Source organism: Streptomyces sp. NPDC056503, assembly GCF_042794995.1.
GTDB lineage: Bacteria > Actinomycetota > Actinomycetes > Streptomycetales > Streptomycetaceae > Streptomyces.
The window spans coordinates 1-53,120 of sequence record NZ_JBHTST010000046.1 but is presented as its reverse complement, the minus strand read 5'-3'; the positions used below and the strand labels follow the sequence as shown (position 1 = coordinate 53,120).

Sequence of the window (53,120 nt, the reverse complement as noted above, 5' to 3'; positions counted from 1 at the left end):
CCGCAGGGCCGACCGGCCCTGCGGAGGCCACGCCGCATGCGCAACAGTTCGAAATCCGCCCGGCGATGTCACTAGTCTTCCCCTGATCGATCGGTCGAGAGTCGAATCAGGGCAGGGGGAGCGACTCATGTACAGCATCGTCGTCGTGCCACCACCGGGCAACGCCCAGGACGAGCAGATCCGGCTCGCGCCGGGCGAACGACTGCGGTTCGGTCGGTCGGACGAGGCCCCCCGTGGACTCGTCATCGCCCACGAGGGCGTCCCCAGGATCGCCGGTGAGATCACGGCGTTCCCGGCCTACTGGCTGTTGAGCAACCTCAGCGACAACCAGACGTACGTGGTGGAGAACCCGGAGGGCGCGGGCGAGCACCTCAAGGTCGCTCCCGGCCGCGCCGAGGCGCCGGTCCCGTTCGAGTTCTCCCGCATCGTGCTGCCCGCGGCAGGTGACCTGCTCGCGTTCGACGTATGGGCGCCCCGCCACACCTTCCACGACGTCGACCGGGACGGGCTGTCCGGCACCGTCACGGCGCCGGCCTTCGCGCTGGACCGCACCAAGCGCTACTTCGCGGTGCTGGTCGCCCTCTGCGAACCCCGCCTGTGCGGCGAACCCCACGCCGCCCTGCCCGCGGTGGAGCAGCTCGTGGAACGGCTGGGCCCCGTCTGGCCGAGCGTCACCCGCTCGGCCGTCTACTGGAACATCGACTACCTCGCCCTCAAGCTGCGGTTACGGCCGAACCACCACGAGGCGGAGGCCGGACGCAGGACCCACGGCAAGAAGGAGACGCTGGTCTCGCTGGCGCTGCGGTTCGACCTGGTCCGCGAGGACGACCTCGGGGTCCTCTCCCCGCCCCCCACGAGGTCGGCCCGATGACCGGACATCCCGACGGCACGGACCCGGTCACCGTCGACAAGGGCTACCGCATCGGCCCGTGGCAGGTCCGTGAACGACTGGCGTCCGGTGCCTTCGCCACGGTCTACGCGGCCCGCAGGGCCCCCGGGGACGACGCGCCGCGCACGCCGGGCGAGGCCGACGTGCCGCGACGGGTGGCGCTGAAGATCCTGCCCACCGGGACCCGCACCCCGCGCCAGCTGCGCCATCTGCGCGAACTCGCCGAGCGCGAGGTCGACGTCCTCAACCGACTCCGCACCCCCCGGCTGATCCGCCTGTACGAGACGCTGACCGTCGACGACGCGGACCGTCCGGAACTGGACGGCGCGACCGTCCTCGTACTCGAACGGGCCGAGACGTCCCTGGCCGCGCTCCTGGACCGGACCCCCGTCCCCGCCACCGGACCCGCCCTCCTCGCCCAGATCTGCGAAGGACTGCACCAGCTCCACCGCGCCGGCTGGGTGCACGGCGACCTGAAGCCGGCGAACGTGCTGCTGATGGACGACGGATCGGTCAGGCTGGCCGACTTCAACATGTCGGCCGAGATGGAGGGGACGCACGCCTACTCCCCCGCCTTCGCCACGCCCGACTACACACCGCCCGAACTGCTCTGGCCCGAGCTCACCGAGCGAGGAACGCTGATCCGGCCGACCGCCGACATCTGGGCCTTCGGCGTTCTGGCCCACCAGGTGCTCACCGGCTGCCACCCCATGCCCGGCACGACTCCCCAGGCCCGCAGCGAAGCCGCGGAACGCTACGCGCGGGGTACGGAGGAACTGCGGCTGGCCCCGGAACTCCCACCGCTCTGGCAGAAGATCATCACCACCTGCCTGGCCCGTGCCCAGGGCCGTCGGGGCACCGCGAAGGCGCTGCTCCGCGAGGTGGAGGAGGCGGCGGGCGCCACCCCGTCCCCCCGTCTGCCCCGCCTGCGCCCCACCCTCGTGCGACGGCACCCCGTCGCGGCGGCGCTGCTCGCCGTCGTCCTCCTCCTCTCCACGGCGACGGCCTTCACCGCCCATCGCCACGTCACGCGTCACGACGGCACGCCCGTGTACGCGGCCCTGCCGCGCGACAAGGCCTTCCCCGTCGGGCCCGACGGGGAAGTCGTCTACGGCTACCACCGTTGCCCGGAGAACTCCCTCTGCTTCTTCAGCGGGCACAACGGCACCGGTGAGCTGTGCGCCTGGCACGGAGACGACCCCGACTGGCAGTCCGGGGAGGACGTCTGCGCCTGGGCCGGGACCAACCCGGTGCGGTCGATCTTCAACAACGTCGACGGTGAGCGCAGCGCCGTGGCCTACTTCCGGGGCGCCGACTACCGGCCCGCCGACGCGGACCGCCGCCGGCTGGCGCAACGTACCGGCTGCAGCCCCGAGAACAGCATGGGCAACCTGGCGGGGACCTACGCGCCCCGATCGCACCGGCTGATCACGAGCTGCTCCTCGTTCACGGCGCTCAAGGACTTCTTCGTCCCCTGGTGACGGGGGGCGCGGGCCCCGTCGAGGCGGTCGGCGTTCCGCCTCCTCAGGTGAACGCCGGGATGATCTCGGAGCCGTACGCGTCGATGGTGGCCTCCCGGTTGTCGTGCATGTCGTAGACGGCGAACTGGTCGACGCCCAGGTCCTTGAGGTGCCGGAGCTTGTCGATGTGGGCCTCGGCGGGGCCGAGGAGGCAGAAGCGGTCGACGATCTCGTCGGGGACGAAGGTGGTGTCGGGGTTGTCGGCGCGGCCGTGGTGGGAGTAGTCGTAGCCGTGCCGGTCCTTGATGTACGCCGTCAGCTCCTCGGGGACCATCGAGGAGTGTTCGCCGTACTTGGCGACGAGGTCGGCGACGTGGTTGCCGACCATGCCGCCGAACCAGCGGCACTGGTCCCGGGCGTGCGCCAGGGCCTGCGGGGAGTCGTCGGCGGTGACGTACGCGGGGGCGGCGACGCAGATGGTGAGGGCGTCGGGGTCGCGGCCCGCGTCGGTGGCCGCCTGCCGGACCGCCTTGACCATCCACTCGGTGAGGAAGGGGTCGGCGAGCTGGAGGATGAATCCGTCGGCCTTCTCGCCGGCCAGGGCGAGGGCCTTGGGGCCGTACGCCGCCATCCAGACGGGCAGCTTGCCGTTCTTCACCCAGGGGATGCGGATCGGGTTGCCGTCCACGGTCGCCTCGCGGCCCTCGGCGAGGTCGCGGATGACCTCGATGGCCTCGCCGAGGCGGGCCAGGGTGTTCGGCTTGCGGCCGGCGACGCGCATGGCGGAGTCGCCGCGGCCGATGCCGCAGACGGTGCGGTTGCCGTACATGTCGTTGAGGGTGGCGAAGGTGGAGGCCGTCACCTCCCACGTACGCGTCCCCGGGTTCGTCACCATCGTGCCCACGTGGAGCTTGGTGGTGTTGGCGAGGATCTGGCTGTAGATGACGAAGGGTTCCTGCCAGAGCACGGCGGAGTCGAAGGTCCAGCCGTAGCGGAAGCCGTTGCGTTCCGCCCGGCGCATCAGGCCGACGACCTGCGAGGCGGGCGGGTCGGTCTGCAGGACGAGTCCGAAGTCCAAGGGGCGGTCTCCTAGTTCAGGTACTGACAGGTGGAGCGGGGGAGGAAGGCGCCGTGGCCGGCGTGACCGACGTACGCGCGCGCCTCGACGACCGGTACGCCGCGCGAGAGCACGGTCTCGACCCGGCCGGTGACCGTCCTCCCCTCGTACGCCGAGTAGTCGACGTTCATGTGGTGGGTCGCGGCCGACAGCACCTGGGTGGCGTGCGGGTCGTAGATGACGACGTCGGCGTCGGCGCCGGGCGCGATCGTGCCCTTCTGCGGGTAGAGGCCGAACATCCGGGCCGGGGTCGCGCAGGCGATCTCGATCCAGCGGCGGCGGGTGATGTGCCCGTCGACGACGGCCTGGTGGAGGAGGTCCATGCGGTTCTCCACGCCCGGCAGGCCGTTGGGGATCTTCGAGAAGTCGCCCCGGCCGAGCTCCTTCTGGCCGACGAAGCAGAAGGGGCAGTGGTCCGTCGACACCACCTGGAGGTCGTTCGTCCGCAGGCCGCGCCAGAGCGCCGCCTGGTGCTCCTTCGGCCTCAGGGGCGTGCTGCACACGTACTTGGCGCCCTCGAAGTCCGGCTCCGCCAGGTTGTCCGTCGACAGGAAGAGGTACTGCGGGCAGGTCTCGCCGAAGACCGGCAGGCCCTTGTCCCGGGCCGCCGCCAGCTCGGCGACGGCCTCCTGGGCCGAGACGTGGACGACGTACAGCGGGGAGCCGGCGACACGCGCCAGCTGGATGGCGCGGTGGGTGGCCTCCGCCTCCAGCAACGCCTTGCGGACCTCGCCGTGGTGGCGGGGGTCCGTCTCGCCCCGGGCGAGGGCCTGCTCCACGAGGACGTCGATCGCGATGCCGTTCTCGGCGTGCATCATGATCAGCCCACCGGTCTCGCCGGCCCTCTGCATGGCGCGCAGGATCTGGCCGTCGTCCGAGTAGAAGACCCCCGGATACGCCATGAAGAGCTTGAAGGAGGTCACGCCCTCCTGGACGAGGAGGGCCATCTCCTTCAGGGTGGTCGGGGTGACGTCCGACATGATCATGTGGAAGGCGTAGTCGACGGCGCAGGTGCCGTCGGCCTTGGCGTACCAGGCGTCCAGGCCCTCGCGGAGGCTGTGGCCGACGGACTGGACGGCGAAGTCGACGATGGTGGTGGTGCCGCCCCAGGCGGCGGCGCGGGTGCCGGTCTCGAAGGTGTCGGAGGCGAAGGTGCCGCCGAAGGGCAGTTCCATGTGGGTGTGGGCGTCGACGCCGCCCGGGATGACGTAGCGGTCGGTGGCGTCGAGGACGCGGTCGGCGGTCCAGCCGGCCGCCGCGTCGGAGCCGTGGGCGGCGAGCGCGGCGATGCGGCCGTCCTCGATGAGGACGTCGGCGTGGAGTTCGTCGGAGGCGGTGACGACGAGGCCGCCCCGGATCAGGGTTCGGGTGCTCACGGGACTACTCCCCTGCCAACTAGAGGGTTCTGAGGGCCTGTTCGAGGATGGCGGCGCCCTCCTCGGCCTCGGCGACGGTGAGGGAGAGCGGGGGCGCGACCCGCAGCGCGCTGGTGTCGTGGCCGCCGCCCTTGCCGATGAGGAGGCCGTTCTCGCGGGCCTTCTCCAGGACGGCGGAGGCGGCTTCGGGGGCGGCTCCGCCGGTGACGGGGTCGGCGAGTTCGATGCCGATCATGAGGCCGCGGCCGCGGACCTCGCGGACGGTGTCGACGCCGGCCGCGGCGGCGCGGATCCGTTCGACGAGAAGGCCTCCGACGCGGCGGGCGTTGCCCTGGAGGTCGTGGTCGAGGAGGTAGCCGAGGTTGGCCAGGCCGGCGGCCATGGTGACGGGTGAACCGCCGAAGGTGGAGATGGAGTTGGCGTCGAGGCAGTTCATGATCTCGGCGCGGCCGACGACACCGCCGATCGACATGCCGTTGCCGATGCCCTTGGCGAAGGTGAGCAGGTCGGGCGGTCCGGCCTGTCCGTGCGCCTGCCAGCCCCAGAAGTGCTCGCCGGTGCGGCCCCAACCGGTCTGCACCTCGTCGGAGATCCAGAGGATCCCGTGCCGGTCGAGGACCCGGCGGAAGGCGGCGTACAGGCCGTCGGGCGGGGAGGTGAAGCCGCCGACGCCCTGGATCGGTTCGGCGATGAGGGCGGCGGTGCGGTGGGTGTGGCCGAGGAGGTCCTCGAGGTCGGCGACGGCGGCCTCGGTGAAGCGTTCGTCGGTGAGGCCGGCGAAGGGGCCCCGGCCGCGGACGGCGCCGTGCACGTAGAGGGTCTGGAGCGGGGAGAGGCCGGTGGGGGACCAGGAGCGGTTGCCGGTGACGCCGACGGTGGAGAAGGAGCGGCCGTGGTAGCTGTTGCGCATCGCCAGGATCTGGTTCGAGCGGCGGTACGCGGTGGCCAGGAGCAGGGCCGTGTCGTTGGCCTCGGTGCCGGAGGTGGTGAAGAAGACGCGGGCGTCGGGGATGCCGGAGAGGGCGGCGATCCGTTCGGCGAGCTCCACCATCGGGCGGTTGAGGTAGAGGGTGGAGGAGTGGACGATCCGGCCGGCCTGTTCGGCGACCGCCTTGGTGACCTCGGGGAGGGCGTGGGCGGTCATGGTGGTGAGGATGCCGCCGAAGAAGTCGAGGTAGCGGCGGCCCTCGGCGTCCCAGACGTGCCGGCCCTCGCCGTGCGTGATCTCGATCGGCTCGTCGTAGTAGAGCGCCAGCCAGTCGGGGAGGACGGAGCGGTGGCGGGCGTACAGGCTGTTCACGGCCGGACCAGCCCGTCGTAGGCGTCGGGGCGGCGGTCGCGGTAGAAGGCCCACTGCTGGCGGACCTCCTCGATGACACCGAAGTCGAGGTCCCGGACGACGAGTTCCTCCTCCTTGTCGGAGGCGACGTCGCCGACGAAGCGGCCGCGCGGGTCGACGAAGTAGCTGGTGCCGTAGAAGTCGTTGTCGCCGTACTCCTCGACGCCGACGCGGTTGATGGCGGCGACGAAGTACTCGTTGGCCACGGCGGCGGCGGGCTGCTCCAGCTGCCACAGGTAGGAGGAGAGGCCTCGGTGGGTGGCCGACGGGTTGTAGACCAGCTGGGCGCCGTTGAGGCCGAGTTGGCGCCAGCCCTCGGGGAAGTGGCGGTCGTAGCAGATGTAGACGCCGACCTTGCCGACGGCGGTGTCGAAGACCGGCCAGCCGGCGTTCCCCGGGCGGAAGTAGTACTTCTCCCAGAACCCCCTGACCTGCGGGATGTGGTGCTTGCGGTACTTGCCGAGGTAGCTGCCGTCGGCGTCGATGACGGCCGCGGTGTTGTAGTAGAAGCCCTCGGACTCGACCTCGAAGACCGGGACGACGATCACCATGCCGGTCTCACGGGCCAGCTCCCGCATCCGCGTGACGGTGGGGCCGTCCGGGACGGGCTCGGCCCAGCGGTAGTGCTCGGGTTCCTGGACCTGGCAGAAGTAGGGGGCGTTGAACACCTCCTGGAAGCCGATCACCCGGGCGCCCTGGCGGGCCGCCTCGCGGGCGTGCTCCTCGTGCTTGGCGATCATGGATTCGGTGTCGCCGGTCCAGGTCGCCTGGACGAGGGCGGCGCGTACGACGGTCATGAGCAGCTCCTTCGGCGCGGCGTCAGAGAGCCTCTACGCCCGTAGACACGGTGCGTAGGAGGAGAACGTAAGCCCCGTCACACCCCGGAGCAAGACTGCCGCCCGGAAGCAGCGCAGTCGATCATGTTTCATACCGGACTGGTCCACACCGGACACGTACCGACACGTGACGACTGCTCCCCGCTCGTACGTTTCCGGTTTCAGGGCCCGAGGACGCCACTCACCCGCAGCGCGTGCCGCAGGGCCCGGTCGTCGGCCGCCGAGAGCGCGCGGGCCGCCGCGCCGAGCCGGGGCACGAGGAGGGCCGGATCGACGGCCGCGAGCCGGGCCGCCTCCTCGGGGGTACGGACCCGGATGAAGGCGCTGAGCAGGGCGTGGGCCTCGCGGTCGTGGGCCTCCGCGACCAGGGCGGCGACGGCCCCGGCGAGCTCCTCCACGGGCCGGGCCAGGCCCTGGCGCAGCAGCTGCTCGCAGTCCTCGGCCCGGCCCGCGTCGGCGAGCGCGCCGGCGACGGCGGCCAGCCGGGCGGGCGGCAGCGAGGCGGCCTCCCAGAGCAGGGTCGCCCAGTCGGCGCCGAACCCGGCGCGGTGGAGCGCCCCGGCGAGCGCGGGCAGCCGGCCGGGCGGCCCGCCGAGCGCCTCGCAGAGCAGCACGTGCGCCTCGCCGGTACGGCCCTGGGAACGCAGCCGCTGGAGGGCGTAGACGGCGTTGGCGGCGGCGCGGGCGGCGTCCTCGGCCTCGTCCGGGGACGTGCCGGGAGCGGGGGCGGCCGGTGCCGCCGGGTCGGCCGTACGGGCCGCGGCCCGGACCCGGAACCGGGCGCCGCGCGGTGGCTCGGCCCCACCGGCGGGCAGCTCGGGCACGGCGGCGAGCGCGGGCTCCGCGACGGCGTCGTCCTCCTCCGTCCAGGCGTACCGGGCGCCCCGCGCCCGCCGCCGCTCCGGCGCGGACGCGGCCCCGCCCTGCATAGAGGCGCCCCCGTACGCCCCGGAGGCGACCCTGCCCGGCACGGAGGCGAGCCCGCCGGCCAGGGGGGCGGATCCGCCGGGCGCGGGGGCGGTGTGCAGCCGGTCGAGGCGGTCGGTGAGGTCGACGACGCGGGCGGTGGCGCGGGCGTGGTCGTCACGGGTCCAGGCGAGGTCGTGCGCCAGCCGGGCCGCCTCCTCGGGGCCCGGGGCCGGGTGGGCGCCGAGCCGCCGGTCGAGCTCCCCGATCCGGGCCTCGGCGTGGCGGCGCTCGCGTTCCATCGCGTCGCGGCGGGCCGCCAGGGCCTCGGCCCCGCCGGGCGTCCGGTCGTGGGCGAGGGCGGCGGCCGCGTACAGCTCCCGCCCCCGGCCGGGGGCCTCCCCCGTGTCCCGGAGCAGGGACTCGACGACGTCCCAGGGCAGCAGTTCGGTGCCGTCGAGGCAGGCGCGCAGGCCGTCCGGGTCCCGTTCGGCGAAGACCGCCCACCAGCCGCCCGCCTGTTCGGCGCGGGCGGCGAGCCCGCCCAGCCAGTGGGTGAACTCAGCCATCTCGGACGGAATGTGAGCGACCGTCATGCGTGTGCACCTGCCCCGCGGTAGGGAGAAGGGGACCTTCCGGTCCGCCGCAGGGCATTGCACCGCAGTCGTGTTACGGGACGGCTACGTACCGTTTTCCTTTCCGTGCCCCGGGGACCACATCACTTCCCCGGCCGGCGGGTCACAGGGTGACGACGATCCCGGTGTGGGGGCGCTTGCCGAGGCGGGCGATCGTGGCCGGCCAGTCCACCAGCCAGTACTGGTAGGTGTACTTGCGGGAGAGCAGCCGGCGGATGCGGCGCAGCTCCTCCCCGGTGACGAGCCGGGCGGTCCCGGCGACCCGGACGGCGCCCTCGGGGACGTTGCCGCGCATGTCGCAGGGGGCCAGCTCGACCCTGGGGTCGTTGCGGAGCCGCTTGACCTTCCAGGAGTCGGCGCGGGTCCACACGTACACGCGCCCGTCGTCGACGGCGTACCAGACCGGGGTGGCGACCCCGGTCCCGTTCTTCCGGAAGGTGGTCAGGCTGAGGTAGCGGCCGCGCCGCAGCTCCTCGGGGACTCGGTCGTTCGTCATGACCGGGGAGCCTATGCCCGAGCGGGGTCGCGGGCGTGGGTCAGGGTCTCCCGGGCGGCGAAGAGGGCGCCGGTGCCGCCGGGGGCGCCGGCCGGCGGCGGGCGCCCGGAGGCGGCGCGGCACCACGGCGGGGCTCCGGGTGGGCCACCGCGTCCGCCGTCACGTCACCGGGCGGCCCCCCCCGGGTACGCCGCCCGGGCGTCGCCGACCTCCGCGCCGTGGGCGCGGGCCCAGTCGCAGGCCGTGTCCAGCGGGCCGAGGAGCGAGTGGCCGAGCGGAGTGAGCGCGTACTCGACGCGCGGCGGGTTCTCCTCGTACACGGTCCGGGCGAGGAAGCCGCTGCGCTCCATGGAGCGGAGGGTCTCGGTGAGGACCTTGGAGGTGATCCAGGGGAGGGCGGCGCGGAGTTCGCCGAAACGGCGGGCGGCACCGTCCTCCAGACAGCGCAGCACGACGCCGGTCCACTTGTCGCCGACGCGGAAGGGCTGGACGGCGCCGTCGGCGCAGTCCGGGTCGTCGAACTGGACGGGGATCGGGGTCGGTTCGGTCATGCGGCCGACGGTAGCGGCGCCGGTACCGTTGAAGTAACCGGGGGTCCCCGTCCTACCGTCCCGGCCATGGGAGACGACACCAGCAAGAAGATCATCGTGTTCGGGGCCGGCGGGCGGGTCGGCCGCGCGGCCGTGGCGGAGGCGGCGGCCCGGGGCCACCGGGTGACGGCCGTGGTGCGCGATCCGGCGCGCCATCCGGGTCTGGAGCGGCCGGGCGTGGCGCTCGTACGCGGCGACGCGACGGACCCGGAGTCGGTGGCGGCGCTCGCCGCCGGGCACGACGCGGCCCTGCACGCCTCCGCCCGCCTCGACGTGCCCTCGGAGGAGTACTTCACCGCGACGGCGAGGGCGCTGCTCTCGGGGCTCGGGGCGGCCGGGGTGGGCCGGCTGCTGACCCTGGGCATCGCCACCACCCTGGAGGACGCGGCCGGCGTCCGGCTGATGGACGCGCCGGACTTCCCGGCGGAGTGGCGGGCCTTCGCCCGGGGCCATGTGGCGGAGTTCGAGCTGCTGGCGGCGGGGGCCGGGCCGGAGCTCGACTGGCTGATGGTGGTGCCGCCGCTGGACCTGAACGCGGAGGCGGAGCCCACCGGCGGGTACCGGACGGCGGTCGGCACGGTCGTGGACGGTCCCGGCCGGATCGCGCACGCCGACCTGGCGCTCGCCCTGCTCGACGAGATCGAGGCGCCCCGGCACAGCCGGGTCCAGCTGGCGGTCTCGGGCTGAGGCCACCGGGCAACCGGGGCGGCCGGGCAACCGGGCGGCCGGACCCGGCGCGTGAACCGCTCGACGCGAACCGTTCGACGTGAACCGCTCGACCGGGGTCAGTCGCGGGTGGTGATCCGACTCAGGCCCTCGGCCAGCTCCTCCCGGTTCATCACCGGCGAGTAGTGGATCTTGGCGCCGAGTCTCATGAAGAAGGGCTCCGAGATCGACGGCAGGGCGGAGCTCTCGGTGAGGTCGAAGAAGAAGTAGCCGGTGCGGCAGCCGTTCTCGACGGTGAAGTACGCGGCCTCGGGGCGGATCCGCCCGAGCGCCTCCTCCATGAGCCCCTGCACGGCGCCCTGGCGGATGAGGTCGTTGGAGGCCTCGGTGTCCATCTCGACCTTCATCAGCATGCGCATGACACAGCCCCAATCCCGGCCGGGCGGAGGCTCCGCACGGTACGCCCTCGGTCCACCCGGACGCACTCACCTCAAGCGTCCTCCCCCGGCGGTCCGGGGGCCACCCGGCGGCGGGAGCGACGACCGGCGCGGCGGCCGGGGCCTCAGACGGGCAGCAGCGCGCTGCGGACCAGCAGCTCGTCCAGCGACAGGTCGAGGACGCCGGCGAGGGCCGCGACGGTGAAGAAGGCCGGGGTCGGGGCGCGGCCGGTCTCGATCTTGCGGAGGGTCTCGGCCGACAGGCCGGCCGCCGCCGCGATCTCGACCATCGACCGCTCGCCGCGGGCCGCGCGCAGCAGCCGCCCGAGCCGCTCGCCGCGCTCGCGCTCTTCCGGAGTGAGGGGGGTGCGCACCATGCCCCCACCATACCCGCCGCCCCCCATTTTCATACCGGTATAGTAATGGGAATGGTGAAGATCAAGACCGACGAGAACATGGACGAGATGCGCGAGGCGGGCCGCGTGGTGGCCCGCGCCCTGGCGGCCGCGCGGGAGACGGCGGCGCCCGGGGTGCCGGTCGCCGAGCTGGACCGGGCGGCCCGGGAGGTGCTGGCGGAGGCCGGCGCCGGCTCGCCCTTCCTGGGTTACCGCCCGGACTGGGCGCCGACGCCCTTCCCGGCCGTGGTCTGCGTCTCCGTCAACGACGCGATCGTGCACGGCATCCCGGACGGGTCCCGGCTCGCCGACGGCGACCTGGTCTCGCTGGACTGCGGGGCGCTGCTGCGCGGCTGGGCCGGGGACTCGGCGGTGAGCTTCACCGTCGGCCGCGCCCGCGCCGAGGACACCCGGCTGATCGGAGCCGCGGAGGAGGCCCTGGCGGCCGGCATCGCCGAGGCCGTCGTCGGCAACCGGATCGGGGACGTGGCGCACGCCATCGGCACGGTGTGCCGCAAGGCGGGCTACGGCATCCCGGACGGCTTCGGGGGGCACGGCATCGGCCGCGCCATGCACGAGGACCCGGGGGTGCCGAACGAAGGGCGCCCCGGCCGCGGGATGAGGCTGCGGCACGGCATGGTCCTGGCGATCGAGCCGATGCTCATCGGGGGCGGCGGCGACGGGCACTACACGGCGCGGGACGGCTGGACGATCCGCACCCTCGACGGCTCCCGCGCCGCCCACGCCGAGCACACCGTCGCCGTCACGGACACGGGGCCGCGCATCCTCACGGCCCCGTGACGCCGGGACCGCGCCCGGCCCCGTGACGCCGAGCCGGGCACGCGCGCGTGGATCCGGGGAAGAGACGGTCCGGGCCGTCTCTTCCCCGGATCACGCCGCAAACCCGGCGGGAAGCCCGGCAGGATCCGGAAGGGGCGGTCTAGCGGCCGGGCCGGACCACCATCGCCGAGCCGCCGCCCCGGCGGACGGTCTCGGCGGCGGCGAGCCAGCGTCCGTCCGGGAGGCGCTGGACGCCGGTGGCGGCGCCGATCTCCGGGTTCTGCCGGAAGGCGTGGCCGAGGGCTTCGAGCCGGGCCCTCAAGGGGCTGTTCCAGAGGGCGGGTTCGAGCTCGGTCGTGGCCTGGTTGCGCTGGCTGGCGCGGGGGGCCGCGATGGCGTCGACGAGCGGCAGGCCGCGGTCGAGGACGCCGGTGAGGGTCTGCAGGACGGTGGTGACGATGGTGGCGCCGCCGGGTGACCCGAGGGCGAGGACCGGCCGGTCGTGGCGGTCGAGGACGATCGTCGGGGAGATCGAGGAGCGGGGGCGCTTGCCGGGGCCGGGCAGATTGGGGTCGTGGACGGCGGGGTTCGCCGGGACGAAGGAGAAGTCGGTCAGCTCGTTGTTGAGCAGGAAGCCGCGCCCGGGGACGGTGATGCCGCTGCCGCCGGTGGACTCGATGGTGAGGGTGTAGGCGACGACGTTCCCCCACCGGTCGGCGACCGTGAGGTGGGTGGTGTTCTCGCCCTCGTACGTCGTCGGCGCCGCCGTCCCGCCGGGGGCGCACGGCACCGGGTCGCGGGGGTCGCCGGGCGCGAGCGGGCTGGTGAGCGCGGCGTCGTCGCGGATCAGGCAGGCCCGGGAGTCGGCGTACCGCTGGGAGAGCAGGCCCCGGACGGGCACGGACTCGAAGGCGGGGTCGCCCACCCAGCGGCCCCGGTCGGCGAAGGCGATCCGGCTCGCCTCGATGAAGCGGTGGAGGTAGCCCGTCTCCGGGGCGGCGGAGAGGTCCGTGGCCTCCAGGATGTTGAGGGCCTCGCCGACGGTCGTACCGCCGGAGGACGAGGGGGCCATGCCGTACACGTCGAGGCCCCGGTACGCGACCTTGGTGGGCGCGCGCCGGACGGTCCGGTACCCGGCGAGGTCCCGCTCCGTCAGGTCGCCGGAGCGGACGACGCGGGGCGCGCCCTCGCGGACGGGCGGGGTGCGGACGGTCCGCACGATGTCGCGGGCGAGCGGTCCCCGGTAGAGCGCGCCGACGCCCTCCTCGGCGAGGGTGGCGTACGTACGGGCCAGGTCGGGGTTCCTGGCGACCGAGCCGACCTCCGGCAGCCGGCCGCCGGGCAGGAAGAGGGCGGCGGAGGCGGGGAAGTCGCGGAAGCGCGCCTCGTTGGCGGCGGTCTGGGCGCGGTAGGTGGCGTCGACGGTGAACCCCTCGCGGGCCAGCCGCTCCGCGGGGGCGAGGAGTTCGCGCAGCGGCCTGCTGCCCCAGGCGTCGAGGGCGGTCGCCCAGGTGGCGGGGGTGCCGGGGGTGCCGACCGAGCGTCCGCTGGTCATCGCCTCCTCGAAGGGGAGCGGGGCGCCGTTCTCGGTGAACAGCGCGGCGTCGGCGGAGGCGGGGGCGGTCTCGCGGCCGTCGACGGTGGAGACGGTACGGCTCCGGGCGTCGTAGTGGACGAGGTAGCCTCCTCCGCCGATGCCGGCCGAGTAGGGCTCGGTCACGCCGAGGGCGGCGGCGACGGCGACGGCCGCGTCGACGGCGTTGCCGCCGCGGCGCAGGACCTCGATGCCGGCGGCGCTGGCGTCGGCGTCGACGCTGGCGACGGCGCCGCCGTGACCGACCGCCACGGGCACCTTCTCCGGCGCGGGCGGCGCGACCGGTGAGAGCGGTGCGACCGGCGCGGCGGACGCGACCGGCGGCGCGGGCGGGGCGGACGGCGTCCGTGGGGCGGCAGGGGGCGGGGCCGCCGCCCCCACCGAGAGCACCGTCGCGGCCGCCACCGCGACCACCCCGTACCGGACAGCGGAGCGACCCATCCTGACCTCCCGTCAATGACCGTCCACGCAGCGTAACTTCATCCGGGCCCGGTCGTCAGGACCGCCCCCCTCCCCTCTCGAACGGTCACCCGACCGCCGCTAGCATGCGCCCCTATGGACGAGGACCTGCGCAACATCGTGCTCGGCGTGCTGGCGACCGGACTCAGCGCGTCCCTGGGCTGGCTGACCCGGACGTACGTGTGGCGCCGGCGGCTCCGCCGCAAGCAGGCGTTCTTCGGCCTGCCCAGCCACGCGGAGTGTCTGCTCGTGGTGAACCGGGAGGCGGGCGGGGAGGGAGCGGTGCACCGCTTCGACGTGTTCGCGCTGCTCGAACTCGCCGCGCTGGTGAAGGACTGCGGGGCCCAGGCGCAGATCGTCCAGCACGACCGGACGCATCTCGGATTCGGCGACCGCACGGAGTTCTGCGTGGGCGGGCCGGGGTCGAACAGACGGACGACCGCCCATCTCGGCACGCTGCTGCCCGGGCTGTCCATGCGCACCGAGCCGGAGCCGGTCGAGGAGCGGGGCGCGATCGAGGTCGGCGGCGAGCGGTACCGGATGGACCCGGGCTCCGTGGAGTACGTGGTGCTGGCCCGGATCGCGGCGGGCGAGGGCGGGCGCCCGGTCTTCCTCTTCTGCGGCCAGCGGGCGATCACCAACCAGGCGGCGACCCGCTATCTGGCACGCCACCACGAACGGCTCGCGCGCACCCATCGCGGCGGTTCGTTCGTCCTGCTGCTGCGGGTGGTCAACTCCCAGGCGTACGGCCCCGACGTGGTCGAGCTCGTGGCCGACGTGACGCGGGCGGCGCTCAGGGCTCCCGCAGTCGCACCGGCAGCGACTTGATCCCGTTGATGAAGTTGGAGACGAGCCGCCGGGGCGTCCCGGCGGTCTCGACGCCACCGCAGGCCTGCCGCAGCTCCTCGTAGAGGACGCGCAGTTGCAGCCGGGCGAAGTGGGCGCCGAGACAGACGTGCGGGCCATCGCCGAAGGAGACGTGGGGGTTGGGGCGGCGGCCGAGGTCGAGCCCGTGGGGGTCGGGGAAGACGCGCTCGTCGTGGTTGGCGGAGACGTGGAAGACGACGACCTTGTCGCCCTCGGCGATCCGGACGCCGGCGAGTTCGGTGGCGCGGGCGGCGGTCCGCCGGAAGGAGAGCACCGGCGGGTGCGCGCGCAGGAGTTCGTCCACGGCGGTGTCCATGCCGACCTCGCCCCGCCAGAGACCGCGCTGCTCGTCGGGGTGTCCGCAGAGCGCGAGCACCCCGCCGGGCGCCGCGGACCGCACGGTGTCGTTGCCGGCGACGGTGAGCAGGAAGAAGAACATCTCCAGTTCGGCGTCGTCGAGTCCGGTGGTGGCGAGGGCGGTCATCAGGTCGTCGGCGGGGTGCTCGCGCTTGTAGGCGGCGAGCTCCTGCGCGTACCCGAACATCTCGGCGAGCAGGGCCGGCGACCGGGGGTTGACGGGCTTCCCGTCGGCGCCGAGGACGGCGGGTTCGTCGGGGTCCTGGTAGGCGATGACCCGTTCGGTCCAGGCGTGCAGCAGCCCCCGGTCGCCCGCGGGCACGCCGAGCAGGTCGGTGAGGTTGAGCAGCGCGTAGTCGTCGGTGACGGCCCGGACGAGGTCGACCTCGCCGCCCTCCTCCAGCGCCGCCGCCAGCAGCCGCCGGGCCCGTGCGCGGGCGGTCGCCTCGAACCGGGCGATCCGCCGCGGGGTGAAGGCGCGGCCGGCGAGGCGCCTCAGCCGGCCGTGCTCCGGGGGGTCCTGATTGAGCATCATGCGGCGGATGAAGGGCAGGTCGGCGGCGTCGGGATCGCGGATCTGGGTGGCGCCGAGCCAGGACGAGTACGTCCCCGCGTCCTTGAGCACCCGGACGACGTCGGCGTGGCGGGTCACCGCCCAGAAACCCGGCCCGGCCGGCCAGCCGAGCACCGCCCGCTCCTCCTGCCAGGCGACCGGCGCCCGGTCGCGCAGCTCGCGGAAGGCGTCGTGCGGCGGCCCGGCGGCGTGGACGCGCGGGTCGAAGACGTCGGGAAGGTTCGTCTGCTCCACGCGTCCAGCCTGGAGCAGGAGGCGAGGACGTGTCCACCAGGACGGACGGGTCGGGCCGGTGCCCGCGGGCCGGACGCAATCGTTACCCGCACGTAACTTACCGACCAGTTACCACGGGTAGCACCTCGCGGTTACCGTCGGGCCACTTCGCTGACCCCCATCAGCGACCCCCCATCGAGGAGTGGCCCGTGCGTACATCCCTGGCCCTCGCCGTCTCGGCCGCCCTGGTGGCCGGGACGGCACTGTCCGTGGCGCCCGCCGCCCAGGCCGACACGAGCGGCACGTCGATCCGGTTCGTGGACATCGCCGGTGACGGCGGCACCGTCCTCAAGGCCAACGTCGTCACGCCCGCCGGTGCCGACGGCTCCACCCGCTACCCGGTGGTCGTCCTGCCCACCAGCTGGGCCATGCCCCAGATCGAGTACCTGGCCCAGGCCCAGAAGCTCGCCGACTCCGGTTACGTCGTGGTGAGTTACAACTCGCGCGGCTTCTGGCAGTCCGGCGGGGAGATCGAGACCGCGGGCCCCAAGGACGTCGCCGACGCGTCGAAGGTGATCGACTGGGCACTCGCCAACACCCCGTCCGACCCCGCCAAGGTCGGCATGGCCGGGGTGAGTTACGGCGCCGGGATCAGCCTGCTCGCCGCCGCCCACGACCCGCGGGTCAAGGCCGTCGCCGCGCTCAGCGGCTGGGCCGACCTCATCGAGTCCATCTACAGCGGCCGCACCCAGCACCTCCAGGCCGCCGCCCTGCTCGGCGGCGCGGGCTATCTCACCGGCCGGCCGGGCCCCGAACTGGAGAAGATCCTCAAGGACTTCCTCTCGTCGAACCTGGACCAGGAGGACGAGATGATCGCCTGGGGCCGACAGCGGTCGGCCGCCACCCACCTCGACCGGCTCAACGCCAACGGCACCGCGATCATGCTCGGCAACGCCTGGGGCGACACCATCTTCCCGCCCAACCAGTACGCGAGCTTCTACGAGAAGCTGAAGGGCCCCAAGCGGCTGGAGTTCCGCCCCGGCGACCACGCCACCGCCGAGGCCACCGGCATCCTCGGGCTGCCCAACGACACCTGGACCAGCGCCCACCGCTGGTTCGACCGCTACCTGAAGGGCGCCGACAACGGCATCGACCGCGAGCAGCCCGTCCGGCTGAAGCCCCGGTCCGACGGCGGGTACGAGGGGTACGCCGACTGGAAGGCGGTCAACGCGCACCGCGAGCGGATCGCCCTGAACGACTCCGAACACGTCTGGACCGGCGTGGACTCCGGCGCCAACGGCGGCATCGTGCTCCTCACCAACCTCCTCGACCAGCTGACGCAGACCCCTCCGGCCGTCTCCGTGCCGCTCCTCCCCCGCTCCTTCGCCGCCGTCTGGCAGTCCGGGCGGTACGACTCCGGGGCGGCCGTGCGCGGCACGCCGGTGCTACACACCACGGTCACCCCGACGAAGTCGAGCGGCACCTTCGTCGCGTACCTCTACGACGTGGGTCCGCTCGGCGTCGGCAAGCTGGTGAGCAACGCCCCGTACACCTTCCACGACAAGACGCCGGGCCGGCCGTTCGGCGTGGACCTGGAGCTGTTCTCCACGGCCTACGACGTCCCGGCCGGCCACCGGCTCGCGGTGGTCGTCGACACCGTCGACCCGCTGTACATCGAGCACAACCCGGCCGGCGCGCAGCTGACCTTCTCCTCCCCCGCGTCCGATCCCTCGTACCTGTCGGTGCCGATGCGGGAGGAGTGATCACGGCTGCCGCCGGGCCGGTCCCAGGCCCGCGCGCGGGCCCGTACGGAGGGTCACTCGCGGCCCGGCAGCGTGATCACCGGTGCGGCGGGAGCGACGTCCACCCCCTTCGTCCGGGGGTCACGGCTCTCCCGCCGCGCGACCCAGGTCGCGCACCAGGAGAGCAGCATGCACATGCCGATGTAGATCGGCGAGATGACGAGGACGACCGGGATGAAGGGCAGGTCGTAGTCGAGGTTGGAGGCGATCAGCTTGCCCGCGTGGAGGAACTCCTCGTAGGTGATGAGATAGCCGAGCGAGGTGTCCTTCAGGGCCACCACCAGCTGGCTGATGATGGCCGGCAGCATCGCGCGGACCGCCTGCGGGACCAGGACCCAGGTCATGACCTGGGTCTTGCGCAGGCCGAGGGCGTACGCGGCCTCGCCCTGCCCGCGCGGCACGGCGTGCACGCCGGTGCGGAAGACCTCGGCGAGCACCGAGCCGTTGTAGAGGGCGAGTCCGGCGACGAGCGCGGGCAGCGGCTGCACCTTGAGCGCCACGAAGATGAAGAAGATCATCACCAGCACGGGCATGGCGCGGAAGAACTCCACGAACAGGGTGGCGATCCAGCGGACCGGCCGGTGGTCGGAGAGCCGCCCGGTGGCGAGGAGCGCGCCGAGCGCCAGGGAGAGGACGGCGGCGAGCGCGAAGGCCTTGAGGGTGTTGCCGAGCCCCTCCAGCAGCAGCTCCTGGATGCCCTCGTAGAGGAAGGGCCGCCACTTCACCGCGGTGAACTGGTCGGTGTCGAAGAGCAGGTAGAGGATCCAGGCGGCGAGGCCCAGGATCACGGCGGTGGAGGCCAGGCCGTAGAAGAAGTGCCGGCGACGGGCCTGCGGACCGGGGATGTCGTAGAGGGCGCTGGCCTGCTGGGGACGGCTCATCGGGCCACCCCCCAGCGCTTCTCCATCACGTTGAAGACCGCGCTGATGGAGAGGGTGATGATCAGGTAGCCGACGGCGATCCAGACGAAGGTCCAGACGATGTTGTAGCCGAGTTCGCTCAAGGTCTTGTAGGTGCCCAGGAGTTCGGTGACGCTGAAGGCGCCGGCGATGGCGGAGTTCTTGGCGAGGGCGATCAGGGTGGAGCCGATCGGCGGGATCACCGAGCGGAAGGCCTGCGGCAGGACGACGGTGCCGAGGGTCTGCGTGAAGCTCATGCCGAGGCTGCGGGCGGCCTCGCCCTGTCCGACGGGGACGGTGTTGATGCCGGAGCGCAGCGCCTCGCAGATGAAGGCGGAGGTGTAGCAGCCCAGCGCGAGGACCGCGAACAGCTCGAAGGGCAGCACCAGTCCGAAGCGGGGCAGACCCAGCATCACCGCGAAGAAGAGCAGGGTGAGCGGGGTGTTGCGCAGGATGGTGACCCAGGCCGTGCCGAAGACGCGGAAGGAGCCGACGGGCGCGACCCGGAAGGCCGCCATGACGAAGCCCAGGACGAGGGCGAGGGCCGAGGCGTAGACGGTGAGTTCGAGGGTGCCGAGGAAACCCTCGCCGTAGAGCGAGAAGTTCTCTGTCAGTACGTCCATGTCAGCGGTGCGGGTCCTCAGTTGGCCGGGTAGCGGTCGATGGGCGGCGGCTCCGGGGCGGGTACGCCGGAGAGGCCGAGGGTCGCGTCGTACGCCTTCTTCCAGTCGCCGTTCTTCTCGTGCGCGGCGATGGCGTCGTCGAGGGCGAAGCGGAGCGCGGTGTCGTCGCGCGGCACCCCGATGCCGTACGGCTCCTTCGAGAACGGCTTCCCGGCGAGCTTGAGTTCGTCGGGGGCCTTGGCCGCGTAGCCCATGAGGATGGTGTCGTCGGTGGTGACGGCGTCGACCTGGTAGGTGAGGAGGTTGTCGACGCAGATGGAGTAGGTGTCGTAGGCGACGAGTTCGGCCTTCGGGTACTCCTTCTGGATCCGCTGGTAGGGGGTGGACCCCGCGGCTGAGCAGACGCGTTTGCCGTCGAGGTCCTGCGGTCCGTGGATGTCGTCCTCGTCGGTGCGGACGAGGAGCGACTGGCCGGCCTCGTAGTAGGGGCCGGCGAATCCGACGAGCTGCTTGCGGTTGTCGTTGATGGTGTAGGTGCCGACGTAGTAGTCGATCTGCCCGTTCTGCAGGGCGGTCTCGCGGTTGGCGGAGGCGATGGTGCGGAACTCGACGTCGTTCGTCGGGTCGAAGCCGAGGGAGGCGGCCATCATCTTGGCGATCTCGATGTCGTAGCCGGAGTAGACGCCGGTGGCGGGGTCCTTCTCGCCGAGGTACGGCTGGTCCTCCTTGGCGCCGACGATCAGCCGTCCGCGCTTCCTGGCCCGGCTCCAGGTGGAGGATTCCGGGAGGCGGAAGCCGGACTGGACGCGGTAGGTGGGGAGTCGGTCGGGCTGCGGGCCCCTGATGGGCGGACTGCCGGGCCGGCCGCAGCCGGCCAGCAGGGGGCCCGCGGCGGCGAGCAGCAGCAGGGCGAGGGCGCCCAGGCGTCGGTGCGTGCGCTGCATGGTTCCCACCCCGGTCAGTGCGAGAGGATCTTGGAGAGGAAGTCCCTGGCGCGCTCGCTGCGCGGGGCGGTGAAGAACTCCTCGGGGGCGCGGTCCTCCAGGATCCGCCCGTCGGCCATGAAGACGACGCGGTTGGCGGCGGAGCGGGCGAAGCCCATCTCGTGGGTGACGACGACCATGGTCATCCCGTCGTGCGCGAGCTGCTGCATGACCTCCAGGACCTCGTTGATCATCTCGGGGTCGAGGGCGGAGGTCGGCTCGTCGAAGAGGAGCGCCTTGGGGTCCATGGCGAGGGCCCGGGCGATGGCGACCCGCTGCTGCTGGCCGCCGGAGAGCTGGGCCGGGTACTTCTCGGCGTGGGCGGCGAGGCCGACCCGGTCGAGGAGGTCGCGGGAGCGCCGGTCGGCCTCCTCCCGCTTGCGCCGGCGGACCTTGATCTGCGCCAGGGAGACGTTGGCGAGGACGGTCTTGTGGGCGAAGAGGTTGAAGGACTGGAAGACCATGCCGACCTCGGCACGCAGCCGGGCGAGCTCCTTGCCCTCCTCGGGGAGGGGGCGGCCGTCGATGCGGATCTCGCCGGACTCGATGGTCTCCAGCCGGTTCACGGCCCTGCACAGGGTGGACTTGCCGGAGCCCGAGGGGCCGATGACGACGACGACCTCGCCGCGGCCGACGGTGAGGTCGATGCCCTGGAGGACGTGCAGGGTGCCGTAGTGCTTGTTGACGCCACGCAGTTCGATCAGCGGATCGACGGTCATGCGCTGCCCTGCCCCATTTCTCAGCGGTGTGCCGATGCGGTGTGTCGAGACAGCGCAAACTATCCGCAGGGAAAAGGGACTTCACGCTTGACACGCCCGAACGGGGCAATCCGGGATTAGCCGTATTTACGTCACCGCTCGGCGGCCTCCGCGTACACCTGGGAGAGCTCGGGCGCCCCGGTCATCGCCCACTCGACGCCGTACTCGACGACCGGGATCTCGCGGCCGGACTCCAGGACGACGACCGGGCCGCCGTTCGGCCACACCTGCCAGCGGGCCCCCGGCACGGTCCGCACGATGACGGTGCCGAGATAGAGCCCCGCGTCGTTGCCGAACCAGGGCAGCTCCTCGGGGTCGTCGCGCCAGCGCGGCGGAAGCTGGTCCAGCTCCTGGAGCGAGCGCGGGGTGTCGTCGAGCTCGACGCCCGCCGACTCGACCCGGGCGCGGAGCAGCTCGCACTCGGCGAGCAGCTCCGCCATTCCCTCGGGATCGCGGTCGAAGGCCGCGGCCAGCGGGGACGGCTGCGGATCGTGCCGTTTGCGCCAGTGGTCGAGAAACGGGATGTTCATCGCAACAGCGTCGCACCGTCACCGGCCGTACCACCACCCGGCACGCGGGGTTCCCCGTGCGCGCCCCGGGGGGGTGACCCGGGTCAGAGGTCGAGGTCGACGACGACCGGCGCGTGGTCGGAGGCGCCCTTGCCCTTGCGCTCCTCGCGGTCCACGTAGCTGTCCTTCACGGCCTCGGCGAAGGGCTTGTTGCCGTACACCAGGTCGATGCGCATGCCCTTGTTCTTCGGGAAGGCGAGCTGGCGGTAGTCCCAGTACGTGTACGGGTGGTCGTACTTGAGGGGGCGCGGGACGACGTCGGCGAGGCCGGTCTCGCGCAGTCCGGCGAGGGCCGCGCGCTCGGGCTCGGTGACATGGGTGGAGCCCTCGAAGAGGGAGACGTCCCAGACGTCGGCGTCGGCCGGGGCGATGTTGTAGTCCCCGAGCACGGCGAAGGGGCGCTCGCCGGCCGCGTCGTCGGCGACGGCCCCCTTCAGCGCCTCCAGCCAGCGCAGCTTGTACGCGTAGTGCTCGTGGGCGATCTCCCGGCCGTTCGGCACGTAGACCGACCAGAGGCGGACCGGGCCGCAGGTGGCGGAGATCGCGCGGGGCTCCTGCACGCCGTCGTACTCGGGACCGCCGGGCAGCCCGGTGACGACGTCCTCGAAGCCGACGCGGGAGAGCAGGGCCACGCCGTTCCACCTGCCGGTGGCGTTGACCGCCGACTCGTAGCCCAGCGCCTTCAGCTCCTCGGTGGGGAACTGCTCGGCGGCGCACTTGGTCTCCTGGATGCACAGCACGTCGGTGCCGCTGCTCTCCAGCCAGGCCAGCAGCCGGGGCAGCCGGGCGGTGATCGAATTGACGTTCCAGGTGGCGATGCGCATGACGCCCACCCTACTGGCGGGCACCGACAACGGCCCGGATCCGGCTCACAGCTCGGCGGAGGCGCCGGAGGCGAGCCGCTGGTGGTCGGTGCCGCCGAGCGCGCCGATCTGCCGGTCGTAGATCGGCCGGGCCAGGTCGGTGAGGAGCGCGTCGTGGATGTCGTAGGCCCGGCGCGGCCTCACCTCGCGGACGTAGTCGATCACTTCGGAGATCTTGTTCCACGGCGCCATCACCGGCAGCAGCAGGGTGTCCACCGGGCGGCCGGGGACGGTGAGGGCGTCGCCGGGGTGGAAGACGGCGCCGTCGACGAGGAAGCCGACGTTGGTGACGCGGGGGATGTCCGGGTGGATCACGGCGTGCAGCTCGCCGTGGACCTCGACGTTGAAGCCGGCGGCGGTGAAGGCGTCGCCGTGCCCGACGGTGTGCACCCGGCCGGGGAAGGCGGGGGCCAGCCGGTCGGCGACGCTGCGCAGGGTCCAGAGCTCGGCCGCCGGATCGGCGTCCAGGGCGGCGCGCAGCCGGCCCTCGTCGAAGTGGTCCGGGTGCTCGTGGGTGACGAGGAGGGCGTCGGCGCCGAGCACGGCGTCCTCCTCCGTGAACATCCCGGGGTCGAGGACGAGCGTCCGCCCGTCCTTCTCCAGCCGGACACAGGCGTGGGACTTCTTCGTCAGCTTCACGGCCTCACCCTACGCCGGGCGTGCGGGCCCGGCCCCGGGGCTCGGTCACGCGGGCGGAGTGGTCTCCTCGGTGATGACACGGCCGACCGTGGCGAGGGCGGTCTCGGCGGCGGGGAGGCCGCAGTAGACCGCGGTGTGCAGCACGATCTCGCGGATCTCGGCGGGCGAGAGGCCGTTGCGGAGGGCGGCGCGGGTGTGGTCGGCGAGCGCCTCGCGGTGCCCGCCGGCGATGAGGGCCGTGAGGGTGACGACGCTGCGGGTGCGCCGGTCGAGGCCTTCCCGGGCCCAGACCTCCCCCCAGGCGTAGCGGGTGACCAGCTCCTGGAAGTCGGTGGCGTCCTCGTCGGCGAGCGCCCGGTCGACGTGGGCGTCGCCGAGGATCTCGCGGCGCAGCCCGAGTCCCTTCTCGTACGGGTCGGGGCGGCCGGCCGGGACCTCCTCGCCGTCCTCGGCGGCGGCCGGGGCGGGGGCGGGCTCGGCCGGGGCCGTGGCGGGGACCGGGGGCGGTACGGCGAGGGTGCCGCTGGTCTCGTGGGAGGTCGCCGAGAAGTGCTCCAGGAGCAGGTCGGTGACGGCGGCCGGCTGTTCGACGGGGGCGAGGTGGGAGGCGCCGGGGACGACGGCGAGCTTGGCGTCGGCGATGCCGGCGACCAGGGTGCGGGCCTCGGCGGGGCCGGTGACCCGGTCCTCGGAGCCGACCAGGACGAGCGCGGGCACCCCGATGCTGCCGAGGGCGGCCCGGACGTCGAAGACGGCGAGGGCCTCGCAGGCGGCGACGTAGCAGGTGGCGTCGGTGGTCCGCACCATCTGGACGGCCCAGTCGACGATGGCGGGCTGGTTGGCGGAGAAGTGCGGGGTGAACCACTGCTCGGGCGCGGCGCGGGCCATCGGCTCCAGGCCGTTGGCCCGGACCACGACCCCGCGCTGGCGGAACTCGTCGGCGGTGCCGAAGCGCGGCGCGGTGGCGACCAGGGCCAGCGAGGCGACCCGGTGCGGGGCGCGCAGGGCGAGGTCGAGGCCGACGGCGCCGCCGAGGGAGCAGCCGGCGTAGCCGAAGCGCTGGACGCCGAGGGTGTCGAGGGTGGCGAGGACGCGGTCGCCGAGCTCCGCGACGGAGGTGAAGGGCTGGGCGGGCGCGCCGCCGTGGCCGGGCAGGTCGAAGCGGACCACGCGGCGGTCCCGGATCAGCTCCGGGATCTGGCGGTCCCACATGTGGAAGGTGGTGCCCAACGAGGGGCCCAGGACCAGGACGGGTGCGTCCTCGGGCCCGTCGACTCGGTATTGCAGGGTGTTCGTCGGTGTCTCGCTCACTCGCCCGACCCTCTCATCCCGCCGGATCCGGCGGGGCGCCGGGGCGGGATTCGCGCGCGCGGACGGGCGCGCGGTGACGGGCGACGGGGGCGGACCGTCAGCGGCCGCGGCGGACGCGGGCGGCCTTGCGGGCCTCGGCCAGCTTGCGGTCCTCCGCGGAGCGGCGGGACTCGTTCTTGGCGCGGCCGGGCTTGCCGGGGACGGTGCCGATGCCGCGGAAGCGCTCGCCGCCGCGCTTGGGGCGCTCGGCGCTGGGGGCGCTGCCGTCGACCGGGACGCCGGAGGGGGCCTTGGCGCCGGTGATCCGGCTGAGCTCCGCCTCGCCGGAGCGGACCTGGGTGACCTCGGGCCGCAGTCCGGCGTCCGCCATCAGGCGCAGGACGTCCTTCCGCTGGTCGGGCAGGACCAGGGTGACCACGGTGCCGGAGCCGCCGGCGCGGGCGGTGCGGCCGCCCCGGTGCAGGTAGTCCTTGTGGTCGGCGGGCGGGTCGACGTTCACGACGAGGTCGATGTCGTCGACGTGGATGCCGCGCGCGGCGACGTTGGTGGCGACCAGGACGGGCACCTCGCCGGTGCGGAACCGCTCCAGGGTGCGGGTCCGCAGCGGCTGCGACTTGTCGCCGTGCAGGGCGGCGGCCCGGACGCCGCTGCCGCGCAGGTGCGCGGTGAAGCGGTCGACGGCCGCCTTGGTGGCGAGGAACATGATCACGCGGCCGTCGCGGGCGGCGATCTCGGTGGCGGTGGCGAACTTGTCGGCGCCGTGCACCTGCAGGACGTGGTGCTCCATGGTGGTGACGGCGGCGGTCGAGGGGTCGGCCGAGTGGACGACCGGGTCGTGGAGGTAGCGCTCGACGAGGAGGTCGACGTTCCGGTCCAGGGTCGCGGAGAACAGCAGGCGCTGGCCCCCTTTGCGGACCAGGTCGAGCAGGGCGGTGACCTGGTCGGTGAAGCCCATGTCGGCCATCTGGTCGGCCTCGTCGAGGACGGTGATCTCCACCCGGTCGAGCCGGGCGTCCTTGCGCTCGACGAGGTCCACGAGACGGCCGGGGGTGGCGATCACGACCTCGGCGCCGTCGCGCAGCGCGGTCGCCTGCCGTCCGATGGACATGCCGCCGACGACGGTGGCGAGGCGCAGCCCCAGCGCCGCGGCGAACGGGGCCAGCGCGTCGGTGACCTGCTGGGCCAGCTCGCGGGTGGGCACGAGGACCAGGGCCCGGGGCTTGCGGGCCTCGGCCCGGCGGCCGGCGAGGCGCACGAGGAGCGGCAGCCCGAAGGCGAGCGTCTTGCCGGACCCGGTCCGGCCGCGTCCGAGCACGTCGCGCCCGGCGAGGGCGTTCGGCAGGGTCGCCGCCTGGATCGGGAAGGGGGTGACGACGCCCTGGGCGGTGAGCAGCTCCCGTACGGCCGGGGGCAGCCCGAGCTCGTCGAAGGAGGCGACGGCGGGCAGGGCCGGGGTGACGCCGGCGTGCTGCGTGAAGTCGTCCTCGGGCGCGGTGGGGCGGGGGGAGCTGTCCATGGGGTCCATTGTCACCCGGCGCGGGCGGGGCGCGGGTCAGGGGCTGGTCGTGGAGACCGCGAAGACGCGGGGGAAGGCCGGGTCCGTGAGGTCGACGGTGATGTCCGTGGACGGTCGGGGGTCCTCGCGGTCGACGGTGGTGCCCGACCAGCTCAGGCCGTCGGGGAAGGTCCAGCCGACGATGTCGGTGTCCCGGTCGGAGACGGTGACGAGGCCCGGGGTGAGGGTGGAGCGGCCGGTGCCGGACTCGGCGAGGAAGGTGTCGAGGCCGGTCGCCGTGGTGGTGAACTGCACGTACAGCCGGCTGGTCTTCCAGTTGCTGGTCTCGTAGTAGGCGACGCCGGAGGCGCCCGCCGGGACGGGGACCTCGAAGACGCGTCGCTTCATGAGCGAGGGCCAGTTGTCCTGGAGGCCGGCGGCGGAGGACTCGCGCTCCTTGTCGATGCCGCTCTCCCGGCTCTGTCCGGCGGAGATCACCAGATAGCCGGCGGGGATGCCGACGAGCAGGACGATGATGACCGCCGTCAGCCACCGGCGGCGCAGCATGTGGCCCCGGTCCTCCGGCATCCGCCGCTCGGCCGGGTGCTCCTCGGGCAGCCGCTCCTCGGGCGGGCTCGCGGGCTGCTGGTGCACGGTCATGAGCCGGGTTCCTCGGGGGTGCGGGAGGTGCGCCCCTGGGTGCCGGCGCGGAAGGCCTGCGCGTAGCGCTCGTACCGCTCGTAGCGCTCCACCCGGCGCCGGTTGGCGCGGCGGAAGCGGCGGGCGACGAGCCGGGCGAGGTCGGCGGCGCCGACCATGCCGGCCTCGGGGCCGAGCTGGGCGCGGGTGATCCGGGCCTCGGGGCGGTAGCCGCGGCCGGTGAGGTGGCGGCGGAAGGCATCCCTGGCGGGGCCGATGAGCAGGTCGTCGGCGGCGGAGACGCCGCCGCCGATGACGAAGCAGGAGGGGTCGAGGGCGGCGGCGAGGTTGGCGATGCCGACGCCGAGCCACTGCCCGATGTCCTGGAGCAGCTCGACGCACATGGCGTCGCCCTCGCGGGCCAGCTCGGTGATGAGGGGGCCGGTGATCTCGGGGACGTTCCCCTTGACCCGCTCGATGATCCCGTACGCCACCGGGGAGTCGGCGGCGGCCAGCTCGCGGGCCTCGCGGACCAGGGCGTTGCCGGAGCTGTACTGCTCCCAGCAGCCCCGGTTGCCGCAGGGGCAGCGGTGGCCGCCGGGCACGACCTGCATGTGCCCGAACTCGCCGGCGACGCCGTACTTGCCCCGCTTGACCTTGCCGTCCTCCAGGATGGCGCCGCCGATCCCCGTACCCAGGGTGATCATGACGAGGTGGTCCTCGCCGCGTCCGGCGCCGAAGCGCCATTCGGCCCAGGCGGCGGTGTTGGCGTCGTTGTCCACCATGACGGGGACGGCGAGCCGGTCCTGGAGGGCGTCGCGCAGGGGTTCGTTGCGCCAGGCCAGGTGGGGGGCGAAGAGGACGCGGGCCCGGTCGGCGTCGACCCAGCCGGCGGCGCCGATGCCGACGGCGTGCACGTCGTGCCGGTCGGAGAGGTCCAGGACCAGCTCGACGATGGTGTCCTCGACGACCTTGGGGCTCTTGGACTTGTCGGGGGTCTCGGTGCGGATCTTCTCCAGGATGGTGCCGTCGGCGTCGACGACGCCCGCCATCACCTTGGTACCGCCGATGTCGATGCCCACCGTCGGCACCCGGGGCGCCGACAGGTGGGAGCGCCGCTCGCGGGTCCCGACGGTCCGCAGGACACCGCCCCGGGCGGCGGGGTCACGGTAGGTACTCATCGGGTCGATTCTGCCAGGAGTGGCGTCGGGTCCGCGTGATGAAGCGGTTCGGCGGGCCTTCCGCGTCACGGGGCGGAGGGCCGCTCCAGCTCGTGGCGGAGGTCGTCGAGCTCGCTGCCGCCCGCCATCTGTCGGGTCAACTCGTCGAGGGTCACCGAGTCCTTGGTGTGGCTCGCGGCCATCACCCCGCGCTTGAGCAGCACGAACCGGTCGCCGACGAGGTAGGCGTGGTGCGGGTTGTGGGTGATGAGGACCACGCCGAGTCCCTGGTCGCGGGCGGCGGCGACGTACTTGAGGACGACGCCGGACTGCTTGACGCCGAGGGCGGCGGTCGGCTCGTCGAGGACGAGGACCTTGGCGCCGAAGTGGACCGCGCGGGCGATGGCCACGCACTGGCGTTCGCCGCCGGAGAGGGTGCCGATGGGCTGGTCGACGTCGCGCAGGTCGATGCCCATGCGGAGCAGCGCCTCGCGGGTGGTGGTCCGCATCGGCTCGACGTCGAGCCGCTTGAAGGGGCCCGTGCCCCTGGTCGGCTCGGAGCCGAGGAAGAAGTTCCGCCAGACCGGCATGAGGGGGACGACGGCGAGGTCCTGGTAGACGGTGGCGATGCCCCGGTCGAGGGCGTCGCGCGGGTTGGCGAGGGTGACCTCGTCGCCCTCGATGCGGAAGGTGCCGGCGTCGTGCCGGTGCAGCCCGGCGACGATCTTGATGAGGGTGGACTTGCCGGCGCCGTTGTCGCCGAGGACGCAGGTGATCTCGCCGGCCCGGACCTCCAGGGAGACCCCTTCGAGGGCGCGGATGTTGCCGTAGTACTTGCTGACGCCGGCCAGCTCCACCAGCGGGGTCGTCGTCACTTGGTGGCCTCCACGCGCTTGCGGATCCAGGCGTTCAGAAGGGTCGCGAGCAGCAGCATCGCGCCCAGGAAGAACTTGAACCAGTCGGGGTTCCACTCGGCGTAGACGATGCCCTTGCTGGTCATGCCGAAGATGAGGGCGCCGACGGCGGAGCCGATGGCCGAGCCGTATCCGCCGGTGATGAGGCAGCCGCCGATGACGGCCGCGATGATGTAGATCAGCTCGTTGCCCACGCCTTCGCCGGACTGGACGACGTCGAAGGAGAAGAGCAGGTGCTGGCCGGCGATCCAGGCGCAGAAGGCGACGCCCATGTAGAGGCCGATCTTGGTCCGGTGGACCGGGACGCCGACCGCGCGGGCCGCGTCGGCGCCGCCGCCGACCGCGAAGATCCAGTTGCCGAAGCGGGTGCGGAGCAGGATCCAGGTGGCGACCGCCACCAGGCCGAGCCACCACAGGATGGTGACCTTCAGCTCGACGCTCCCGACGGTGAGCGTCGAGGCGAAGACGTCGTGGGCGGAGGGGAAGCCCTCCATGTCGGCGATCGACTTGGTGGAGACGGTGCCGGTGATCAGCTTGGTCAGGCCCAGGTTCAGGCCGGTGAGCATGAGGAAGGTGCCGAGCGTGATGATGAAGCTGGGCAGCTTGGTCCGGGTCAGCATGAAGCCGTTGAAGGCGCCGATGCCCAGGGTGACCAGGAGCGAGACGCCGACGCCGACCCAGACGTTGGCGGTCATCTGGTAGCTGAACATCGAGGAGACCAGCGCGGAGCTGGTGACCAGGACGCCGGCCGAGAGGTCGAACTCGCCGCCGATCATCAGCAGGGCGACCGGGACGGCCATGATGCCGAGGGTGGAGGCGGCGTACAGGACGGTGCCGAGGCTGGCGGGGCGCAGGAAGCTGTCGGCGGCGACCGCGAAGAAGGCGAAGACGGCGATCGCGCCGACGACGGAGCCCAGTTCGGGGCGGGCCATGAGCTTCTTGAGCGGGGTGGTGCGGAGGAGGCGTTCGTCGACGTGGTCGACGCCGTCGCCCGGCGCGGGTGCGGTGGCGCTCATCGGGTCCCCCGCTCCGCGTACTGCTTCAGCGCCCCGGCCTGGTCCTTGGTGACGATCTGCGGGCCGGTGAGGACGGGCTTGCCGCCGCCGAGCACGTTGGCGTTGTAGCGGTAGAGCCAGAGCAGGTCGACGGCCTCGTACCCCTGGAGGTAGGGCTGCTGGTCGACGGCGAAGCCGAGGGTGCCGGCCTCCAGGGCGGCGGCGACCTTGGCGTTGAGGTCGAAGGTGTCGATCTCGGCCTTGCTGCCGGCGCTCTTCGCGGCCTGGACGGCGGCGTCGGCGAAGGGGGCGCCGAGGGTGACGACGGCGTCGACGTCCTTGTCGGACTGGAGCTTGGCCTCGATGGACGCCTTCACGTCGGGCATGTTGGTGCCGTCGACGTAGAGGTTGACCAGTTCGCCGTCGAAGGTCTCCTTCGTGCCGGCGCAGCGCTGCTCGTGGCCGACGTTGCCCTGCTCGTGCAGGACGCAGAGGGCCTTCTTCCTCCCGCGCTTCGTCAGCTCCTCGCCGACGGCCTGGCCGGCGACGGCCTCGTCCTGCCCGATGTGGGTGAGGGCGCCGAAGGCCTCGGACTGCTCGGCGCCGGAGTTCACGGTGATCACCGGGATGCCGGCCTTGACGGCCTTCTCCACGGCGGCCTTCATGGCGTCGGGCTTGGCGAGGGTCACGATGAGCCCGTCGACGCCCTTGGCGACGTACGAGTCGATCAGCTGCGCCTGCTGCTGCGCCTCGTCGTTGTGGGCGTAGAGGAAGTTGATGTTGTCCTTGGCGGCGGCCTGCTCGGCGCCGTTCTGGACGATGTCCCAGAAGGTGTCCCCGTCGCCCGAGTGGGTCACCATCGCGAAGGTCCAGCGGGGGGTGTCCACGGCCGCCCGGCCCTGGGCCGCGGCCGCCTTGCGGGCGTCCTCCGCCCGCTTGCCGCCCGTGCTGCTGCACCCGGCGAGCGCTCCCGTCAGCGCGAGTGCGAGCACGGCGCCGATCGCGGCGCGTACCCCTCCTGTCCGAAGCCTGGTCACGAGGCCGTGCCCTCCTTTGTGTCCTTCTGCGTGCATTGCAGTATCGGTCATGCGGGTCGCGGCGCTCGTCAGGGGCCCCCTCCCCCCTCCCTACCCCCTCCGTACGGACCAGCAACGGGGCCGCCTTGACACCGTCCGACGGGCGCCCCACGGTGGGGCCATGCGCATCGGACTCATCGGTACGGGCCGGATCGGGAGCTTCCACGCGGGGGTGCTCGCCCGGCATCCGGGGGTCGGCTCGCTGGTGGTCACCGACGCCGAGACGGCGCGGGCCCGGGCGGTGGCGGCGGCGGTGGACGCCGAGGCCGCGCCGGACGTCACGGCGCTCCTCGGCCGGGGCCTGGACGCGGTGGTGATCGCCTCGGCGACGGCCGCGCACGCGGAGCTGATCGCCCGGGCGGCGCGGGCGGGCCTGCCGGTCTTCTGCGAGAAGCCGATCGCCCTGGACGTGCCGGGCACGCTGTCCGCGCTCGCGGCGGTCGCGGAGGCGGGCACCGAGCTCCAGCTGGGCTTCATGCGCCGCTTCGACGCCGGCTACCGGGCGGCGCGGGAGGCCGTCCGCGCCGGGCTCCTCGGGCGGCTGCACACGGTACGGACCGTCAGCTCGGACCCGGAGCCGCCGCCCGCCGCGTATCTGCCGCTCTCCGGCGGCCTCTTCCGGGACTGCATGATCCACGACGTCGACATGGTGCGCTGGGTGACCGGCCGGGAGGTCGTGGAGGTGTACGCGCGCGGCTCGGACGCGGGCCCGGCGATGTTCCGCGAGGCCGGTGACGTGGACACGGCCGCCGCGCTGCTCACCCTCGACGACGGCACCCTGGTGACGGCGACGGCGACCCGCTGCAACGGCGCCGGGTACGACGTGCGGATGGAGCTGGCGGGCTCGCTCGACCAGCTGGCGGTCGGCCTGGACGAGCGCACCCCGCTCACCTCGCTCGAACCGCACTCCCCCGCGCCCCCGCCCAAGCCCTGGCCCGGTTTCCTGGAGCGCTTCGCCCCCGCGTACGAGGCGGAGCTGGACGCCTTCGTCCGGCTGGTGCGCGACGGGGCCCCCAACCCCTGCGACGGATACGAGGCGCTGGCCGCGCTGCGGGTCGCGGAGGCCTGCGAGCGGTCGCGGCAGGAAGGCCGCCCGGTGCGGGTGGCCGGCTAGCCGACCGCGCGGACGGTGCCCTGGGCGAGGGCGCAGAGGGTCTCCTCGCCGTCCTCGTCGACGGTGAGGAGTTCGCAGCGGACGACGGCCTGGCGGCGGCCGGCGTGGAGGACCTCGGCGCGGGCCAGGAGGGTGACGCCGACGGCGGGGCGGACGTAGTCGATGGAGTAGCCGGCGGTGAGGACGGCCGCGCCGAGGACGGTGCCGGCGGCGAAGGTGAGGGCGTTGTCGGCGGCGTACGAGAGGACTCCGCCGTGGACGAAGCCGTTCTGCTGGCGCAGCTCCTCGCGGATCGGCAGTTCCAGGGTGGCTCCGCCGTCGCCGAAGGCGCGGACGTCGGCGCCGACGAGGCGGCTGAACGGCTGGGCCCGCAGGATGTCGCGCGCCAGGGACAGGGGGTCGGTCTCGGTCATCCGCGTCACCCTACTCGCCGGTACGGCCGGGCGGGTCGTCATCGAGGAGACCGGCGTCGTGGACGAGGAGGGCGATCTGGACCCGGTTGTTGAGGCCGAGTCCGGCGAGCAGCCGGGAGACGTACGTCTTCACCGTGGGGACGCTCATGTACAGGCGCGCGGCGATCTCGGCGTTGGAGGCGCCCCGGCCGACGGCGACGGCCACCTCCCGCTCGCGGCCGGCGAGCCCGGCGAGCCGTTCGACGGCGGCGTCCCGCCGGGACCGGGCCTCCGGCCGTCCGGCGACGTGGCCCATGAGCTGGCGGGTGACGGCCGGGGAGAGCACGGGGTCGCCCCCGGCGACCCGCAGGACGGCGCCGGCGATCTCGGCGGGCGGGGTGTCCTTGAGGACGAAGCCGGCGGCCCCGGCGCGCAGGGCGCGCAGCACCTGCTCGTCGGCGTGGAAGGTGGTCAGCACGATCACCTCGGGGGCGCCGGGCCGGGAGCGCAGCCGCTCGGTGGCGGTGAGCCCGTCGACGTGCGGCATGCGGATGTCCATGAGGACGACGTCGGGGGCGAGCCGGGCGACGAGGTCGGGGACCTCGCTGCCGTCGGCGCCCTCGCCGACGATCTCGATGGACTCGGCTCCGCCGAGCATCAGGGTGAGGCCCGCGCGGACCAGGGGGTCGTCGTCGACGACGAGCAGCCGGATGGTCATGGGGGCCACGGTAGCCAGGCGGTGAGGGCGAAACCGCCGCCGGGGGTGGGACCGTGGTCGAAGCGGCCCCCCGCGAGGGCGGCCCGCTCGGAGAGCCCGATGAGCCCCTGTCCGGATCCGGGGACGTGCGGGACGGGGCCGGCGGGCGCGGGGTTGCGGACCTCGACGGTGAGCCCGTCGCCGGGCCGGCCGCTCAGGGTGACGGTGACCTCGGCGCCGGGGGCGTGCTTGCGGGCGTTGGTGAGGCCCTCCTGGGCGATGCGGTAGACGGTGCGGCCGGTGGCGGCGGGCACGGCGCCGGGGTCGTCGACGGTGGAGTCGAGGACCACCCGCATCCCGGCCTCGCGGGATTCGCCGACGAGCTCGCCGAGGGTGGCGAGGGTCGGCTGCGGCCGGTCGCCGCCGCCCTCCTCGCCGGGGGCGCGCAGCACGCCGATGATCTCGCGCAGGTCCTGGAGGGCGTCGTGCGCGCTGTCGCGGATGACGCCGGCGGCGCGGGCGACCTGCTCGGGCGGTGCGTCGGGGCGGAACTCCAGGGCGCCGGCGTGGACGCTGAGCAGAGTGAGCCGGTGGGCGAGGACGTCGTGCATCTCGCGGGCGATGGCCTCGCGGGCGAGCCGCTGGGCCTGGACGGCCCGCAGCTCGGCCTCCGACTCGGCGCGCTCGGCCCGCTCGCGCAGCGCCTCCACGAGCTGGCGGCGGGCCCGGACGAGCATGCCCCAGGCGGTGACGAGGAGGGTGAGGGCGACGCCGAGGACGATCCCGAGCGCCTTCCCGGTCTCGGGGTCGGGCCGGACGAAGACGGTGACGAGGGCTCCGGCGAGCGCGAGCGCGACGATCCAGGCGATGTCCCGGAAGGGGCGGCGGACGGCGACGCTGAAGAGGGCCGCGAGCATGGCCCCGGCGGCGGCCGGGACGAGCGCGCCGACGACGGCGAGCACGGCGGCGAGCCCCCTGGGCCGGCGGCGGCGCAGCCAGAGCGAGCAGCAGGCGAGGGCGCCGACGATCTGGTCCGTCAGGTTGACGGGGTCGCTGGTGTAGCGGGAGCTGGCGTCGATGGCGACGAGCCCGAAGAGCGCGGCGAGCAGGAAGACCAGGATGTCGACGACCCAGTCGCGCACGGTGCGGCGCGGCCGGGCGCTCCCGGCCCCGCCCGGTTCGACCAGGTGGGAGGGGAGCAGCCAGCGCTGCCGGTCCGTTCGCGTCATACCGGCAATGTACGCAGCCGGGGCCCGCCGCACCGGTCCGCGGCGCCCGGCCGCGACCGAAGTCGCGCGGATCGATACTTCGGTCGCGCGGTGGTGGACCGGAGGCCGACGCGGGGGTCCGGCCGCCGCGCCCATGATCGCCGTATGAGGAGATTTCTTGAGGTGGCCGGTTTCCTGCTCGCCGTGTTCGGGGTCTGCGGAGTGGTCCGCGAGCTGACGGACGGCTGGTTCTCGTTCATGGGCGCGACCCGCTTCCTGACCGAGAACGTCTGGTTCCTGGAGGGCCGGGAGGTCTTCACGAACATGGTGATCGCCGCCCTGGGCCTGGTCCTGATGATCGTCTCGGACCGGGTGGAGAAGAAGGGCTGACTCAGTCGCGGGCGGCCGCGTCGGCGCCGCGGCGTCCCCAGGCGGTACCGGTGAGGACCAGGACCGCGCCGGCCAGGCCGAGGACGCCGGGGCGGTCGCCGGCCAGGGCGATGCCGGCGAGGGCGGCCCACAGCGGCTCGGTGCCGAGCAGCAGGCTGACCCGGGACGCGGAGGTGCGGCGGACGGCCCACATCTGCACGAAGAAGGCGAAGAGCGTGCAGAAGACGGAGAGGAAGACCAGCCCGGCCCACTCGCGGGGCCCGAAGCCGAGGGCGGCCGTCCAGGGCGAGGCGCCGTCGCCCGCGGCGGCGAGCACGGCGAAGACGAGCACGGCGGTGCCGAGCTGCACGGTGGTCAGCGAGAGCGAGTCGGCCGACTGGACGGCCTTCACCCGGGCCATGGCGAGGACGTGCACGGTCCGGGCCACCGCGGCGAGGAGGATCAGCAGGTCGCCGAGGGAGGGCGCGGTGAACCCGGCGCCCTGGGTGAGCAGCACGACGCCGGCGACGGAGAGCCCAGCGGCGCCGAGGAAGCCGCGCGAGGGCCTGTTCCCGGTGACGGCGGCCTCGGCGAGCGGGGTGAAGATCATGGTGAGGCTGATGATCAGACCCGCGTTGGTGGCGGAGGTGTGGACGACGCCGTAGGTCTCCAGGAGGAAGATCCCGGCGAGGATCAGGCCCAGCAGCGCGGCCCCCCGCCACTGCGCGCCGGTCAGTGCCCGCAGCCCCTTCCACCCGGCGGCGACCAGGACGGGCACCACGAGCGCGAAGCGCAGCACGAGGACGGCGACGACGGTGTGGCTCGTGGTGATGCCCTTGGCGGCGAGGTAGCTGCCGCCCCAGAAGACGGCGACGAGCAGCAGCGGCAGGTCGGTGAGCCAGGCACGGCGCCGGGCGCCGAAGGGAAGGGAGGCGGCGGGCGCCGAAGCGGACGAAGCGGCCATGTCGGGACAGGTCTCCAGCTCTGCTGACGGGGTGGAGACGTCGGCGGCTCGCACACGGACGATCACCGTACCGACCGGTGCCGGTGGTGACTACACCCTTTTCTCAGGCGTAGCTGCCGTACGTGGGGCGCCCGGCGCGCTCGTACGTGTGCAGGGCGACGCCCGTGCCGGTGACGGTCGCGTCGGTGAGCCGGAAGGCGGTCGGCCGGCCGCCTTCGGCGAAGAGCCGGAAGCCGGTGCCGAGGACGACGGGGAAGACGTGCAGGTGGAGGGTGTCGATGAGGTCGTGGGCGAGGAGGGTGCGGGCGAGACCGCCGCTGCCGTGCATCTGGATCTCCCCGTCGAGGCGCTCCTTGAGCGCGGCCACCTCCTGGACGGCGTCCCCGCGCAGCAGGGTCGTGTGGGCCCAGTCGGCGGAGTCGAGGGTGGTGGTGGCGACGTACTTGGGCAGGGCGTTCAGCTTGCTCGCGACGGGGTCGGCGGGGTCGGTCTGCTTCGGCCAGTAGCCCGCGAAGATGTCGTAGGTGCGGCGGCCGAGGAGGAAGGCGGTGGGCCGGGCGAAGATCTCCTCGACGCGGCGGAGGAAGTCCTCGTCACCGAAGGGCACGGACCAGCCGCCGTGCTCGAAGCCGCCGCTGCGGTCCTCGTCGGGGCCGCCGGGGGCCTGGTAGACGCCGTCGAGCGTGAGGAACTGGGTCAGGCTGAGGGTGGCCATGGCGGTCGCCTTTCGATCGGTCGGGACGTCGTGTCCCATCCGTACCGACCGCCGTCGGCGCCGCAACTCGTCGGTCCGCGCCGAACGCGGTGTCCGATCGCCGCCAGCACCGGCTCCCCGCCCCGAGTTTCCTTGAACGCGCAACCAGTTGTGCGATCAGAGGAGGCAGGGAGCGATGTCCACGATGAACGGGACGGTGGCGCTGGTGACGGGCGGCAGCCGCGGCATCGGCGCGGCGACGGCGGTCCGGCTCGCGCGGGAGGGCGCGGACGTGGCCTTCACCTACGTACGGGACGAGGCCGCGGCCGAGGAGGTCGCGGCCCGCGTCGAGGCGACCGGCCGCCGGGCCCTGCCGCTGCGCGCCGACGCCGCCGACGCGGGCGACGCGGCGGGCGCGGTGCACCGGGCGGCGGACGGCCTGGGGCGGCTCGACGTCCTGGTCAACAACGTCGGCATCGGCGTCCTCGGCCCGCTGGCCAAACTGACCCTCGCGGACGTGGACCGGGTGCTCGCGGTGAACGTCCGCGCGGCCTTCCTCGCCTCCCAGGCGGCGGCCGGACGCCTGCCCGACGGCGGCCGCATCATCACGATCGGCACCTGCATGACCCAGCGGGTCCCGGGCCCCGGCGGCACGCTGTACGCCCTGAGCAAGTCCGCCCTGACCGGCCTCAACCGCGCGCTCGCCCGGGAGCTGGGCGGACGCGGCATCACCGCGAACCTCGTCCACCCGGGCCCGGTCGACACGGACCTCAACCCGGCGGACGGCCCGTACGCCGAGGGCCAGGCGGCCCTGACGGCCCTGGGCCGCTTCGGCACCCCGGACGAGGTGGCGGCGGCCGTCGCCTACCTGGCGGGCCCGGAGGGCCGGTACGTGACGGGCGCCGAACTGTCGGTGGACGGCGGGCACGCGGCGTGACGGCGGAGCCGTACCGTCCGCGGGGCCCGGGCGGGACGTGGGGCCCGATGAGCCGGACCCGAGCCTGACGGGCAGGGCCTGAGCCCGAGGAGTCAGGCCCGAGCCGTGTGGGCCGAGCCGCGCCTGACGGGACCGGACCACGCGTGACGGGCCGCGCGTCGCCGGGCTTCACGTGACAGGCCGGGCCTCGCGTCACCGGGCTTCGCGGGACGGGTCCGGGCCTCGCATGACGGGCCGGGCCTCGCCTGATGGGACCGGGCCTCGCATGACGGGCCGGCGAGTGAGCCGAAGGGGCGCGCCGGGGGAACAGGGGCGAGCGCGCGCAGGCCCGTGAGGAACGAGCGGGCCGAGCACGGTCGCCCCTGTGAGCCCGGCTCGAAGCGCCCCGGAGGCGAACCGAGCCCCAAAAAAAGGGGGGGAACGCGAGGGCGCGCCGGTGCTGTCGGGTCGGTGCGCCCTCGCGGGCCGGGCGGGGTGTCGTACCCGCCCAGTCGTTGCCGGGGGCCGGCCGGTGTCGGCCGGCGCGGCCCCCGGAGTCGTACGGGCCGGGTCAGCCGCCGAGCTCCTGGTGGCGGGCGGTCAGCCGGGCCGCGCCCGCCTCGGTGAGGGAGCCGTGAAGACGGAGGCGGGAGATGCCGCCGTCCGGGTAGATGTCGATCCGGACGCGGGAGCCGACCGCCGGCGCGTCGAGGACGAAGCGGTGGTTGGTGTCGGGCTGGAGGCGGGTCCTGGGCAGGATCTCGGTCCAGTCGTCGGAGCCCTCGGCGGCGACGGAGAGCGCGGCCCAGCCGGCGCTGTTGCCCTTGAGGTAGGCGGTGTCGATCTCGACGGCGCGGATCGCGGACTCGGCGACGAGGGAGTAGCGGATCCAGTCGTTGCCCTTGTCGCGGCGGCGGCGGGTCTCCCAGCCGTCGTCCATCTTGCGGGAGCGGCCGGGCTGGATGGTGTTGGTGGCCGGCGAGTAGAAGCGGTCGGAGGCGTCCTCGACCTGGCCGCCGTTCTCCAGGGCGGCGAGGTCGAAGGTGCCGAGGACGCCCAGCCACGCCGGGTCGGGGGCGACTTCGCCGTACACGCGGAGGCGGGCGATGCCGCCGTCGGGGTGCTGGTTGACGCGGAGGTGGGTGAAGCGCTGTTCGACGTCGACGGCGAAGCCGTTGGCGGCGTGGCCGCCGATGGCGGTGCGCGGGACGAGGGTCGTCCACTTCACGTCGTCGGCGAGGAGGTCCTCGGGCGACGGCGAGCCGGGTACGGAGGCGGCCTCGACGGAGACGGCCTGCGGGTAGTTGCCGCGGAAGTGGGCGGTGTCGACGACGATGCCGCGGATGACGCCGGGGGCGCCGAGCCGGACGAGGGCCCAGTCGTGGTCCTCGGCGGTGGGGTGCGGTTCGGCGGCGGAGACGCCGCGGCGGCGGCGGGTCTCCCAGCCGTCCATGATCTTGCCCTTGTGGCCGAAGTGCTCGGGGTCGAACTCGGCGGCCTCCGGCTTGAGCATGTTCTCGCGCTCGGCGAAGAACTCGTCGTTGGCGGCGATGACGCCGGCGCCGAGGCGGCGGTCGGCGAGGTCCGCGTACTGGGTGAAGGGGAACTCGGCCGTGCGGTAGTCGGCGTACGGGTCACCGCCGCCGTAGGGGCTGGCGTCGCCGGTGAAGGAGGGTATGCCGGTCACGGGTCAGTTGTTCCTTTCGAGGAGGCGGCCGGAGGGCTCGGCCAGGGTGCCGCCGTCGTTGATCTTGCGGCCGTGGAGCCAGGTGGACTTGACGACGCCGTGGAGGGTCTTGCCGGCGTAGGCGGTGATGCGGTTGCGGTGCTGGAGTTCGGCCGGGTCGACGGTGAAGGTCGCGTCGGGGTCGATGACGGCGAAGTCGGCGTCACGGCCGGTCTCGATGGCGCCCTTGCGGTCGAGACCGGCGAGGCGGGCGGGGCCCTCGGACATCCAGCGCACCACGTCGGTGAGGTCGAAGCCGCGGCGGCGGGCCTCGGTCCAGATGGCGGGCAGGCCGAGCTGGAGGGAGGAGATGCCGCCCCAGGCGGAGGAGAAGTCCGGCGTCTTGAGGTCCGTGGTGGACGGGGAGTGGTCGGAGACGATGCAGTCGATGACGCCGTCGGCGAGCCCCTGCCACAGCGCGTCCTGGTTGACGGCCTCGCGGATGGGCGGGCAGCACTTGAACTCGGTGGCCCCGTCCGGGATCTCCTCGGCGGTGAGGGTGAGGAAGTGCGGACAGGACTCGACGCTCACCTTGACGCCCTCGGCCTTGGCGGCGGCGATGAGCGGCAGCGCGTCGGAGGAGGAGAGGTGGAGCACGTGGACGCGGGCGCCGAGGCGGCGGGCCTGGTCGACCAGGTTGGCGATGGCGGTGTTCTCGGCGTCGCGGGGCCGGGATGCGAGGAAGTCGGCGTACTGGGACGAGGACTTCTGCGGGGCGGCGGCGAGGTGGTGGGGGTCCTCGGCGTGGACGATCATCAGTCCGTCGAAGCCGGCGATCTCGGCGAGGGAGCGGGCCAGCTGCTCCTGGTCGAGCTCGGGGAACTCCTCGACGCCGGAGGGCGACAGGAAGCACTTGAAGCCGTAGACGCCGGCGTCGTGCAGGGGGCGGAGGTCCTTGACGTTGTCCGGCAGGGCGCCGCCCCAGAAGCCGACGTCGACGTGCGCCTTGGTGCGGGCGACCTCCTGCTTGACGCGCAGGTTCTCCACGGTGGTGGTCGGCGGGAGCGAGTTGAGCGGCATGTCGACGATGGTGGTGATGCCGCCGGCGGCGGCCGCGCGGGTGGCGGTCCAGAAGCCCTCCCACTCGGTGCGGCCGGGGTCGTTCACGTGGACGTGCGAGTCGACGAGGCCGGGGAGGACGACGTCGTCGCCCACGTCCTCCAGGACTGCTCCGGCGGGCACCTCGGCGTCGTACGGCAGTACGGCCGCGATCGTCCCGTCCGAGACGGCGATGGCCGCCGGCCGCGTGCCCTCCGGGGTGATGACCCGAGTCGAGCGCAGTACCAGGTTGACGTCCACCATGCCCCTTTCCGTTCCGCTTCCACGAAGCAGAAATTCAACGAACTGTTGAAGGAGTCTGCGGCCGGGACGACATGTCGTCAAGGGCGAGCCCCTCGGGGTGGCGCCCGCCCGGACCTGCTTGGACGTTTCCACAAAGTGGAATCCATATTTCGTACAGTAGAAGGTAGCTCCGCACAGGCGGGGCGGTCCAGACCCGCATCGAGCAGCCCCCGACACCGGACAAACACCCCGCTGACCGGCGTGGACGCCGAGCCCCGCACACTGTGCCCGGCCCGGCGGCCCGGTAGGCTGCTGCCTTGCCCGCCTGCCCCGAAAGGACCGTTGACGTGCCGACGTCCAGCGCCAGCACCACCGACGCCGCCAAGCCCGCCGCGAGCGGTGGCGTCCAGTCCCTCGAGCGCGCCTTCGATCTCCTGGAACGGATGGCCGACGCGGGGGGCGAGGTCGGGCTCAGCGAGCTCTCCGCCAGCAGCGGACTGCCGCTGCCCACCATCCACCGCCTGATGCGCACCCTGGTCGCCTGCGGCTACGTCCGCCAGCAGCCGAACCGGCGGTACGCGCTCGGCCCCCGCCTCATCCGCCTCGGCGAGTCCGCCTCCCGCCTCCTCGGCACCTGGGCCCGGCCCTACCTCGCACGCCTCGTCGAGGAGACCGGCGAGACGGCGAACATGGCGCTCCTCGACGGCGACGAGATCGTGTACGTCGCGCAGGTGCCGTCCAAGCACTCCATGCGGATGTTCACCGAGGTCGGGCGACGGGTGCTGCCGCACTCCACGGGCGTCGGCAAGGCGCTGCTCGCGCACACGCCGGACGACGAGGTGCGCGCGCTGCTCGGCCGTACGGGGATGCCGGCGGCGACGGAGAAGACGATCACGACGGCGGACGGGTTCCTCGCGGCGCTCGCGGCGGTCCGCGAGACGGGGTACGCCGTCGACGACAACGAGCAGGAGATAGGGGTGCGGTGCCTCGCGGTGTCGGTGCCCGACTCGCCCACCGCGGCGGCCATCTCCATCTCCGGACCGGCGGGCCGGGTCACCGAGGCGGCCACGGAGAAGATCGTCCCGATCCTCCAGCAGGTCGCCCGGGAACTCTCCACGGCCCTCGCCAACACCACCGGCAACGGCCAGCAGTAACCCCGCCGCCGCGGGCCCGCGGTCCGCGGGGGCACCACGGAACGGCACCCTTCGCGGGTGCCTCCGCACCTGTGCCTGAACCCGCACCACCTGTGCCTGAACCCGCACCCGTACGACGTCGTACACGGGGTGCGGGTTCAGGCGCGTGAGCCTCGGCCCGGCACAGGGCGCCGTTCCTGGTGGCGCGCGCGGGGCCGGGTCAGGCGGGGATCGCGGGGGTCAGGTGGCCGTCCTGGACCGTGGTCACCTCGTCGGCGGCCGAGAGGTGGGCCCGGTCGTGGGTCACCAGGATCGTCGCCGTCCCGCGGGAGCGGGTGAGGTCCGACAGGAGCGTGACGATCGCCGCGCCCCGTTCGTGGTCCAGGGCGCTCGTGGGCTCGTCGACCAGCAGCACGGACGGCTCGTTCATCAGGGCCCGCGCGATGTTGACGCGCTGGCGCTGGCCGCCGGAGAGCTGGTGGGGGCGGCGCCCGGCCCGGTCCGCCAGGCCGACCGCGTCGAGGAGGTCCATGGCCCGGTCGCGTACCGACTGCGGCGGACGGCCGGACAGGTGGGCCATGACCTGGAGCTGTTCGACCGCCGTCAGCGAGGGCAGCAGGTTCGGCTGCTGGAAGACGATGCCGATCGAGGTGCGCCGCAGCTCCGCCCGGCCCGCCGCGTCGAGCCCCGCGGTGTCGGTCCCGGCGACGACGACCCGCCCCCGGTCGGGGGTGACGAGGGTCGCGGCGACGGCGAGCAGGCTGGACTTGCCGGAGCCGGAGGGGCCGACGACGGCCGTGAGGCGGCCGGGCGGGACGGTGAGGGAGACCTCGTCGAGGGCGGTGAGCCGCCCGTCGCCGTCCGGGTAGGTCAGGGTCACGGCATCGAGTTCGAGGCTCATCGGACGCTCCCGAGCGCGGTGAGGGGGTCGACGGCGGTGATCCGCCGGATGGACAGGGCGGAGCCGACCGCGCCGAGCACGACGATGACGCCGGCGGGGCCGAGCACGGTCAGCGGCGAGAGCACGAAGGGCACGTCGCCGCCGGAGACGAGCGCGCCGATGCCGACGGCGAGGCCGGTGCCCAGCAGGGTGCCGCCCACGAGCATGAGCACGGCCTGCCCGAGGGCGTCGCGCAGCAGGTACGGGGTGGACGCGCCCAGTGCCTTGAGGACGGCGACGTCGCCGCTGCGCTGGATGGTCCAGACGGTGAAGAAGGCTCCTATGACCAGGGCGGAGATGGCGAAGAGGAAGCCGCGCATGAGCTGGAGGGAGCCGTTCTCGGCCTGGTAGGACCCTATGGCCGTGAGCGCGCCGTCCACGGTCCGCGCCTCCGTGCCGGCCGCCGCGTCGCCGGCCGCCCAGTCGGCGCCGTCGCCGCGCAGCGCGATCACCGTCGCCTGCTCCTCCGTCGTGGTGCCGCTGTGCCCGAGCCGCTGCCAGTCGTCGAGGGAGGTCCACACGACGGGCGTGTGGCTGTACGAGGCGTCCCCGGCGACCGCCGAGACCCGTACCTCCAGTGGGCCGAGCCGGACCGTGTCCCCGGCGCGGGCGTCCAGTTCCCCGGCGGCCGACTCGGAGAGGACGGCCTCGCCGGCGGCCACGGCGCCGGGCGCGAGCCCGTCGCCCGGCTGCGTGCCGAAGGCGGAGACGGCGGCGGTCCGCTCGCCCGCGACCGCGTTGAGGGTGCGGATGCCGAGCGGCGCCGCTTCGGTGACTCCGGGTCGCTCCGCCCACGCGGTCCACTGCTTCTCGGTCACCGTCGAGTTGGTGAAGGAGACCGACTGGCCGGCGGGCGGTGCGGCGAAGGCGACGCGGTCGGCGGGCAGGCCGGTGATCGCGGAGACGTTCTCCCGCGCGAGTCCGGCCGTCAGCCCGGATAGGAGCCCCACGAGCAGGGTGATCAGCACGATCACCGTGCCCATGAGGGCGAACCGCCCCTTGGCGAATCTCAGGTCTCTCCATGCCACGAACATGGGACCAAGCCTGCTGGCCGCACCCGTCCCCGGGCATCGCGCCACGGATGGCTCCGGATTCAAACTTTCGGTTGAGTCCGGATGGTCGGCTCGTGTCTACGCTGGTGGGGTCATGGATCCACGCAGCCTCACCCCCGTCCTCCGCGCCCTCCGTCTCTGTCTGCACCTGCTGATGGCGGGGCTGCTCGTCCTGGCGGCGGTGCGCGCCCGTTCCACGGCGGGCACGGTCCTCGCGGCCGTCATGGGCGCCGTGTACGCGGCCGGGGCCTGGCTCCCCTCGGTGGGCCGCTCGCAGCGTGCGGCGGCCGGCTGGCTGGCGGTGCTCGCGCTGTCCTGGCTGGCCCTGCTGTGGGCGACGCCGGAGGCCCTGTGGCTGGCCTTCCCGCTGTACTTCCTCCAGCTGCACCTGCTGCCGGCCCGCTGGTCGCTGCCGGCGGTCGCGCTGACGGCGGGCGCGGCGATCCTCTCGTACGTGGGCCACGGCGCCGCCCTGAACCCGGGGGTCTTCATCGGGCCGCTGCTCGGCGGCGCGGTGGCCGTGGCGACCGTCCTCGGCTACCAGGCGCTGTACCGGGAGAGCGAGCGGCGGCAGCGGCTGATCGAGGAGCTGATCACGACCAGGGCGGAGCTGGCGGCGGCGGAGCGGCACGCGGGGACCCTGGCCGAGCGGGAGCGGCTGGCGCGGGAGATCCACGACACGCTGGCGCAGGGGCTCTCGTCGATCCAGCTGCTGCTGCGGGCGGCCGAGCGGGCGCTGCCGGAGGGTTCGCCCGCGGCGGGGCACATCGACCGGGCGCGCCGGGCGGCGCAGGACAATCTGGCGGAGGCGCGCCGTTTCGTGCGGGCGCTGACGCCGCCGGATCTGGAGCGGGGTTCGCTGGCGGCGGCGCTGGAGCGGCTGTGCGAGCCGGGCGCGGGGCCGCGGGTGCGCTTCTCGGTGAGCGGGACGCCGGTGGAGCTGCCGACGCCGTACGAGGTGGCGCTGTTGCGGATCGCGCAGTCGGCGCTGGGGAACACGGTGCGGCACGCGGGGGCGGCGCGGGCGGAGATCACGCTGTCGTTCATGGCGGACGCGGTGGCGCTCGACGTGGTGGACGACGGGAAGGGGTTCGATCCCGAGCGGGTGCGCCCGACGGGGGACGGCGGCGGTTTCGGGCTGCCGGCGATGCGCTCGCGGGCCCGGTCGCTGGGCGGCACGTTCACGGTGGAGTCGGCGCCCGGGCAGGGCACGGCGGTCGCGGTCACCCTTCCCCTGCCCTCCGGAGGTGCCCTGTGACGGTTTCCACGACGATCCGGCTGCTGCTCGCCGACGACCATCCGGTGGTGCGGGCGGGGCTGCGGGCGGTGCTCGACACCGAGCCCGGTTTCACGGTGGTCGGCGAGGCGGCGACGGCGGAGCGGGCGGTGGAGCTGGCGGCGGCCGGGGGTGTCGACGTGGTCCTGATGGACCTCCAGTTCGGCGCGGGGATGCACGGTTCGGAGGCGACGGCGGCGATCACGGCCGTAGCGGGCGGGCCGAGGGTGCTGGTGCTGACGACGTACGACACGGACGCGGACATCCTGGCGGCGGTGGAGGCCGGCGCCTCGGGCTATCTGCTGAAGGACGCGCCGCCGGAGGAGCTGGCGGCGGCGGTGCGGACGGCGGCGGCCGGCCAGTCGGCGCTGGCGCCGGCGGTGGCGTACCGGCTGATGGACCGGATGCGGACGCCGGCGGAGGCGCTGACCAAGCGGGAGCTGGAGGTGCTCCAGCTGGTCGGCGAGGGGCTGTCGAACCAGCAGATCAGCAAGGTGCTCTTCCTCAGCCAGGCGACGGTGAAGTCCCATCTGGTGCACGTCTTCGCCAAGCTGGGCGTGGACTCGCGGACGGCGGCGGTGGCGGCGGCCCGTGAGCGGCGGCTGATCCGGCGGTAGCCCGGGCTCCGGCCCCGTTCAGCGCTGGGCGGGCGGGCCGGGCGGGCCGAAGAGCTCGACCGCGTTGCGGACGCCGGCCAGTGCCTCGGAGAGGGCGCTGACGGAGCCGAGCGAGCCGGCGACGAGGAGGAGGCTGCGGCGCAGCCGCCACACCTCGGGTGCGCCGCTGACGGCCATGGCGTCGAGCGCGGCGAGTTCGTCCTCGGCGATCTCCCGGTCGGCGAACTCCGCCCGGTGTCCGGCCAGTTCCCGCCGGAGCCGGGACACGGCGGACCGCAGTCCGGCCACCCTCGGGTCCACTGCCTCGCCGGTCACTCGCCTCTGCCCCACGCTCCGCAACACGGTCCCCCACTCCGAGACGTCCGTTCTGGTACCCCCGGGCGGTGGTCGGGCGCCCGGAGTCGCGGGTCAGTTAACTCCCCGGCCGCCCGGCGGGGAAGAGGCCGTGCCGCGCATTCATGCGACCGTGTCATTCCGTGTCATGCGGTATGCAGTCCTCCATGACTCCTGTGACCCCGATGACCCCGCCGACCCCGCCGACCCCGACGGCTCCGACGGCTCCGACGACGGACGACGCCCCTTCCTCCCCCGCCTCCCCGCCGCTCGTCGCGGGGCTGCTGCTCGCCGCGGGCGGCGGGCGGCGGCTCGGGGGGCGTCCGAAGGCGCTGCTGCCGTACCGGGGCCGGCCGCTGGTCGAGCACGCGGTGCGGGTACTGCGCGAGGGCGGCTGCGGGGTGGTGCACGTGGTGCTCGGCGCCTCGGCGGAGCTCGTACGGGAGCGGGCGGAGCTGCCGGGCTGCGTGCTGGTGGAGAACCCGGGGTGGGCCGACGGGATGGGCTCCTCGCTGCGGGTGGGGCTCGCCTCGCTGGCGGCGGATCCGCGCGGGGTGGACGGGGCGCTGGTGTCGCTGGTGGACCAGCCGGGGATCGGGGCGGCGGCGGTGGCCCGGGTGCGGGAGGCGTACGGGGCGCGGGACGCGCTGGCGGCGGCCTCGTACGGCGGGGAGCGGGGGCATCCGGTGCTGTTCGGGGCGGACCGGTGGGCCGGGATCGCGGCGGGCGCGGCGGGCGACCGGGGCGCGCGGGACTACCTGGCGGCGCACCGGGAGGCGATCGCGCTGGTGGACTGTTCGGACGTGGCCGAGCCCTTCGACATCGACACGGAGGCTGATCTGTACCGCCTCGACGGGTGAGGGGGGCCGTGAGCGGGCACCTGGAGTGAGGGGGCTGGCACCCGGAGCCATGTTCTGTCGACCCGAAGAATCTCGACATCAACAAACGATTGAACTTCCACCATGAGGAAACTAATATCCACTGCATAGAAGCGCCTGATCCCCCGTGATGGCGCTCGCGGCCGTATCTCGGCACCGCGGCACTCCGTGCCGTCCGTGACGCCCGGCGGCCGCCAGGTACCGCACGCGTAGTCCGCTGAAGGAAGTGACAGTCCATGTCCGCACCAGCGCCGTCCCCCCTGGCCGTCGTCGACGCCGAGCCCCTGCCGCGCCAGGAGGAGGTGCTGACGGAGGCGGCCCTCGCCTTCGTCGCCGAGCTCCACCGGCGGTTCACCCCGCGCCGGGACGAGCTGCTCGCCCGCCGCGCCGAGCGCCGCGCCGAGATCGCCCGCACCTCCACCCTGGACTTCCTGCCGGAGACCGCGGCGATCCGGGCCGACGACTCCTGGAAGGTCGCGCCGGCCCCGGCGGCCCTGAACGACCGCCGTGTCGAGATCACCGGTCCGACCGACCGCAAGATGACGATCAACGCGCTCAACTCCGGCGCGAAGGTGTGGCTCGCGGACTTCGAGGACGCCTCGGCCCCCACCTGGGAGAACGTGGTCCTCGGCCAGGTCAACCTGATCGACGCCTACACCCGGAACATCGACTTCACCGACGCCCGCACCGGCAAGTCGTACGCCCTCAAGCCGGCCGAGGAGCTCGCCACGGTCGTCATGCGGCCGCGCGGCTGGCACCTGGAGGAGCGCCACCTCGTCTTCGAGGGACGCCCGGTGCCCGGCGCGCTCGTCGACTTCGGCCTGTACTTCTTCCACAACGCGCAGCGCCTGATCGACCTCGGCAAGGGCCCGTACTTCTACCTGCCGAAGACCGAGTCGCACCTGGAGGCCCGCCTCTGGAACGACGTCTTCGTCTTCGCCCAGGACTACGTCGGCATCCCGCAGGGCACCGTCCGCGCGACCGTCCTGATCGAGACGATCACGGCCGCGTACGAGATGGAGGAGATCCTCTACGAGCTCCGCGACCACGCCGCCGGCCTCAACGCGGGCCGCTGGGACTACCTCTTCTCCATCGTGAAGAACTTCCGTGACGGCGGCCGGAAGTTCGTCCTCCCGGACCGCAACGCGGTCACGATGACGGCCCCGTTCATGCGCGCCTACACCGAACTCCTCGTCCGCACCTGCCACAAGCGCGGCGCGCACGCGATCGGCGGCATGGCGGCCTTCATCCCGTCCCGCAAGGACGCCGAGGTCAACAAGGTCGCCTTCGAGAAGGTCAAGGCCGACAAGGACCGCGAGGCCGGCGACGGCTTCGACGGCTCCTGGGTCGCCCACCCCGACCTGGTCCCGATCGCCATGGCCTCCTTCGACGCCGTCCTCGGCGACAGGCCCCACCAGAAGGACCGCCTGCGCGAGGACGTCCAGGTGGCGGCCGGCGACCTGATCGCCATCGACTCGCTCGACGCCGAGCCCACCTACGCGGGCCTGGTCGGCGCCGTGCAGGTCGGCACCCGCTACATCGAGGCGTGGCTGCGCGGCCTCGGCGCCGTCGCCATCTTCAACCTGATGGAGGACGCGGCCACCGCCGAGATCTCGCGCTCGCAGATCTGGCAGTGGATCAACGCGGGCGTGGTCTTCGAGAACGGCGAGAAGGCGACCCCGGAGCTGGCCCGCAAGGTCGCCGCCGAGGAGCTCGCCGCCATCCGCGCCGAGATCGGCGAGGAGGCCTTCGCGGCCGGCAAGTGGCAGCAGGCGCACGACCTCCTCCTCCACGTCTCCCTCGACGCGGACTACGCGGACTTCCTCACCCTCCCGGCGTACGAGCAGCTCGTCGGCTGATCCCCTCCGCACCTCCGTACAGGGCCCGGCCCCCGGCGAACGCACAGCTCCGGGGCCCGGGCCCTGGCGTGTCACAGGGGACGTGACGCAACCGAGATATGCAGCTACCTAGCGGTAATAAGTCAGCGCGTGCGAGATTCCGCCATGCCACCGGCCGGCGGTTGTCCCCCACACCACTGCGTACCGCAGGAGCACAGCCATGCCCTCGACCCCCCACCGCGCGCTCCGCGCACTCCTGGCACTGTGTACCGCCGCCGGACTCGCCACCGCCGCCGCCCCGGCCGCCCAGGCCTCCCCCGGCACCGGCCCCACCGCCGTCGTCGCCATGGGCGACAGCTACATCTCCGGCGAGGCCGGCCGCTGGCTCGGCAACTCCCTCACGAACTCCGGCGGCCGCGACGGCACCGACCGCGCCTGGACGGGCAGCGGCTACGACCCCTCCCGGGTGTACGGCCCCACCGCCGGCGGCTGCCACCGCTCCGACACCTCCGAGGTGCGCAGCGCCGGGCCCCTCGCGAGCTCCCTGATCAACCTGGCCTGCTCCGGGGCGACCACGGCGAACGTCTTCCGCGCCTCGCGGGGCGGCCTGGCGTACAAGGGCGAGGCCCCGCAGGCCGACCGGCTGGCCGCCGTCGCCGCCTCCCACGACGTGGAGCTGATCGCCCTGTCGATCGGCGGCAACGACCTCGGCTTCGCGGACATCATCACCACCTGCGCCACCGACTACATCGTCTGGTACTCCTACTGCCACGACGACCAGCAGGCCGAGGTCGACGCCCGGATCGACGCCGTGACGGCCTCCGTCGGCAAGGCCGTCGACGAGATCCGGGCGGTGATGAGCGGCGCGGGCTACACGGCCTCCGACTACCGGATCGTGCTCCAGTCCTACCCGTCGCCGATCCCCCGCGCCGCCGAGAACCGCTACTCCGAGAGCGGCTGGTCGCGGACGAACACCGGCGGCTGCCCGTTCTGGAACAAGGACTCCGACTGGGCGCGGGACTCCCTGGTGCCGCAGCTCGCGGGCCGGCTGCGGGAGGTCGCGGTGGCGAAGGGCGCGCAGTTCCTGGACCTGCGGGACGCGCTCCAGGGCCGTGAGGTGTGCGCGAAGGCGAGCCGCCAGGTGACGGCCGCGCAGCCGCCGGCGGGGGCGTCCAGCGAGTGGGCGCGGTGGATCGACAGCCAGAGCACCCAGGGGCTGGTCCAGGAGTCCATGCACCCCAACGCCTACGGTCAGCAGGCGCTCGGGCGGTGTCTGGCGCTGATCCACGCCGTCCCGTCGGGCCACCGCGCCTGCCGGAACACGGCCGGGTCGGGCCCGTCGGGGATGTACCTCACGGCGGGCTGACGCACCTCACGGCGGGCCGGGGCGGCTCACGGCAGGCCGACGCCCAGCGGGCCGAGGACCCGCTCGGCGCCGTGCCGGTCGGCCTCGGCCATCGCCCGGACCAGGGCGGCCGAGCCGCCCGGCCAGTCGGCGGCGGCCGCGTCGAAGGCGGCGCGCCGGGACTCCAGCGGGCCCTTCTTGCCCGGCAGCCGGTCCAGGACGTACAGGGCGCGGGCGGAGACCGGCACCTGGACCGCGTCGGCCTCCTCGCCGCGCGCCTGGAGCGCGTGCAGCGCGTAGGCGCCGATCACCGGGTCCCGGAGCGCTCCGCGCAGGGCTCCGGGCGGTGCGGCGGCGGTGTCGAGGAGCCCGAACAGGGCGCGTACGTCGGCGCCTTCGGCGGCATGGGAGTGGGCCGCGGCGAACGCCGCGAGCAGCTCCGCCCAGGCGTCGGAGGTGTCCCCGCGCGCGTGCAGCCAGTCGGCGAGCACGCCCGCGGCGGGCGCGTGCGGCCACTGCGCGGCGGCGGCCACCAGCTCCGGGGCCGGCCAGGCGGCGGCCTCGGCGGCGGTGGGCGCGGCGACCCGGCGCACCCGGAGGAGGTAGCGGACGGTGGCGGCGCCGCGCGGGGTCAGTCCGAAGGCGTCCCCGGCGCGCAGGACGAGTCCGGTGGCGGCGAGCCGGTCGGCGACGGCGGCGAGTTCGCGGGCGGGGCGCTCCAGGCGGGCCCGGTCGTCCTCGCCGAGGCCGGCGGAGCCGAGCAGCCGGACGAGCTCGGGCACGGGCGGGGTGACGTACCCGCCGGTGACGCCCTCGGGTACGGCGACCGGCACGTCCTCCAGCGCCGGGTCGACGGTCCAGTCCTCGTATTCGGCGGCGCGCCGGGCGATCGAGTCGGCGGCGCAGCCGCGCTGGTAGAGCGCGTACAGGAGGTGCGGGGCCTCGCCGCCGTACGGCTCGTGCTCCTCCTCGGCCAGTTCCTCGACGGCGGCGAGCAGGGCGTCGGCGTCCCGTTCGACGTCGCCGGCGGCGCCGGTCCCGGCGGCGGGGGGCGGGACGGCGATCGAGGGGTCGCCGTAGTAGTCCATGTGCTCGTCGAGGAGGGCGTCGGCGAGGACGAGGTGGGGGAAGTCGTCGGGGCCGGGGGCGAAGTGGGCGTGGGCGCCGGTGAGCTCGTCGGCGAGGCCCGCGGCGGTCCAGCGGTCGAGGAGCCGGGCGGCGACCCGGCCGACGCCGGCGGCGACGGCGTGGTCGGTGAGGAGCGGCCCGGCGGCGGGCGGCTGCTCGGCGTCCCGTACGTAGGCGCGGGCGACGGCCTCGGCGAGCACGGTGTCGGCGAGCGCGGTCCGGCCCATGAGGTCGGCGCGGAGGACTCCGTCGGGCAGCGGCGCGCCGTCGAGGGCGCCGATCCGGCGGCGCACGTCGGCGGCGTCGCCGAGGTCGGTGCCGACGGTCCGCAGCAGCGAGGCGTACCACCGGTACCAGGTGAGGTTCCCGGGGTCGGCCATGGCGCGCTCGAAGTCCCCGGCGCTCTCGTCGACGACGGCGGCGATCCGCTCGCGCAGCCCGCCGTCGAAGCGTCCGGCGAGCTCGCCGACGACCGCCCGGTAGCCGGGCAGCTCGCCGGGGGCGACGTAGACGAAGGCCGGCAGGTCCTCGACGAGCAGCCGCCGGACCAGCTCCGGCGTGGGCTCGGGCACTCCGCTGGCCCGGTCGGCGCCGCGCAGCGCGAGGAGGTCGAGGACCACCTCGGCGGCCCGGCGGAACGCCGGGTCCCGGTGCTCCGGCCTGCCGTCGAGCAGCTCCAGGAACCTGTCCAGCCCTGTATTGGTGAGAACGGTCTCGGCCACGGTTCCAGGGTAGTTCGGGGGTGCCGGGATCGGCCTGAGGGACACCCCGGGCGCCGCTCAGCGCACGACGACCGCGCGGGGTGCGGAGAAGTCTCCCCAGGTGCCGTCGGGGAGGCGGGCACGGAGGGTGAGGGTGTAGGTGGTGCCGGGTTCCGCCTGGGCCGGGAAGGTGTAGGTGGCGCGGCCGGTGGGCGGCGCGGCGCCCCAGACGATGGTGGTGGCGAAGCGGCCGTCGATGTGGAGCTCGTGGTGGGTGACGGGGGCCCCGGTCTCCGGCGGGGTCCAGGTGAGGGTGATCTCGCCGTGGGCGGAGGTGGCGGAGAGGGCGAGCGGGGAGGTGTTGGGGGGTGCGCCGGGGGCGGGGGCGGTGGTGAGTTCGGCCGGGGGGCTGTCCGGGGAGGAGTTCTCGGCGGCGTCGCGGGCGCGCAGGGTGAGGGAGTAGGCGGTGCCGGGTCGCAGGCCGGTGAGGCGGGCGGAGGTGGCGGTGCCGGGGGCGCTGTGGACGCGGACGCCGGCCTGGTAGACGTCGTAGGCGGTGACGCGGGTGTCGTCGCGGGCCGGGGTCCAGGTGAGGGTGGCGGCGGTGGTGCCGTCCGGGGCGGCGCGCAGGGCGCGGGGGGTGGTGGGGGGTTCGCGGTCCTCGGCGGTGGCGCGGAGCGTGGTGGCGGGGACGGCGGGGGTGGCGGGCGAGGTGTTGCCGGCGGCGTCGCGGGCGCGGACGGCGAAGGTGTGGCGGGTGCCGGGGGCGAGGCCGGTGACGTCGGTCATGACGGTGGTGGCGGGGACCTCCTTGACCTGGCGGCCGTCCTGGAGGACCTGGTAGCCGGTGACGGCCCGGTCGTCGGTGGCGGCCTCCCACATGACGTGGACGGTGGTGGCGCTGCCGGAGGCGGCGGTGAGCCCGGTGGGGGTGCCGGGCGGGGTGGTGTCCTCGGCCTCCGCGGGCCCGGCGCCGGAGCAGGCGGTGAGGGCGACGAGGGCGAGCGTGGTCAACAGGCTTGCGGCGAGCGGGCGTTGCACGGGCCGGCCTCCGTCCGTCGGAAAGGTCCAGACCTATATCGCACGAGGGTCGGGCGGTTGGCAAGGGGACGTTGTCAGTGGGGTGCGCTTCACTGGGATCATTACTCTCCGTAGTCGATTCTTGGGGGGATCATGACGGACCGTTGGCTTTACGTGTCGCCCGTCGGGGTACGGCGGCGCGGCTGGACCGACGCGATGATCCGGGAGCTGCTGGGACTCCCGGACGTGCAGGGCCGCGATCCGCGGCGGTACGCGCTCACGCCGGTGCGGCTGTACCTGCTGGCACGGGTGGAGGCGGTGGAGCGGACACCGGAGTTCGCGGCCGCCTCCTCGGCCCTCGGGGAGAGGGGGCGGAGCGCCGCCGCCGGGCTGCTCGCCGAGGGGCGGCGGGCCGCCGTGCTGGCCGCGATCCGGGCCGAGCCCCTCCTGGTGCCGCGGCTGCCGGCGGCCGAACTGGAGCGGCGGGCCGCCCGCCACCGGCGGCTGTTGACGGCGCGGGGCGCGGACGGGCGGGGGGCCGAGGCGGCCGCCGGATCGCTCGTCCGGTGGCAGGTGGGCTACCTGCGGCAGACGCTGGCCCGGTACGAGACGCTGCTCGACGGGCTGTACGGCGACACGGGCCGCCGCGAGGCCGAGCGGCTGCTGCGGCGCAGGCAGTACGAGGCGATCGCCGCCGCCTATCCGGTGCTGGCCCGCGAGTGCGCCCGGCGGATCGCCCTGGAGTGGCGGTGAGGGTGCCGGACACCGCGGCGCCCCGGGCCCCCC

Annotated in this window: 53 protein-coding genes; 16 read left to right on the top strand and 37 right to left on the bottom strand. The window is 73.8% G+C overall.

The window, feature by feature from the left end; translation table 11 throughout:
- Window positions 1–127 precede the first annotated feature (127 nt).
- Window positions 128–871: an FHA domain-containing protein gene (locus tag ACFQ8C_RS16600; RefSeq protein ID WP_383457485.1), complete on the top strand. Its 744-nt coding sequence runs from the start codon at window positions 128–130 to the stop codon at window positions 869–871.
- Window positions 868–2,370 carry a protein kinase gene (locus ACFQ8C_RS16595; protein WP_383457482.1) on the top strand — a complete coding sequence of 501 codons (1,503 nt, stop codon included), beginning with the start codon at window positions 868–870 and terminating at the stop codon, window positions 2,368–2,370. Before ACFQ8C_RS16600 ends, ACFQ8C_RS16595 begins: the two co-directional genes overlap by 4 nt.
- A 43-nt stretch (window positions 2,371–2,413) precedes the next feature.
- Here the strand turns inward: ACFQ8C_RS16595 and ACFQ8C_RS16590 are convergent, their stop codons facing one another.
- The 7 genes from ACFQ8C_RS16590 to ACFQ8C_RS16560 all read right to left on the bottom strand — a co-directional run bounded on the left by ACFQ8C_RS16590 (window position 2,414) and on the right by ACFQ8C_RS16560 (window position 9,605).
- Window positions 2,414–3,427 (bottom strand): TIGR03842 family LLM class F420-dependent oxidoreductase, encoded by a 1,014-nt coding sequence (locus ACFQ8C_RS16590; protein ID WP_383457479.1) that lies wholly within the window; start codon window positions 3,425–3,427, stop codon window positions 2,414–2,416.
- An 11-nt stretch (window positions 3,428–3,438) separates the two neighbouring features.
- Window positions 3,439–4,842, bottom strand: a complete 1,404-nt coding sequence (hydA, locus tag ACFQ8C_RS16585) for a dihydropyrimidinase (protein ID WP_383457476.1) — start codon at window positions 4,840–4,842, stop codon at window positions 3,439–3,441.
- Between the two features lie 19 nt (window positions 4,843–4,861).
- Window positions 4,862–6,142: an aspartate aminotransferase family protein gene (locus tag ACFQ8C_RS16580; protein ID WP_383457474.1), complete on the bottom strand. Its 1,281-nt coding sequence runs from the start codon at window positions 6,140–6,142 to the stop codon at window positions 4,862–4,864.
- Complete coding sequence (locus ACFQ8C_RS16575; RefSeq protein WP_383457471.1) at window positions 6,139–6,978, bottom strand: nitrilase-related carbon-nitrogen hydrolase; 840 nt, start codon at window positions 6,976–6,978, stop codon at window positions 6,139–6,141. Before ACFQ8C_RS16575 ends, ACFQ8C_RS16580 begins: the two co-directional genes overlap by 4 nt.
- Window positions 6,979–7,178: 200 nt before the next feature.
- The gene (locus tag ACFQ8C_RS16570; RefSeq protein ID WP_383457468.1) at window positions 7,179–8,519 is read right to left on the bottom strand and encodes a UL36 very large tegument protein; all 1,341 of its coding nucleotides are present in this window, start codon (window positions 8,517–8,519) and stop codon (window positions 7,179–7,181) included.
- 142 nt (window positions 8,520–8,661) lie between these two features.
- Window positions 8,662–9,054 (bottom strand): PPOX class F420-dependent oxidoreductase, encoded by a 393-nt coding sequence (locus ACFQ8C_RS16565; RefSeq protein WP_383457465.1) that lies wholly within the window; start codon window positions 9,052–9,054, stop codon window positions 8,662–8,664.
- 164 nt (window positions 9,055–9,218) lie between these two features.
- Entirely contained in the window at window positions 9,219–9,605 is a 387-nt protein-coding gene (locus tag ACFQ8C_RS16560) for a winged helix-turn-helix transcriptional regulator (protein WP_383457463.1), read from the bottom strand.
- A gap of 66 nt (window positions 9,606–9,671) precedes the next feature.
- Between ACFQ8C_RS16560 and ACFQ8C_RS16555 the strand changes: the two genes are divergently transcribed.
- Window positions 9,672–10,331, top strand: coding sequence for an NAD(P)-dependent oxidoreductase (locus tag ACFQ8C_RS16555; protein WP_383457462.1), 660 nt, complete (start codon window positions 9,672–9,674; stop codon window positions 10,329–10,331).
- Window positions 10,332–10,429: 98 nt separating this feature from the next.
- Here ACFQ8C_RS16555 and ACFQ8C_RS16550 read toward each other — a convergent pair whose 3' ends face one another.
- Complete coding sequence (locus ACFQ8C_RS16550) at window positions 10,430–10,729, bottom strand: hypothetical protein (protein ID WP_383457460.1); 300 nt, start codon at window positions 10,727–10,729, stop codon at window positions 10,430–10,432.
- 143 nt (window positions 10,730–10,872) lie between these two features.
- The gene (locus tag ACFQ8C_RS16545) at window positions 10,873–11,124 is read right to left on the bottom strand and encodes a helix-turn-helix domain-containing protein (RefSeq protein WP_383457458.1); all 252 of its coding nucleotides are present in this window, start codon (window positions 11,122–11,124) and stop codon (window positions 10,873–10,875) included.
- Window positions 11,125–11,175: 51 nt separating this feature from the next.
- Between ACFQ8C_RS16545 and map the strand changes: the two genes are divergently transcribed.
- The gene (gene map / locus ACFQ8C_RS16540) at window positions 11,176–11,943 is read left to right on the top strand and encodes a type I methionyl aminopeptidase (protein ID WP_383457455.1); all 768 of its coding nucleotides are present in this window, start codon (window positions 11,176–11,178) and stop codon (window positions 11,941–11,943) included.
- Between the two features lie 139 nt (window positions 11,944–12,082).
- On the opposite strand, the gene ggt is transcribed toward map, so the two are convergent.
- Window positions 12,083–13,957 carry a gamma-glutamyltransferase gene (gene ggt, locus ACFQ8C_RS16535; protein WP_383457453.1) on the bottom strand — a complete coding sequence of 625 codons (1,875 nt, stop codon included), beginning with the start codon at window positions 13,955–13,957 and terminating at the stop codon, window positions 12,083–12,085.
- A 114-nt stretch (window positions 13,958–14,071) separates the two neighbouring features.
- Between ggt and ACFQ8C_RS16530 the strand changes: the two genes are divergently transcribed.
- A complete protein-coding gene (locus ACFQ8C_RS16530; protein WP_383457450.1) occupies window positions 14,072–14,803 on the top strand; it encodes a hypothetical protein in 732 nt (243 codons plus the stop codon).
- Here the strand turns inward: ACFQ8C_RS16530 and ACFQ8C_RS16525 are convergent.
- Complete coding sequence (locus ACFQ8C_RS16525; RefSeq protein WP_383457448.1) at window positions 14,769–16,007, bottom strand: cytochrome P450; 1,239 nt, start codon at window positions 16,005–16,007, stop codon at window positions 14,769–14,771. The genes ACFQ8C_RS16530 and ACFQ8C_RS16525 overlap by 35 nt on opposite strands.
- A gap of 188 nt (window positions 16,008–16,195) precedes the next feature.
- Between ACFQ8C_RS16525 and ACFQ8C_RS16520 the strand changes: the two genes are divergently transcribed.
- Entirely contained in the window at window positions 16,196–17,749 is a 1,554-nt protein-coding gene (locus ACFQ8C_RS16520) for a CocE/NonD family hydrolase (RefSeq protein ID WP_383457447.1), read from the top strand.
- Between the two features lie 53 nt (window positions 17,750–17,802).
- On the opposite strand, the gene ACFQ8C_RS16515 is transcribed toward ACFQ8C_RS16520, so the two are convergent.
- The 14 genes from ACFQ8C_RS16515 to ACFQ8C_RS16450 all read right to left on the bottom strand — a co-directional run bounded on the left by ACFQ8C_RS16515 (window position 17,803) and on the right by ACFQ8C_RS16450 (window position 30,637).
- The gene (locus ACFQ8C_RS16515) at window positions 17,803–18,669 is read right to left on the bottom strand and encodes an amino acid ABC transporter permease (RefSeq protein ID WP_383457444.1); all 867 of its coding nucleotides are present in this window, start codon (window positions 18,667–18,669) and stop codon (window positions 17,803–17,805) included.
- Window positions 18,666–19,310 carry an amino acid ABC transporter permease gene (locus ACFQ8C_RS16510; protein WP_383457441.1) on the bottom strand — a complete coding sequence of 215 codons (645 nt, stop codon included), beginning with the start codon at window positions 19,308–19,310 and terminating at the stop codon, window positions 18,666–18,668. Before ACFQ8C_RS16510 ends, ACFQ8C_RS16515 begins: the two co-directional genes overlap by 4 nt.
- 17 nt (window positions 19,311–19,327) lie before the next feature.
- On the bottom strand, window positions 19,328–20,254 hold the full coding sequence (locus ACFQ8C_RS16505; RefSeq protein WP_383457438.1) for a glutamate ABC transporter substrate-binding protein: 927 nt from the start codon (window positions 20,252–20,254) through the stop codon (window positions 19,328–19,330).
- 14 nt (window positions 20,255–20,268) lie between these two features.
- On the bottom strand, window positions 20,269–21,012 hold the full coding sequence (locus ACFQ8C_RS16500) for an amino acid ABC transporter ATP-binding protein (protein ID WP_383457436.1): 744 nt from the start codon (window positions 21,010–21,012) through the stop codon (window positions 20,269–20,271).
- A 131-nt stretch (window positions 21,013–21,143) separates the two neighbouring features.
- Window positions 21,144–21,581, bottom strand: a complete 438-nt coding sequence (locus tag ACFQ8C_RS16495) for a DUF6278 family protein (RefSeq protein ID WP_383457433.1) — start codon at window positions 21,579–21,581, stop codon at window positions 21,144–21,146.
- An 83-nt stretch (window positions 21,582–21,664) separates the two neighbouring features.
- Window positions 21,665–22,444, bottom strand: coding sequence for an exodeoxyribonuclease III (locus tag ACFQ8C_RS16490; protein ID WP_383457430.1), 780 nt, complete (start codon window positions 22,442–22,444; stop codon window positions 21,665–21,667).
- Window positions 22,445–22,489: 45 nt separating this feature from the next.
- Window positions 22,490–23,122 carry an MBL fold metallo-hydrolase gene (locus ACFQ8C_RS16485; protein ID WP_383457428.1) on the bottom strand — a complete coding sequence of 211 codons (633 nt, stop codon included), beginning with the start codon at window positions 23,120–23,122 and terminating at the stop codon, window positions 22,490–22,492.
- Between the two features lie 45 nt (window positions 23,123–23,167).
- Window positions 23,168–24,433 (bottom strand): alpha/beta fold hydrolase, encoded by a 1,266-nt coding sequence (locus tag ACFQ8C_RS16480; protein WP_383457424.1) that lies wholly within the window; start codon window positions 24,431–24,433, stop codon window positions 23,168–23,170.
- A 97-nt stretch (window positions 24,434–24,530) separates the two neighbouring features.
- Window positions 24,531–25,949, bottom strand: coding sequence for a DEAD/DEAH box helicase (locus ACFQ8C_RS16475; RefSeq protein WP_383457421.1), 1,419 nt, complete (start codon window positions 25,947–25,949; stop codon window positions 24,531–24,533).
- Window positions 25,950–25,985: 36 nt separating this feature from the next.
- Window positions 25,986–26,588 carry a hypothetical protein gene (locus tag ACFQ8C_RS16470; protein WP_383457418.1) on the bottom strand — a complete coding sequence of 201 codons (603 nt, stop codon included), beginning with the start codon at window positions 26,586–26,588 and terminating at the stop codon, window positions 25,986–25,988.
- Window positions 26,585–27,748 carry an ROK family glucokinase gene (locus tag ACFQ8C_RS16465; RefSeq protein WP_383457415.1) on the bottom strand — a complete coding sequence of 388 codons (1,164 nt, stop codon included), beginning with the start codon at window positions 27,746–27,748 and terminating at the stop codon, window positions 26,585–26,587. Before ACFQ8C_RS16465 ends, ACFQ8C_RS16470 begins: the two co-directional genes overlap by 4 nt.
- A gap of 65 nt (window positions 27,749–27,813) precedes the next feature.
- Window positions 27,814–28,602, bottom strand: coding sequence for an ATP-binding cassette domain-containing protein (locus ACFQ8C_RS16460; protein WP_383457412.1), 789 nt, complete (start codon window positions 28,600–28,602; stop codon window positions 27,814–27,816).
- Window positions 28,599–29,657 (bottom strand): ABC transporter permease, encoded by a 1,059-nt coding sequence (locus tag ACFQ8C_RS16455; protein WP_383457410.1) that lies wholly within the window; start codon window positions 29,655–29,657, stop codon window positions 28,599–28,601. The genes ACFQ8C_RS16460 and ACFQ8C_RS16455 overlap by 4 nt, the downstream gene beginning before the upstream one ends.
- Window positions 29,654–30,637, bottom strand: a complete 984-nt coding sequence (locus ACFQ8C_RS16450; RefSeq protein WP_383457489.1) for a sugar ABC transporter substrate-binding protein — start codon at window positions 30,635–30,637, stop codon at window positions 29,654–29,656. The genes ACFQ8C_RS16455 and ACFQ8C_RS16450 overlap by 4 nt, the downstream gene beginning before the upstream one ends.
- Before the next feature lie 196 nt (window positions 30,638–30,833).
- Between ACFQ8C_RS16450 and ACFQ8C_RS16445 the strand changes: the two genes are divergently transcribed.
- Window positions 30,834–31,826, top strand: coding sequence for a Gfo/Idh/MocA family oxidoreductase (locus ACFQ8C_RS16445; protein ID WP_383457408.1), 993 nt, complete (start codon window positions 30,834–30,836; stop codon window positions 31,824–31,826).
- Here the strand turns inward: ACFQ8C_RS16445 and ACFQ8C_RS16440 are convergent.
- Genes ACFQ8C_RS16440 through ACFQ8C_RS16430 form a run of 3 tightly spaced genes read right to left on the bottom strand, consistent with a single transcriptional unit; the run spans window position 31,823 to window position 34,144 of the window.
- The gene (locus ACFQ8C_RS16440; protein WP_383457406.1) at window positions 31,823–32,239 is read right to left on the bottom strand and encodes a PaaI family thioesterase; all 417 of its coding nucleotides are present in this window, start codon (window positions 32,237–32,239) and stop codon (window positions 31,823–31,825) included. The genes ACFQ8C_RS16445 and ACFQ8C_RS16440 overlap by 4 nt on opposite strands.
- Window positions 32,240–32,249: 10 nt before the next feature.
- The gene (locus tag ACFQ8C_RS16435) at window positions 32,250–32,936 is read right to left on the bottom strand and encodes a response regulator (RefSeq protein ID WP_383457403.1); all 687 of its coding nucleotides are present in this window, start codon (window positions 32,934–32,936) and stop codon (window positions 32,250–32,252) included.
- A complete protein-coding gene (locus ACFQ8C_RS16430) occupies window positions 32,933–34,144 on the bottom strand; it encodes a sensor histidine kinase (RefSeq protein WP_383457400.1) in 1,212 nt (403 codons plus the stop codon). Before ACFQ8C_RS16430 ends, ACFQ8C_RS16435 begins: the two co-directional genes overlap by 4 nt.
- A 144-nt stretch (window positions 34,145–34,288) precedes the next feature.
- On the opposite strand from ACFQ8C_RS16430, the gene ACFQ8C_RS16425 reads away from it, so the two are divergent.
- Window positions 34,289–34,513 carry a hypothetical protein gene (locus tag ACFQ8C_RS16425; protein WP_383457397.1) on the top strand — a complete coding sequence of 75 codons (225 nt, stop codon included), beginning with the start codon at window positions 34,289–34,291 and terminating at the stop codon, window positions 34,511–34,513.
- A gap of 1 nt (window position 34,514) precedes the next feature.
- Here the strand turns inward: ACFQ8C_RS16425 and ACFQ8C_RS16420 are convergent, their stop codons facing one another.
- A complete protein-coding gene (locus ACFQ8C_RS16420) occupies window positions 34,515–35,456 on the bottom strand; it encodes a DMT family transporter (RefSeq protein ID WP_383457488.1) in 942 nt (313 codons plus the stop codon).
- Window positions 35,457–35,559: 103 nt separating this feature from the next.
- Window positions 35,560–36,171, bottom strand: coding sequence for a dihydrofolate reductase family protein (locus tag ACFQ8C_RS16415; RefSeq protein WP_383457395.1), 612 nt, complete (start codon window positions 36,169–36,171; stop codon window positions 35,560–35,562).
- A 175-nt stretch (window positions 36,172–36,346) separates the two neighbouring features.
- On the opposite strand from ACFQ8C_RS16415, the gene ACFQ8C_RS16410 reads away from it, so the two are divergent.
- Window positions 36,347–37,087 carry an SDR family NAD(P)-dependent oxidoreductase gene (locus ACFQ8C_RS16410; protein WP_383457393.1) on the top strand — a complete coding sequence of 247 codons (741 nt, stop codon included), beginning with the start codon at window positions 36,347–36,349 and terminating at the stop codon, window positions 37,085–37,087.
- Window positions 37,088–37,637: 550 nt separating this feature from the next.
- Here the strand turns inward: ACFQ8C_RS16410 and alc are convergent.
- Both alc and allB read right to left on the bottom strand, forming a co-directional pair.
- Window positions 37,638–38,753, bottom strand: a complete 1,116-nt coding sequence (alc, locus tag ACFQ8C_RS16405) for an allantoicase (protein ID WP_383457390.1) — start codon at window positions 38,751–38,753, stop codon at window positions 37,638–37,640.
- A 3-nt stretch (window positions 38,754–38,756) separates the two neighbouring features.
- The gene (gene allB / locus ACFQ8C_RS16400) at window positions 38,757–40,094 is read right to left on the bottom strand and encodes an allantoinase AllB (RefSeq protein ID WP_383457387.1); all 1,338 of its coding nucleotides are present in this window, start codon (window positions 40,092–40,094) and stop codon (window positions 38,757–38,759) included.
- A 326-nt stretch (window positions 40,095–40,420) separates the two neighbouring features.
- On the opposite strand from allB, the gene ACFQ8C_RS16395 reads away from it, so the two are divergent.
- On the top strand, window positions 40,421–41,227 hold the full coding sequence (locus tag ACFQ8C_RS16395; protein ID WP_383457385.1) for an IclR family transcriptional regulator: 807 nt from the start codon (window positions 40,421–40,423) through the stop codon (window positions 41,225–41,227).
- 199 nt (window positions 41,228–41,426) lie between these two features.
- On the opposite strand, the gene ACFQ8C_RS16390 is transcribed toward ACFQ8C_RS16395, so the two are convergent.
- Together ACFQ8C_RS16390 and ACFQ8C_RS16385 are read right to left on the bottom strand one after the other, a co-directional pair.
- Window positions 41,427–42,107 (bottom strand): ABC transporter ATP-binding protein, encoded by a 681-nt coding sequence (locus tag ACFQ8C_RS16390; protein WP_383457382.1) that lies wholly within the window; start codon window positions 42,105–42,107, stop codon window positions 41,427–41,429.
- Window positions 42,104–43,180, bottom strand: coding sequence for an FtsX-like permease family protein (locus ACFQ8C_RS16385; protein WP_383457380.1), 1,077 nt, complete (start codon window positions 43,178–43,180; stop codon window positions 42,104–42,106). The genes ACFQ8C_RS16390 and ACFQ8C_RS16385 overlap by 4 nt, the downstream gene beginning before the upstream one ends.
- Before the next feature lie 112 nt (window positions 43,181–43,292).
- Here ACFQ8C_RS16385 and ACFQ8C_RS16380 point away from each other — a divergent pair, with 112 nt between their 5' ends.
- On the top strand, window positions 43,293–44,456 hold the full coding sequence (locus ACFQ8C_RS16380; protein WP_383457378.1) for a sensor histidine kinase: 1,164 nt from the start codon (window positions 43,293–43,295) through the stop codon (window positions 44,454–44,456).
- Complete coding sequence (locus ACFQ8C_RS16375) at window positions 44,453–45,091, top strand: response regulator (RefSeq protein ID WP_383457376.1); 639 nt, start codon at window positions 44,453–44,455, stop codon at window positions 45,089–45,091. The genes ACFQ8C_RS16380 and ACFQ8C_RS16375 overlap by 4 nt, the downstream gene beginning before the upstream one ends.
- 18 nt (window positions 45,092–45,109) lie before the next feature.
- Here ACFQ8C_RS16375 and ACFQ8C_RS16370 read toward each other — a convergent pair whose 3' ends face one another.
- A complete protein-coding gene (locus tag ACFQ8C_RS16370) occupies window positions 45,110–45,433 on the bottom strand; it encodes a DUF5955 family protein (protein ID WP_383457374.1) in 324 nt (107 codons plus the stop codon).
- A gap of 158 nt (window positions 45,434–45,591) precedes the next feature.
- Here ACFQ8C_RS16370 and ACFQ8C_RS16365 point away from each other — a divergent pair, with 158 nt between their 5' ends.
- From ACFQ8C_RS16365 to ACFQ8C_RS16355, 3 genes are all read left to right on the top strand, one after another.
- Entirely contained in the window at window positions 45,592–46,284 is a 693-nt protein-coding gene (locus ACFQ8C_RS16365) for an NTP transferase domain-containing protein (protein WP_383457371.1), read from the top strand.
- Window positions 46,285–46,538: 254 nt separating this feature from the next.
- The gene (aceB, locus tag ACFQ8C_RS16360; protein ID WP_383457368.1) at window positions 46,539–48,161 is read left to right on the top strand and encodes a malate synthase A; all 1,623 of its coding nucleotides are present in this window, start codon (window positions 46,539–46,541) and stop codon (window positions 48,159–48,161) included.
- A gap of 199 nt (window positions 48,162–48,360) precedes the next feature.
- Window positions 48,361–49,506 carry a GDSL-type esterase/lipase family protein gene (locus ACFQ8C_RS16355; protein ID WP_383457365.1) on the top strand — a complete coding sequence of 382 codons (1,146 nt, stop codon included), beginning with the start codon at window positions 48,361–48,363 and terminating at the stop codon, window positions 49,504–49,506.
- Window positions 49,507–49,532: 26 nt separating this feature from the next.
- On the opposite strand, the gene ACFQ8C_RS16350 is transcribed toward ACFQ8C_RS16355, so the two are convergent.
- Both ACFQ8C_RS16350 and ACFQ8C_RS16345 read right to left on the bottom strand, forming a co-directional pair.
- Window positions 49,533–51,335 (bottom strand): hypothetical protein, encoded by a 1,803-nt coding sequence (locus tag ACFQ8C_RS16350; protein ID WP_383457362.1) that lies wholly within the window; start codon window positions 51,333–51,335, stop codon window positions 49,533–49,535.
- 57 nt (window positions 51,336–51,392) lie between these two features.
- Window positions 51,393–52,355, bottom strand: a complete 963-nt coding sequence (locus ACFQ8C_RS16345; protein ID WP_383457359.1) for a fibronectin type III domain-containing protein — start codon at window positions 52,353–52,355, stop codon at window positions 51,393–51,395.
- Between the two features lie 132 nt (window positions 52,356–52,487).
- On the opposite strand from ACFQ8C_RS16345, the gene ACFQ8C_RS16340 reads away from it, so the two are divergent.
- Window positions 52,488–53,087, top strand: a complete 600-nt coding sequence (locus tag ACFQ8C_RS16340) for a hypothetical protein (protein WP_383457356.1) — start codon at window positions 52,488–52,490, stop codon at window positions 53,085–53,087.
- Window positions 53,088–53,120 lie beyond the last annotated feature (33 nt).

What these genes read in the sequence shown, in the direction of transcription:
- ACFQ8C_RS16505 (WP_383457438.1), bottom strand. Translation starts at nt 20,254, where the DNA reads ATGCAGCGCACGCACCGACGCCTGGGCGCCCTCGCCCTGCTGCTGCTC.
- ACFQ8C_RS16510 (WP_383457441.1), bottom strand. Translation starts at nt 19,310, where the DNA reads ATGGACGTACTGACAGAGAACTTCTCGCTCTACGGCGAGGGTTTCCTC.
- ACFQ8C_RS16575 (WP_383457471.1), bottom strand. Translation starts at nt 6,978, where the DNA reads ATGACCGTCGTACGCGCCGCCCTCGTCCAGGCGACCTGGACCGGCGAC.
- ACFQ8C_RS16465 (WP_383457415.1), bottom strand. Translation starts at nt 27,748, where the DNA reads ATGAGTACCTACCGTGACCCCGCCGCCCGGGGCGGTGTCCTGCGGACC.
- ACFQ8C_RS16425 (WP_383457397.1), top strand. Translation starts at nt 34,289, where the DNA reads ATGAGGAGATTTCTTGAGGTGGCCGGTTTCCTGCTCGCCGTGTTCGGG.
- ACFQ8C_RS16430 (WP_383457400.1), bottom strand. Translation starts at nt 34,144, where the DNA reads ATGACGCGAACGGACCGGCAGCGCTGGCTGCTCCCCTCCCACCTGGTC.
- ACFQ8C_RS16595 (WP_383457482.1), top strand. Translation starts at nt 868, where the DNA reads ATGACCGGACATCCCGACGGCACGGACCCGGTCACCGTCGACAAGGGC.
- ACFQ8C_RS16495 (WP_383457433.1), bottom strand. Translation starts at nt 21,581, where the DNA reads ATGAACATCCCGTTTCTCGACCACTGGCGCAAACGGCACGATCCGCAG.
- ACFQ8C_RS16530 (WP_383457450.1), top strand. Translation starts at nt 14,072, where the DNA reads ATGGACGAGGACCTGCGCAACATCGTGCTCGGCGTGCTGGCGACCGGA.
- ACFQ8C_RS16570 (WP_383457468.1), bottom strand. Translation starts at nt 8,519, where the DNA reads ATGACGGTCGCTCACATTCCGTCCGAGATGGCTGAGTTCACCCACTGG.
- ACFQ8C_RS16365 (WP_383457371.1), top strand. Translation starts at nt 45,592, where the DNA reads ATGACTCCTGTGACCCCGATGACCCCGCCGACCCCGCCGACCCCGACG.
- ACFQ8C_RS16470 (WP_383457418.1), bottom strand. Translation starts at nt 26,588, where the DNA reads ATGACCGTGCACCAGCAGCCCGCGAGCCCGCCCGAGGAGCGGCTGCCC.
- ACFQ8C_RS16550 (WP_383457460.1), bottom strand. Translation starts at nt 10,729, where the DNA reads ATGCGCATGCTGATGAAGGTCGAGATGGACACCGAGGCCTCCAACGAC.
- ACFQ8C_RS16445 (WP_383457408.1), top strand. Translation starts at nt 30,834, where the DNA reads ATGCGCATCGGACTCATCGGTACGGGCCGGATCGGGAGCTTCCACGCG.
- ACFQ8C_RS16390 (WP_383457382.1), bottom strand. Translation starts at nt 42,107, where the DNA reads ATGAGCCTCGAACTCGATGCCGTGACCCTGACCTACCCGGACGGCGAC.
- ACFQ8C_RS16565 (WP_383457465.1), bottom strand. Translation starts at nt 9,054, where the DNA reads ATGACGAACGACCGAGTCCCCGAGGAGCTGCGGCGCGGCCGCTACCTC.
- ACFQ8C_RS16545 (WP_383457458.1), bottom strand. Translation starts at nt 11,124, where the DNA reads ATGGTGCGCACCCCCCTCACTCCGGAAGAGCGCGAGCGCGGCGAGCGG.
- ACFQ8C_RS16410 (WP_383457393.1), top strand. Translation starts at nt 36,347, where the DNA reads ATGTCCACGATGAACGGGACGGTGGCGCTGGTGACGGGCGGCAGCCGC.
- map (WP_383457455.1), top strand. Translation starts at nt 11,176, where the DNA reads ATGGTGAAGATCAAGACCGACGAGAACATGGACGAGATGCGCGAGGCG.
- ACFQ8C_RS16435 (WP_383457403.1), bottom strand. Translation starts at nt 32,936, where the DNA reads ATGACCATCCGGCTGCTCGTCGTCGACGACGACCCCCTGGTCCGCGCG.
- ACFQ8C_RS16500 (WP_383457436.1), bottom strand. Translation starts at nt 21,012, where the DNA reads ATGACCGTCGATCCGCTGATCGAACTGCGTGGCGTCAACAAGCACTAC.
- ACFQ8C_RS16455 (WP_383457410.1), bottom strand. Translation starts at nt 29,657, where the DNA reads ATGAGCGCCACCGCACCCGCGCCGGGCGACGGCGTCGACCACGTCGAC.
- ACFQ8C_RS16490 (WP_383457430.1), bottom strand. Translation starts at nt 22,444, where the DNA reads ATGCGCATCGCCACCTGGAACGTCAATTCGATCACCGCCCGGCTGCCC.
- ACFQ8C_RS16440 (WP_383457406.1), bottom strand. Translation starts at nt 32,239, where the DNA reads ATGACCGAGACCGACCCCCTGTCCCTGGCGCGCGACATCCTGCGGGCC.
- ACFQ8C_RS16475 (WP_383457421.1), bottom strand. Translation starts at nt 25,949, where the DNA reads ATGGACAGCTCCCCCCGCCCCACCGCGCCCGAGGACGACTTCACGCAG.
- ACFQ8C_RS16515 (WP_383457444.1), bottom strand. Translation starts at nt 18,669, where the DNA reads ATGAGCCGTCCCCAGCAGGCCAGCGCCCTCTACGACATCCCCGGTCCG.
- ACFQ8C_RS16420 (WP_383457488.1), bottom strand. Translation starts at nt 35,456, where the DNA reads ATGGCCGCTTCGTCCGCTTCGGCGCCCGCCGCCTCCCTTCCCTTCGGC.
- ACFQ8C_RS16340 (WP_383457356.1), top strand. Translation starts at nt 52,488, where the DNA reads ATGACGGACCGTTGGCTTTACGTGTCGCCCGTCGGGGTACGGCGGCGC.
- ggt (WP_383457453.1), bottom strand. Translation starts at nt 13,957, where the DNA reads ATGGGTCGCTCCGCTGTCCGGTACGGGGTGGTCGCGGTGGCGGCCGCG.
- allB (WP_383457387.1), bottom strand. Translation starts at nt 40,094, where the DNA reads ATGGTGGACGTCAACCTGGTACTGCGCTCGACTCGGGTCATCACCCCG.
- ACFQ8C_RS16355 (WP_383457365.1), top strand. Translation starts at nt 48,361, where the DNA reads ATGCCCTCGACCCCCCACCGCGCGCTCCGCGCACTCCTGGCACTGTGT.
- ACFQ8C_RS16415 (WP_383457395.1), bottom strand. Translation starts at nt 36,171, where the DNA reads ATGGCCACCCTCAGCCTGACCCAGTTCCTCACGCTCGACGGCGTCTAC.
- aceB (WP_383457368.1), top strand. Translation starts at nt 46,539, where the DNA reads ATGTCCGCACCAGCGCCGTCCCCCCTGGCCGTCGTCGACGCCGAGCCC.
- ACFQ8C_RS16560 (WP_383457463.1), bottom strand. Translation starts at nt 9,605, where the DNA reads ATGACCGAACCGACCCCGATCCCCGTCCAGTTCGACGACCCGGACTGC.
- ACFQ8C_RS16385 (WP_383457380.1), bottom strand. Translation starts at nt 43,180, where the DNA reads ATGTTCGTGGCATGGAGAGACCTGAGATTCGCCAAGGGGCGGTTCGCC.
- ACFQ8C_RS16555 (WP_383457462.1), top strand. Translation starts at nt 9,672, where the DNA reads ATGGGAGACGACACCAGCAAGAAGATCATCGTGTTCGGGGCCGGCGGG.
- ACFQ8C_RS16600 (WP_383457485.1), top strand. Translation starts at nt 128, where the DNA reads ATGTACAGCATCGTCGTCGTGCCACCACCGGGCAACGCCCAGGACGAG.
- ACFQ8C_RS16380 (WP_383457378.1), top strand. Translation starts at nt 43,293, where the DNA reads ATGGATCCACGCAGCCTCACCCCCGTCCTCCGCGCCCTCCGTCTCTGT.